54 protein-coding genes, 1 tRNA gene and 5 pseudogenes (1 of these 60 cut by a window edge) are annotated in these 56,248 nt (G+C 61.6%); 30 read left to right on the top strand and 30 right to left on the bottom strand.

Features of this window, described 5'->3' with window-relative positions:
* The 3 genes in view from KQH60_RS06270 to KQH60_RS06260 are tightly spaced (at most 46 nt apart) and all read right to left on the bottom strand, a layout consistent with a single transcriptional unit that may run on beyond the window.
* Positions 1-933: the 5' portion of an ABC transporter permease gene (locus KQH60_RS06270; RefSeq protein WP_237576070.1), read on the bottom strand. It extends 141 nt beyond the left edge of the window; only the first 933 of its 1,074 coding nucleotides appear in the window; the start codon lies at positions 931-933; the stop codon falls past the left edge of the window.
* A 46-nt stretch (positions 934-979) separates the two neighbouring features.
* The gene (locus KQH60_RS06265; protein WP_237575664.1) at positions 980-2,020 is read right to left on the bottom strand and encodes a microcin C ABC transporter permease YejB; all 1,041 of its coding nucleotides are present in this window, start codon (positions 2,018-2,020) and stop codon (positions 980-982) included.
* 5 nt (positions 2,021-2,025) lie between these two features.
* On the bottom strand, positions 2,026-3,903 hold the full coding sequence (locus KQH60_RS06260; RefSeq protein ID WP_237575663.1) for an extracellular solute-binding protein: 1,878 nt from the start codon (positions 3,901-3,903) through the stop codon (positions 2,026-2,028).
* A gap of 133 nt (positions 3,904-4,036) precedes the next feature.
* Between KQH60_RS06260 and fabI the strand changes: the two genes are divergently transcribed.
* Positions 4,037-4,828, top strand: coding sequence for an enoyl-ACP reductase FabI (gene fabI / locus KQH60_RS06255; protein WP_237575662.1), 792 nt, complete (start codon positions 4,037-4,039; stop codon positions 4,826-4,828).
* A 186-nt stretch (positions 4,829-5,014) separates the two neighbouring features.
* On the opposite strand, the gene KQH60_RS06250 is transcribed toward fabI, so the two are convergent.
* Positions 5,015-5,956, bottom strand: coding sequence for a LysR family transcriptional regulator (locus KQH60_RS06250; protein ID WP_237575661.1), 942 nt, complete (start codon positions 5,954-5,956; stop codon positions 5,015-5,017).
* A 126-nt stretch (positions 5,957-6,082) separates the two neighbouring features.
* On the opposite strand from KQH60_RS06250, the gene KQH60_RS06245 reads away from it, so the two are divergent.
* The 4 genes from KQH60_RS06245 (at position 6,083) to hemP (ending at position 8,491) form a co-directional block, all read left to right on the top strand.
* Positions 6,083-7,000 carry a pirin family protein gene (locus KQH60_RS06245; protein ID WP_237575660.1) on the top strand — a complete coding sequence of 306 codons (918 nt, stop codon included), beginning with the start codon at positions 6,083-6,085 and terminating at the stop codon, positions 6,998-7,000.
* A 158-nt stretch (positions 7,001-7,158) separates the two neighbouring features.
* Positions 7,159-7,560, top strand: a complete 402-nt coding sequence (locus KQH60_RS06240) for an OsmC family protein (protein ID WP_237575659.1) — start codon at positions 7,159-7,161, stop codon at positions 7,558-7,560.
* 65 nt (positions 7,561-7,625) lie between these two features.
* Entirely contained in the window at positions 7,626-8,111 is a 486-nt protein-coding gene (locus KQH60_RS06235; protein WP_237575658.1) for an SRPBCC family protein, read from the top strand.
* A 107-nt stretch (positions 8,112-8,218) separates the two neighbouring features.
* Entirely contained in the window at positions 8,219-8,491 is a 273-nt protein-coding gene (hemP, locus tag KQH60_RS06230; protein ID WP_237575657.1) for a hemin uptake protein HemP, read from the top strand.
* Positions 8,492-8,990: 499 nt separating this feature from the next.
* Here the strand turns inward: hemP and KQH60_RS06225 are convergent, their stop codons facing one another.
* The 5 genes from KQH60_RS06225 to uvrB all read right to left on the bottom strand — a co-directional run bounded on the left by KQH60_RS06225 (position 8,991) and on the right by uvrB (position 14,492).
* Positions 8,991-10,406: a 4Fe-4S binding protein gene (locus KQH60_RS06225; protein ID WP_237575656.1), complete on the bottom strand. Its 1,416-nt coding sequence runs from the start codon at positions 10,404-10,406 to the stop codon at positions 8,991-8,993.
* Positions 10,403-11,248, bottom strand: coding sequence for an FTR1 family protein (locus KQH60_RS06220; protein WP_237575655.1), 846 nt, complete (start codon positions 11,246-11,248; stop codon positions 10,403-10,405). Before KQH60_RS06220 ends, KQH60_RS06225 begins: the two co-directional genes overlap by 4 nt.
* Positions 11,249-11,279: 31 nt before the next feature.
* Positions 11,280-11,624: a cupredoxin domain-containing protein gene (locus KQH60_RS06215; protein WP_237575654.1), complete on the bottom strand. Its 345-nt coding sequence runs from the start codon at positions 11,622-11,624 to the stop codon at positions 11,280-11,282.
* 3 nt (positions 11,625-11,627) lie between these two features.
* Positions 11,628-12,131 (bottom strand): iron transporter, encoded by a 504-nt coding sequence (locus KQH60_RS06210; protein ID WP_237576069.1) that lies wholly within the window; start codon positions 12,129-12,131, stop codon positions 11,628-11,630.
* 270 nt (positions 12,132-12,401) lie between these two features.
* Positions 12,402-14,492, bottom strand: coding sequence for an excinuclease ABC subunit UvrB (uvrB, locus tag KQH60_RS06205; RefSeq protein WP_237575653.1), 2,091 nt, complete (start codon positions 14,490-14,492; stop codon positions 12,402-12,404).
* A gap of 471 nt (positions 14,493-14,963) precedes the next feature.
* On the opposite strand from uvrB, the gene KQH60_RS06200 reads away from it, so the two are divergent.
* Entirely contained in the window at positions 14,964-16,163 is a 1,200-nt protein-coding gene (locus KQH60_RS06200; RefSeq protein WP_237575652.1) for an amino acid aminotransferase, read from the top strand.
* A 378-nt stretch (positions 16,164-16,541) separates the two neighbouring features.
* Here the strand turns inward: KQH60_RS06200 and KQH60_RS06195 are convergent, their stop codons facing one another.
* Entirely contained in the window at positions 16,542-17,339 is a 798-nt protein-coding gene (locus tag KQH60_RS06195; RefSeq protein WP_237575651.1) for a 3-hydroxybutyrate dehydrogenase, read from the bottom strand.
* Between the two features lie 252 nt (positions 17,340-17,591).
* Between KQH60_RS06195 and KQH60_RS06190 the strand changes: the two are divergent.
* Positions 17,592-17,776: pseudogene (locus KQH60_RS06190) on the top strand (aldo/keto reductase); the annotation flags it as partial.
* 91 nt (positions 17,777-17,867) lie between these two features.
* The gene (locus KQH60_RS06185) at positions 17,868-18,713 is read left to right on the top strand and encodes a 23S rRNA (adenine(2030)-N(6))-methyltransferase RlmJ (protein WP_237575650.1); all 846 of its coding nucleotides are present in this window, start codon (positions 17,868-17,870) and stop codon (positions 18,711-18,713) included.
* 236 nt (positions 18,714-18,949) lie between these two features.
* On the opposite strand, the gene KQH60_RS06180 is transcribed toward KQH60_RS06185, so the two are convergent.
* Positions 18,950-19,099 carry a DUF3563 family protein gene (locus KQH60_RS06180; protein ID WP_237575649.1) on the bottom strand — a complete coding sequence of 50 codons (150 nt, stop codon included), beginning with the start codon at positions 19,097-19,099 and terminating at the stop codon, positions 18,950-18,952.
* Between the two features lie 41 nt (positions 19,100-19,140).
* Positions 19,141-19,446: a hypothetical protein gene (locus KQH60_RS06175; RefSeq protein ID WP_237575648.1), complete on the bottom strand. Its 306-nt coding sequence runs from the start codon at positions 19,444-19,446 to the stop codon at positions 19,141-19,143.
* Positions 19,447-19,452: 6 nt separating this feature from the next.
* Here KQH60_RS06175 and KQH60_RS06170 point away from each other — a divergent pair, with 6 nt between their 5' ends.
* Complete coding sequence (locus KQH60_RS06170; RefSeq protein WP_237575647.1) at positions 19,453-19,800, top strand: hypothetical protein; 348 nt, start codon at positions 19,453-19,455, stop codon at positions 19,798-19,800.
* Here KQH60_RS06170 and cueR read toward each other — a convergent pair.
* The gene (gene cueR, locus KQH60_RS06165; RefSeq protein WP_237575646.1) at positions 19,781-20,284 is read right to left on the bottom strand and encodes a Cu(I)-responsive transcriptional regulator; all 504 of its coding nucleotides are present in this window, start codon (positions 20,282-20,284) and stop codon (positions 19,781-19,783) included. The genes KQH60_RS06170 and cueR overlap by 20 nt on opposite strands.
* Before the next feature lie 115 nt (positions 20,285-20,399).
* Between cueR and KQH60_RS06160 the strand changes: the two genes are divergently transcribed.
* Positions 20,400-20,594, top strand: coding sequence for a heavy-metal-associated domain-containing protein (locus KQH60_RS06160; RefSeq protein WP_237575645.1), 195 nt, complete (start codon positions 20,400-20,402; stop codon positions 20,592-20,594).
* A gap of 73 nt (positions 20,595-20,667) precedes the next feature.
* Here KQH60_RS06160 and KQH60_RS06155 read toward each other — a convergent pair whose 3' ends face one another.
* Genes KQH60_RS06155 through imuA form a run of 3 tightly spaced genes read right to left on the bottom strand, consistent with a single transcriptional unit; the run spans position 20,668 to position 26,645 of the window.
* Positions 20,668-24,081 (bottom strand): error-prone DNA polymerase, encoded by a 3,414-nt coding sequence (locus KQH60_RS06155; RefSeq protein WP_237575644.1) that lies wholly within the window; start codon positions 24,079-24,081, stop codon positions 20,668-20,670.
* A gap of 7 nt (positions 24,082-24,088) precedes the next feature.
* Complete coding sequence (locus KQH60_RS06150; RefSeq protein WP_237575643.1) at positions 24,089-25,753, bottom strand: DNA polymerase Y family protein; 1,665 nt, start codon at positions 25,751-25,753, stop codon at positions 24,089-24,091.
* Entirely contained in the window at positions 25,713-26,645 is a 933-nt protein-coding gene (imuA, locus tag KQH60_RS06145; protein WP_237575642.1) for a translesion DNA synthesis-associated protein ImuA, read from the bottom strand. The genes KQH60_RS06150 and imuA overlap by 41 nt, the downstream gene beginning before the upstream one ends.
* 556 nt (positions 26,646-27,201) lie before the next feature.
* Here imuA and KQH60_RS06140 point away from each other — a divergent pair.
* Both KQH60_RS06140 and KQH60_RS06135 read left to right on the top strand, forming a co-directional pair.
* Entirely contained in the window at positions 27,202-28,458 is a 1,257-nt protein-coding gene (locus tag KQH60_RS06140; protein ID WP_237575641.1) for an MFS transporter, read from the top strand.
* A gap of 558 nt (positions 28,459-29,016) precedes the next feature.
* Entirely contained in the window at positions 29,017-29,652 is a 636-nt protein-coding gene (locus tag KQH60_RS06135; protein ID WP_237575640.1) for a phosphatase PAP2 family protein, read from the top strand.
* A 60-nt stretch (positions 29,653-29,712) separates the two neighbouring features.
* Here the strand turns inward: KQH60_RS06135 and KQH60_RS06130 are convergent, their stop codons facing one another.
* Positions 29,713-30,024, bottom strand: a complete 312-nt coding sequence (locus tag KQH60_RS06130) for a hypothetical protein (protein ID WP_237575639.1) — start codon at positions 30,022-30,024, stop codon at positions 29,713-29,715.
* 321 nt (positions 30,025-30,345) lie between these two features.
* On the opposite strand from KQH60_RS06130, the gene KQH60_RS06125 reads away from it, so the two are divergent.
* From KQH60_RS06125 to KQH60_RS06105, 5 genes are all read left to right on the top strand, one after another.
* On the top strand, positions 30,346-30,798 hold the full coding sequence (locus KQH60_RS06125; RefSeq protein ID WP_237575638.1) for an HU family DNA-binding protein: 453 nt from the start codon (positions 30,346-30,348) through the stop codon (positions 30,796-30,798).
* A gap of 261 nt (positions 30,799-31,059) precedes the next feature.
* Positions 31,060-31,854, top strand: a complete 795-nt coding sequence (locus tag KQH60_RS06120) for an SDR family NAD(P)-dependent oxidoreductase (protein ID WP_237575637.1) — start codon at positions 31,060-31,062, stop codon at positions 31,852-31,854.
* A gap of 469 nt (positions 31,855-32,323) precedes the next feature.
* Positions 32,324-32,524 carry a hypothetical protein gene (locus tag KQH60_RS06115; RefSeq protein ID WP_237575636.1) on the top strand — a complete coding sequence of 67 codons (201 nt, stop codon included), beginning with the start codon at positions 32,324-32,326 and terminating at the stop codon, positions 32,522-32,524.
* Between the two features lie 74 nt (positions 32,525-32,598).
* The gene (locus tag KQH60_RS06110) at positions 32,599-33,036 is read left to right on the top strand and encodes an MbcA/ParS/Xre antitoxin family protein (RefSeq protein WP_237575635.1); all 438 of its coding nucleotides are present in this window, start codon (positions 32,599-32,601) and stop codon (positions 33,034-33,036) included.
* Positions 33,037-33,107: 71 nt separating this feature from the next.
* Positions 33,108-33,803 (top strand): RES family NAD+ phosphorylase, encoded by a 696-nt coding sequence (locus tag KQH60_RS06105; protein WP_237576068.1) that lies wholly within the window; start codon positions 33,108-33,110, stop codon positions 33,801-33,803.
* On the opposite strand, the pseudogene KQH60_RS06100 reads toward KQH60_RS06105, so the two are convergent.
* Together KQH60_RS06100 and KQH60_RS06095 are read right to left on the bottom strand one after the other, a co-directional pair.
* Positions 33,800-34,538, bottom strand: a pseudogene (locus KQH60_RS06100) (metallophosphoesterase). The gene KQH60_RS06105 and the pseudogene KQH60_RS06100 sit on opposite strands and share 4 nt — an antisense overlap.
* Positions 34,539-34,765: 227 nt before the next feature.
* Positions 34,766-35,548, bottom strand: coding sequence for a sensor histidine kinase KdpD (locus KQH60_RS06095; protein ID WP_237575634.1), 783 nt, complete (start codon positions 35,546-35,548; stop codon positions 34,766-34,768).
* Positions 35,549-35,779: 231 nt separating this feature from the next.
* Here KQH60_RS06095 and KQH60_RS06090 point away from each other — a divergent pair, with 231 nt between their 5' ends.
* The gene (locus tag KQH60_RS06090; protein WP_237575633.1) at positions 35,780-36,121 is read left to right on the top strand and encodes an FKBP-type peptidyl-prolyl cis-trans isomerase; all 342 of its coding nucleotides are present in this window, start codon (positions 35,780-35,782) and stop codon (positions 36,119-36,121) included.
* A 38-nt stretch (positions 36,122-36,159) separates the two neighbouring features.
* A pseudogene (locus KQH60_RS06085) lies at positions 36,160-36,342 on the top strand (helix-turn-helix domain-containing protein); the annotation flags it as partial.
* 72 nt (positions 36,343-36,414) lie between these two features.
* Here the strand turns inward: KQH60_RS06085 and KQH60_RS06080 are convergent.
* Positions 36,415-37,500, bottom strand: a complete 1,086-nt coding sequence (locus KQH60_RS06080) for a chitosanase (protein ID WP_237575632.1) — start codon at positions 37,498-37,500, stop codon at positions 36,415-36,417.
* A 387-nt stretch (positions 37,501-37,887) separates the two neighbouring features.
* Positions 37,888-38,340 (bottom strand): MarR family winged helix-turn-helix transcriptional regulator, encoded by a 453-nt coding sequence (locus KQH60_RS06075; RefSeq protein ID WP_237575631.1) that lies wholly within the window; start codon positions 38,338-38,340, stop codon positions 37,888-37,890.
* A 337-nt stretch (positions 38,341-38,677) separates the two neighbouring features.
* Between KQH60_RS06075 and KQH60_RS06070 the strand changes: the two genes are divergently transcribed.
* The 3 genes from KQH60_RS06070 to KQH60_RS06060 all read left to right on the top strand — a co-directional run bounded on the left by KQH60_RS06070 (position 38,678) and on the right by KQH60_RS06060 (position 41,729).
* On the top strand, positions 38,678-39,448 hold the full coding sequence (locus KQH60_RS06070) for a class II aldolase/adducin family protein (RefSeq protein ID WP_237575630.1): 771 nt from the start codon (positions 38,678-38,680) through the stop codon (positions 39,446-39,448).
* Positions 39,449-39,455: 7 nt separating this feature from the next.
* Positions 39,456-40,472, top strand: a complete 1,017-nt coding sequence (locus KQH60_RS06065; protein WP_237575629.1) for a 2-dehydropantoate 2-reductase — start codon at positions 39,456-39,458, stop codon at positions 40,470-40,472.
* 471 nt (positions 40,473-40,943) lie between these two features.
* On the top strand, positions 40,944-41,729 hold the full coding sequence (locus tag KQH60_RS06060; RefSeq protein ID WP_237575628.1) for an ABC transporter substrate-binding protein: 786 nt from the start codon (positions 40,944-40,946) through the stop codon (positions 41,727-41,729).
* Between the two features lie 79 nt (positions 41,730-41,808).
* Here the strand turns inward: KQH60_RS06060 and KQH60_RS06055 are convergent, their stop codons facing one another.
* The 4 genes and pseudogenes from KQH60_RS06055 to KQH60_RS06040 form a co-directional block, all read right to left on the bottom strand.
* Positions 41,809-43,287 carry an RNA polymerase factor sigma-54 gene (locus KQH60_RS06055; RefSeq protein ID WP_237575627.1) on the bottom strand — a complete coding sequence of 493 codons (1,479 nt, stop codon included), beginning with the start codon at positions 43,285-43,287 and terminating at the stop codon, positions 41,809-41,811.
* A 658-nt stretch (positions 43,288-43,945) separates the two neighbouring features.
* Positions 43,946-44,839, bottom strand: a pseudogene (gene ligD / locus KQH60_RS06050) (non-homologous end-joining DNA ligase); the annotation flags it as partial.
* A gap of 46 nt (positions 44,840-44,885) precedes the next feature.
* Positions 44,886-45,047: a DUF1328 family protein gene (locus KQH60_RS06045; protein WP_237575626.1), complete on the bottom strand. Its 162-nt coding sequence runs from the start codon at positions 45,045-45,047 to the stop codon at positions 44,886-44,888.
* A gap of 308 nt (positions 45,048-45,355) precedes the next feature.
* Positions 45,356-45,736, bottom strand: a complete 381-nt coding sequence (locus tag KQH60_RS06040; protein WP_237575625.1) for a ferritin-like domain-containing protein — start codon at positions 45,734-45,736, stop codon at positions 45,356-45,358.
* Positions 45,737-45,925: 189 nt separating this feature from the next.
* On the opposite strand from KQH60_RS06040, the gene KQH60_RS06035 reads away from it, so the two are divergent.
* From KQH60_RS06035 to KQH60_RS06025, 3 genes are all read left to right on the top strand, one after another.
* Positions 45,926-46,306: a DUF3175 domain-containing protein gene (locus tag KQH60_RS06035; protein ID WP_237575624.1), complete on the top strand. Its 381-nt coding sequence runs from the start codon at positions 45,926-45,928 to the stop codon at positions 46,304-46,306.
* A 45-nt stretch (positions 46,307-46,351) separates the two neighbouring features.
* A complete protein-coding gene (locus KQH60_RS06030) occupies positions 46,352-47,668 on the top strand; it encodes a sodium:proton antiporter (protein WP_237575623.1) in 1,317 nt (438 codons plus the stop codon).
* Between the two features lie 80 nt (positions 47,669-47,748).
* Complete coding sequence (locus KQH60_RS06025; protein ID WP_237575622.1) at positions 47,749-49,674, top strand: PAS domain S-box protein; 1,926 nt, start codon at positions 47,749-47,751, stop codon at positions 49,672-49,674.
* 221 nt (positions 49,675-49,895) lie between these two features.
* On the opposite strand, the gene KQH60_RS06020 is transcribed toward KQH60_RS06025, so the two are convergent.
* A complete protein-coding gene (locus tag KQH60_RS06020) occupies positions 49,896-50,957 on the bottom strand; it encodes a porin (protein ID WP_237575621.1) in 1,062 nt (353 codons plus the stop codon).
* Between the two features lie 774 nt (positions 50,958-51,731).
* Here KQH60_RS06020 and KQH60_RS06015 point away from each other — a divergent pair.
* The 4 genes from KQH60_RS06015 to KQH60_RS06000 all read left to right on the top strand — a co-directional run bounded on the left by KQH60_RS06015 (position 51,732) and on the right by KQH60_RS06000 (position 53,227).
* Positions 51,732-51,808, top strand: a tRNA-Pro gene (locus KQH60_RS06015).
* Between the two features lie 423 nt (positions 51,809-52,231).
* The gene (locus KQH60_RS06010) at positions 52,232-52,546 is read left to right on the top strand and encodes a type II toxin-antitoxin system RelE/ParE family toxin (protein ID WP_237576067.1); all 315 of its coding nucleotides are present in this window, start codon (positions 52,232-52,234) and stop codon (positions 52,544-52,546) included.
* Positions 52,539-52,853 carry a DNA-binding transcriptional regulator gene (locus tag KQH60_RS06005; protein WP_237575620.1) on the top strand — a complete coding sequence of 105 codons (315 nt, stop codon included), beginning with the start codon at positions 52,539-52,541 and terminating at the stop codon, positions 52,851-52,853. Before KQH60_RS06010 ends, KQH60_RS06005 begins: the two co-directional genes overlap by 8 nt.
* 77 nt (positions 52,854-52,930) lie before the next feature.
* Complete coding sequence (locus KQH60_RS06000; protein WP_237575619.1) at positions 52,931-53,227, top strand: addiction module antidote protein; 297 nt, start codon at positions 52,931-52,933, stop codon at positions 53,225-53,227.
* Positions 53,228-53,247: 20 nt separating this feature from the next.
* On the opposite strand, the gene KQH60_RS05995 is transcribed toward KQH60_RS06000, so the two are convergent.
* From KQH60_RS05995 to KQH60_RS05985, 3 genes are read right to left on the bottom strand one after another with little or no spacing between them, the layout of a single operon-like run.
* The gene (locus tag KQH60_RS05995; protein ID WP_237575618.1) at positions 53,248-53,796 is read right to left on the bottom strand and encodes a lysozyme; all 549 of its coding nucleotides are present in this window, start codon (positions 53,794-53,796) and stop codon (positions 53,248-53,250) included.
* Positions 53,690-54,097: a phage holin family protein gene (locus tag KQH60_RS05990; protein WP_237575617.1), complete on the bottom strand. Its 408-nt coding sequence runs from the start codon at positions 54,095-54,097 to the stop codon at positions 53,690-53,692. The genes KQH60_RS05995 and KQH60_RS05990 overlap by 107 nt, the downstream gene beginning before the upstream one ends.
* Positions 54,097-54,522, bottom strand: a complete 426-nt coding sequence (locus KQH60_RS05985; protein WP_237576066.1) for a lysozyme — start codon at positions 54,520-54,522, stop codon at positions 54,097-54,099. The genes KQH60_RS05990 and KQH60_RS05985 overlap by 1 nt, the downstream gene beginning before the upstream one ends.
* Positions 54,523-54,750: 228 nt before the next feature.
* Between KQH60_RS05985 and KQH60_RS05980 the strand changes: the two genes are divergently transcribed.
* Positions 54,751-55,779, top strand: coding sequence for a hypothetical protein (locus KQH60_RS05980; RefSeq protein ID WP_237575616.1), 1,029 nt, complete (start codon positions 54,751-54,753; stop codon positions 55,777-55,779).
* A 140-nt stretch (positions 55,780-55,919) separates the two neighbouring features.
* Here the strand turns inward: KQH60_RS05980 and KQH60_RS05975 are convergent.
* A pseudogene (locus tag KQH60_RS05975) lies at positions 55,920-56,135 on the bottom strand (IS5/IS1182 family transposase); the annotation flags it as partial.
* Positions 56,136-56,248: the final 113 nt, after the last annotated feature.

Genomic DNA, 56,248 nt, shown 5'->3' with positions numbered 1-56,248 from the left:
GTTCGCCTTGCCTTGCGCAAGCAACTCACCGAGGCTGGGCGTGGGTGGCGGCACCCCAAGGCCGAGGAAGTCCAGGCTCGTCAACGCCAAGATCGACGCGCTCATGCGGAACGGCAGGAACGTGATGACCGGCGTCATGCTGTTGGGCATCACGTGCCGGCGGATGATTTGCCAGTGCGACAGCCCCATCGCGCGCGCCGCCTTCACATAGTCGAGCGTGCGATTGCGCAGGAACTCGGCGCGCACGTAGGCGGCCAGCCCCATCCATCCGAACAGTGACAGCAGTACCAGCAGCAGCGTAAGGCTGGGCTCGAAAATCGACGCGAAGATGATCAGCAAATACAGCTCCGGCAACGAACCCCAAATCTCGGTTAACCGCTGCCCCGCCAAATCGACGCGTCCGCCGAAGTACCCCTGCAGCGCTCCAATGATGATGCCCAGCAGTGTACCAATCGCCGTCAGCGCCAGCCCGAACGATACTGACACAGCAAAGCCGTACAGCAGGCGCGCAAACACATCCCGCCCTTGACCGTCGGTCCCGAGCCAGTTCTCGCGCGACGGCGGCGCGGGATTGGGCACGAGCGAAAAATAATTCAGCGTATCGTACGAGTAATGGTTCAGTGGATAGAGGGCGAAATGACCTGGTTGCTCGAAGCGTGTCCGAATATACGGGTCGAGATAATCGGTCGGGGTAGGAAATTGCCCGCCAAACGTAGTCTCCGGATACGTCTGAAACAACGGAAAATACAGTGCATGCTGATAGCGCACGATCAGCGGCCGGTCGTTCGACACGAAGAAGCCGCACAGGCTAAATGCATACAGCGCGACAAAGACAACCCAACTCCAATAGCCGATGCGGTTGCGCTTGAAGCGGCGCCACAGCCGCTGGTACGGCGACGGCGACACGAGCGCCGGCACGACGCCACGCGCTATCGCATCCGAGCCGGCCCCGTGGCCAGACTTTGTACGCAATCTCACGTCAACGCTCCAGATTGTCAAATTGGATCCTTGGGTCGACCAGCACGTAGCACAGGTCGGAAATCAGCTGCGTGATGAGCCCGATCAGGGTAAAGAGATACAGCGTGCCGAGCACCACCGGGTAGTCGCGCCGTAGCACCGATTCATAGGAAAGCAACCCCAGGCCATCGAGCGAAAACAGCGTCTCAATCAACAAGCTGCCGGTAAAGAAGGCGCCGATGAATGCCGCGGGAAAGCCAACGACGAGCGGCAGCATCGCGGTGCGCAGCACGTGCGTGAAGAGCACGCGGCGCTCGGGCAGGCCCTTGGCGCGCGCCGTCAGCACGTACTGGCGACGGATCTGGTCAAGAAAAGCGTTCTTGGTCAACATCGTGACCACCGCAAAACTGCCGACCACCGACGCGGTCACCGGCAGCGCGATATGCCACAGGTAGTCGGCGATCTTGCCCAGCATGCTAAGTTGCGACCAGTTGTCCGATGTCAGCCCGCGCAACGGAAACAGTTGCAAGAACGTGCCGCCACCGAACAACACCAGCAGTAGCACACCGAGCACGAAGCCGGGAATCGCGTAGCCAACCAGCACGACGATGCTGGTCCACACATCAAAGCGCGAACCGTTGCGCACTGCCTTGGCGATGCCCAGCGGCACCGATATCAGATAGGTCAACAAGAACGTCCATAGCCCGATGCTGATCGACACCGGCAGCTTGGAGACCACCAGCGACCAGACGCTCTGATGCCGAAAGTAGCTGTCACCGAGATCGAATCGCGCATAACGCGACAGCATCAACATGTAGCGCTCCAGAGGCGGCTTGTCGAAACCATACAGCGTCTTCAATTGCGCGATCTGTTGCGCGTCGACGCCGGCGTAGGCCCTCATGCCGAACGGCGCGCCGCCCTGCTCCTGCCCCTTGCGCAACTCGCGCGCGGCCTGCTCGACCGGGCCGCCGGGCACGAACTGGATCACGACAAAGGTCAGCGTCAATACGCCGAACAGCGTCGGGATCAACAACAACAGGCGCTTCAGGATGTAGCTCCACATGCCGGTCAGTGTGCGTCATTCGAGGATGGGCGCTCCTGCGGCGCCTGCCACCACAGCGCGCGCACCCATTCTTCGGCGGTGTAGTAAGGTGGCCCAATCCGGGGATACGCCAGCGTGCGGCGATAGGCGATCCGGTGCACCGAACTGTACCATTGCGGCACCACGTAATAGCCGTGCAACAGCACGCGGTCCAGCGCGCGACTTGCCGCCACCAGCTCGTCCATCGTGCGCGCGGCCAGCAGCGCGTGCACGATGGCATCGACCGCAGGCGATTTCAGGCCGAACAAGTTGTCCGAGCCCGGCTCGTCCGCCGCATGGCTGCCAAAACGCGCCAGTTGCTCCGAGCCCGGCACTGCGACATCCGGATACCGCAACGCGGTCATGTCAAAATCGAATGCGTCCAGCCGCTTCTGCAACACCGCATAGTCCAGCTGCCGGTACGCGACCCGGATGCCAAGCTTTTGCAGATTGCGAATATACGGCGCCGCGACCTGCGCCATGCCGCCGCCCGAATCGTCGATAATTTCGAATTCAAACGGCGTTCCGTCGCATGCGCGTAATGCACCGTCGCGGTATGTCCATCCCGCCTGCGCGAGCAGTTCACGCGCCTGAAGCAGATTGGCCCGTAGCGAGTGGGGCGGCGGCGCGGTGACCGGCTGCGCCGGCAAAGGCCCGAACACGGCCGGATCGAGTTGCGCGCGCAACGGCGCGAGGATGGCCAGCTCGGACGCATCCGGTTTGGCGCGCGCGGCCAGCACGCCATTGGCAAAATAACTGTTCAATCGGGTGTACTGTCCATAAAACAGTTGCCGGTTCAGCCATTCGAAGTCGAGCGCCAAATTGAGAGCGTGCCGCACTCGCACATCTCGGAACAGCGCGCGTCGCGTGTTGACCACGAAACCCTGCATGCCCGCACTGTTGTGGTGGCGAAACTCGCGCTTGACCAACTCACCGCTGCGGAACCGCTTGCCGACATAGCCGCGCACCCATTGGCGGGCAATGTACTCGACGTTCACATCAAATTCTCCGGCCTTGAAGGCTTCGAGCTTGGCAACGTTATCCGCATAGAGCTTGTATGTGATCTGCTCGAAGTTGTACATGCCGCGCCGCACCGGCAACCCGGCTGCCCAATAGTGCGGGTCCCGCTTTAACGTGATGGTGCGGCCATTGTCGTAGCGCTCAATCAGGTACGGGCCGCTGGCGATCGGCGGCTCGAACACCAGTTGGTCGAATGGAATACGCGAGCCGTCCGCGCGCAGTCCCCACTTACGCGAGAACACGGGCACACTACCGGCCAGCAGCGGCAATTCCCGATTCGGACGCTTGAACTCGAACCGGACCGTCGCGGCGTCGACCACCACCGCGCGCGTGATATCGCCGAACACTGACGCAAACTGCGGCGCAGCCAACGGGCTCTTGAGCGTATCGAACGAATACTTGACATCCTCCGCCTGCACCGGGTCGCCATTCGAGAAGCGCGCCTTTGGATTCAGATGGAACGTCGCGCACAGCCGATCCGGCGCAATTTGCACGTCATCAGCAAGCAGGCCGTAGGCTGACGCCAACTCGTCCGCGCTGCCGGTCATCAGCGTCTCGAACATCAGGTCGATGCCGGGCGCGACGTTGCCACGTAGCGTGAATGGATTGAACTTGTCAAAACTCGTGAGCCGGTTTGGGTTGGCCAGCGTCAGCGTACCGCCCTTCGGGGCGTCGGGATTGACGTAGTCAAAGTGCGGAAAATCCCGCGCGTACTTCGGCTCGCCATATTGTGCGATTGCATCGGCACCCTGCGCGGCGGGCGCAGCCAGTCCAAAGGTGACTAGCAAAGCGGCGATGAAACAAAGTCGCAATCGATGACGGAGCCATCGCGGGCCAGGTGTCATGGGAACGGTCCAGGGTTGCGCTGTGCGACAATTCTATAGAAAATCGGGCGCCGCACCGGCATCGGCACTTTGCGCCGTTGCGCAACATGCCGCCGACGGCCCGATCGGCATACGACTGACATAGGGAGTATTCATGGGTTTTCTGGCTGGCAAACGCATCCTCATCACGGGTCTGCTGTCGAACCGCTCAATCGCGTACGGTATCGCGCAGGCCGCGCACCGCGAAGGCGCCGAGCTCGCGTTCACCTACGTGGACGAACGCTTCAAGGAACGCATCACCGAGTTCGCCGCCGGGTTCGGCAGCGAGTTGGTTTTGCCTTGCGATGTGGCCAACGACGCACAGATCAACGCGCTGTTTGCGTCGCTGAAGCAGCATTGGGACAGCCTAGACGGGCTCGTGCACTCCATCGGCTTCGCGCCGCGCGAGGCGATCGCGGGCGATTTCCTGGACGGCCTGTCGCGCGAAGGGTTCCGCATCGCGCATGATATTTCTGCCTACAGCTTCCCGGCCATGGCCAAGGCTGCCGCGCCAATGCTGGCGGACACTGCGTCGTTGCTGACGTTGACGTACCTGGGCGCCGAGCGCGTGGTACCGCACTACAACACGATGGGACTTGCCAAAGCCTCGCTGGAAGCCAGCGTGCGCTACATGGCGGCCTCACTCGGGCCGCGTGGCGTACGCGTCAACGGTATCTCGGCGGGTCCAATCAAGACGCTGGCGGCCAGCGGCATCAAGGACTTCGGCAAGATCCTGCAATTCGTCGAGCATAACGCGCCGCTGCGCCGGAATGTGACCATCGAGGAGGTCGGCAACGTGGCCGCGTTCCTGCTCTCAGAGCTGTCCTCCGGGATCACCGCCGAGATCACCTATGTCGACAGCGGCTTCAACGCGGTGGCCGGTGGGTTGCCCAGCGCAGGCGAATGAGCTGAGTCGCGCGAACCGGGCGCGTGGCGCCTGGGCACCCGGCGAAACAAAGGCCGCCGGGTCCTTGAGCCGCGTGCCAAGCCGGGCGCACCCGCCTAATACCGGGTCCACAAACCAGCGCGACATGAAGCGGCCGCGGCCGTACGCCAGCCTGCCTCAGCGGCAATAACCGCGATCGCTTGCTGATCAAAGCTTGACGGTGCTTGAAGGCGGCGTCCCCGTGCCTTTCTCAATCATTTCGACCAGGAAATCGATGAACGCGCGCACCGCCGGCAGCAATCCCTGCCGGGATAGGAATACCGCGTACAACTGCGGCGGCGGCAATGTCCAGCCAGGCATCACCGGCGACAATTGCCCAGCGTTCATCGCCGCCTGGTAAATATTATCCGGCAGTACCGCAATACCCACACCGGCCAATACCGCCTGGTGGATCATCAGCAAGTCAGCGGTCACTAGCCGCGGTTCATGCTCGTAGTCGTGACGCGTGCCATCCGGCGCAATCAGCTTGAACATGTACCGGCCATCGGCACTGGGCACCGACAGCGTCGCATAGCGCGCCAGGTCAGCGGGCACCATCGGCGGATGGTTCGCGTCCAGCAGGCTCGGCGAGCCGACCAGCATCTGCTCCCTGCGCCATAACGGCCGCACGACGATATTCGAGTTCGTGTGCGGCTCCGAGCGCACCCGCAGCGCGACATCGATCTCGTCCTCGAACAGGTCGATCACACGGTTCGTGACATGCATCGCCACTTTCACGTCTGGGTAGCGGCGCAGGAACTCCGGCATCCAATGCGCCAGCATCGTTTGGGAGACAGTCATCGGCACGCTGACACGCACCGTGCCGCGCGGTGTCGAGCCGAGCTGGTGAACCGCATCCAGCGCGGCCCGCGCTTCGCCGAGCATCGCCACACAATGCCGATGGAACAGTGCACCCGCCTCAGTCAGCGCGAGCTTGCGCGTCGAGCGCTGCAATAACCGCACCCCGAGCGCCGCCTCCAGATCAGACAGCCGCCGTGACAAACGCGATTTGGAAATACCCAGTGCGCGCTCAGCAGCTGAAAAACCGCCATATTCGACTACCTGCGAAAAATACAGCAGGTCGTTCAGATCATGATGACTTAGGTTCACGTTGTCGTTCCATCAGTAGAACAATTTGTTGCAGTATATGCCGCTGGCAGCCAATAACGCCGTATCTATAATCATCTCATGTTGCATAGATGATGCAAATAACCCAATTGAATCACGGAGGTTCTGATGATCGGTCATCGCAGCCACACTATCGCGGCGGCACGCTCGCAAGACGTGAGAGCCCGCGCAGTCCAGCAAGTAGTTCCCGCGCAGCGCACCGTGGAGGGTGCGGGATTTGTCGTACACCGGCCGTTCCCGACGCGGACGCTGACGGACTTCGATCCGTTCTTGCTGCTCGATGAGATGGGCCCGGTTGACTACGCGCCGGGCCAGGCCGTCGGCGCACCCGCGCACCCCCATCGCGGCTTTGAGACGGTCACGTATATGCTGGAAGGCGAGTTCGCTCATCGGGACTCTGCAGGCCACGCCGGCACACTCGGCCCGGGCGACGTCCAGTGGATGACGGCCGGCGTCGGCGTGGTCCATAGCGAAATGCCAGCTGCTTCGCTGCTCGAGCACGGCGGCCGCTCGCATGGCTTCCAGTTGTGGATCAATTTGCCGCGCCGCGACAAAATGATGGCACCTCGCTACCAGGAACTGCCCAGCGCGCACATTCCGGTTGCACGCACGCCGGACGGGCGCATCGACGTCAAAGTGATCGCCGGGAAGGCACTCGGGGTAAGCGCCGCGATTCAGACGCGCACCCCGATCCTGTTCCAGCATTTCCGGATGCAGCCCGGAGCAACCCTGGTACATCCGGTACCGGATGGCTTTCGCGTGTTCGCCTATGCGCTTGACGATGGCGGCCGCTATGGCGCCCAACAGACGGCGACCGACGCACGGCAGATGGTGGTGTTTGACAACGTCGGCGATACGATCACGATCAGCGCCACCGACCAGCCACTGCAATTTCTGCTGATCGGCGGCGTGCCGCTCAATGAACCTGTCGTGCGCTATGGCCCGTTCGTCATGAACACCGAGGACGAGATCCGCCAAGCCGTTGCGGACTACCGCGGCGGCAAGTTTGGACACATCACTGCCTGAATGATGGGCGGCGAGCGCCCTGCGGCACAATCCACGCATGGCGGCCAAGACGTGATGACGGCGCAGCGCACGCATGCATGCGCCAGTCGTCTCGGTCACAATAATTGCTCAGTGACCGTTGCTCGACCCACTTTGGCCCACTTGGAGGACTGACGACAATGAAAGAAGCGAATGTCACCGCGCACATCGACCATCACGCGTATCGAGTCCTACTCAACGATGGCACCCATAGCTGGCTGGCGGACGAGCCGGCGTCAGCCGGCGGCGGCGAGCGTGGACCTACGCCCATGTCGCTGCTGCTGTCCAGCCTGGGCGCGTGCACGTTGATCACGTTGAAGATGTATGCGCAGCGCAAGCAATGGCCCCTGGCTGATGTCGATGTTTCGCTCGATATCGAGAAGAACGACGACGGATCCACTATCCGCCGCACGATCGTGCTGCACGGCGAGTTGGATGACGAGCAGCAGGAACGCTTGTTGCAGATCGCCAATGCGTGCCCGATCCATAAGCTGTTGACGCATCCGATCACTATTCAGAGTGGACTGGCGGCGGCCGCGTAAATTGGCGTCGATTCGCGCTATCATCGCAGCATACCGCGCCTTGCTTGTTGAAGGACACCACGGCTTTGAACTTCGAACACCTGATCCAGGTCAACGACCCGCTGAACCCATTGACCGCTACGCTGACCCACGACGAACTGTGGGCTGGTCTCGTGCTGCGCGCTGAACAGCCGCAGTTGTTCGTGCTCGGCCTAGACAGTTGCACGATCCTGTCGCGCCACGGCGATACGATGGAGCGCGAGCTGCACTATGGGCCGGCCACCGTGCATGATCGCGTGACGTTCAGCCCCGGGCATCAGGTCCGGTATGACATTGAGGCGACCGACGCCCATGTCGGCGGATCGCTGACGATGACGATCGAGCAGCCTGACCCGTTGCAGTTGTTCGTGCGCTTCGAGTACTGCACCACGCTGCCAAGCGCCGTGCAAGGTTCCGACGACGAGCAAATGACAGAAATCGTCAAGTCGGCCTATCGCGAGGCAGATCTCGATACTGTACGACTGATCCGCGAATACGCGAGCAACGGCCGGCTGTCTACACACGTGCATTGACCCGCGGCATGGGCTATCGACTTGCTACGGCGATCAACAGATGCAATTGCAAATAATAATAATTATCATTTAAACTCGTCGTCAACAATCAACACATCACATCTTTGATGACGACCGCAAACCGCTCTCCCAGCACCCTGTACCTGCCTTCGGGGACGACAACCCGCCCAATGCACAGTTCCACTGCGCAGCCCGGAGGCCGGCGTGCCGCACCGGCGCTCACCACGCCGGCCCCACAGCCGCTGGGCACAGCCTATGCCGCGCATGCGCTGCAAAGCGACGACTTGCTGCAAGGTCGCACGCACGTGAGCATTCTGCATAACGGTGAAACGTATCAGCTGCGCGCAACGCGGCTGGGCAAGCTGATCCTGACCAAATGACCGGCATGCTGCCCGGCAAATACTCGGCAGCATGCTCCAACTGTGTATTGTGGGGACCACCTCGATCCGAGGTGTTTGGCACTAGCCAGCCTTGACGGCCTCATCGCGAGACTAGACCCCTTCGCGCCTGACAAGCCTGCCGCCATAGCCAGCAAAGCCGTTTTTTCGCGAAATTCTTCGTCCAATCTCGAACCCTAATCTCAGCGCCGACTCAGGCTTCATCACAAGGTAAGCTCAGACCTTATTGAGCCACCGCAGTCCGGCCCTCAAGGACAACCTTGCCGCACGGCAGACCGAGCCGCACGTCGCATCTTGTCACAGGTCGAACCTCACTACAGGCCGGGCTTTATCACAGGTCGAATCTCACCATAGGTCGAACCCTGCCATAGGTCGAGCTTCGCCGTAGGCCAAACCTCACCCTAGGTTGGGCCTTCACGCCAGCCGGATTTCACATCCATTTGGACTTTGGCGTCGATTCAGGCCTTTGCGAGGCCTGTGCTCAGGCCCAGCCCCAGAACATCAGCCACCATGCGCTATCGACAATCGCCAACGCCGCGACAAAGCACAGTAGTGCACCTACGCCCCGTGCGACACCGGCGCTCACGCCACGCACGTGCTTGACGACGATGTTCACCGCGAGATACAGACTTGCCGTGTTGGCGGCCGCCAGCAACGCGAGCCGCACGTCTGGTACCCAGCCAAGCGGCAGATGCTCGGCACGCAGCAGCGACACGGTGGTGGCCGACAAGCCGAGGAACACGCCCATGCCGGCCAGCGGGATCAATGCCTGCGCAAAGTGATGCAGCCGCGACGTACGCCACCGGCCGAGCAGCAGGTTGCCAATCGCGACGCACGCCAGCAGCGCGGTGCCATACAACAAGCCAGTGGTGACGATATAGCCGATCACCAAGCCACCGTCGAGCCACGAGAACACATCATTCTGCTCCGGATAGTGCGTGAAGATGAACCATGGCGCGTTGGTCTGCAGCGGCCACATGATGTCGTGGTCGATCAGCCACGCGGCCAGCGATTGCTTGATCGAGACAAACAGCGGGCTGACGGTCCAGTGAAACGCGCCGATCGCGATGCCGAGCAGCCCGTACAGAATCAACGCGGTGTCCCACCGGCTCGCCGCCTCCTCGCCCAACTCAACAACTTCCTCCGCCGGCGAGCGCCACGTCAGCGCGATCGCATCACGATGGCCGCTGCAACGGCCACACATATGGCAGGCCGACGCGCCCTTCATGTTTCGCAACGGCACGAGCGGCGCGCAGTTCACCGGGATCACACGGCGCCCATGCTTGCTCTGCGTGTATGAACGGCGCCACGCCTGCTCATCGACCCGATAGCGCAGCGGGGCGAGCCGCGCAAGCAGCGCGAATACGCCATTGACTGGACACAGGTACTTGCACCACACCCGTTTTTCCTGGCCGTACAGCAGGCCAATCACGATAGCGGCAATGGTCGACCCACCGAGCACCAACAACACCGCCTTCGGATACTGGTACACACTGACCATTTGCCCATAGATCGTCGTGAGCCCGAACGCGACGAACGGCCACCCGCCCCAACGTATCCAGCGCGGAATTGGACGGCCCAGCCCATGCTTGCTCGCGAACTCGGACAATGTGCCTTCCGGGCACAGCACGCCGCACCATACACGCCCGAGCATCACCATCGACAGCAGCACAAACGGCCACCAGATGCCCCAAAACACGAACTGCGCGAATACCGTGAGGTTCGACCAGATATGCGCGGCATCGTCCGGCAGCGGCATGAACGCCGGCACCAGGATCAACAGCGCATAAACGAGCACGACGACCCACTGCACGTTGCGGATCACCGTCTGATGGCGCTGCATCCAGTGCCCAGCCTCGGCCAACCAGCCGGAGCGTGGAGCAAGCATCACACTCATGCGGGCTTCCTCTGCGCGCCCGAGGATTGGCGCTGCCGGGTCCGGCGCAGCAACACCCAGACCACCAGCCAGAACAACGCATACGCAATGAGGTTGGCCAGTGCCGGATGGGCCCGATAGCCGGTCAGCGTCGCCACCAGCGAGCCGACTGTCCCCGAGTCGTCCAGGATGTGCGACGTGTCCCACACCATATCGATGCCGGTCGGCACGATTTCCTTGTCGATCAGCTTGTCGATGCCCGTTTCGAACAGACCAGCGCCGAGAAATAACAGCATGACCTCGGTGACGCGGAAAAACGCGCGCCACGAGAAAATCCGGCCACCCAGTTGCAGCAGATAAAACGTGAGCAACGCGAGCGCTAGACCAATCAGCACGGCCAGCCATTGCATCACATCAACGTGGCCCGATCGGCCGAAGCCCAGCCCATACAGGAAGATCACCGTTTCACTGCCTTCGCGCGCGATCGCCAGTGCCGCGAGCACTGCGACACTCCACCAGTTTGCATTGCGCCGACTCTCGGCCAACGACATTTCCATATCGCGCTTGAGCGTGCGACCATGCCGCTTCATCCACAGCACCATCTGTACGATCAGCACGCACGCGACCAGCACCATCGCCGTCTGGAAATAATCCTGCGCATCACCGGACAGCACTTCGGTGAAGCCGACCAGCGCAGCACCCAGGCCAACCGCCGCCAGCAATCCCGCACCGACGCCAAGCCACAGCCACGGCAATCCCTTGCGCGCGGCGGCGTCACCATTGCTCAACCAGGCATGCAGAATGCCGACTACGAGCAGCGCCTCGACGCTCTCCCGCCATACGATGAATAGAATCTGACCCATTACATCTTCCTTCACGCGGCTGTACGGCCCGTCACTTTGCCACTATCACGCCTTGCGCTCTTGGATGAAAATCATCGAAGAACTTGTACTCACCCGGCGACAGCGGCGCAATCACGACAAACGACTCGGCGCCCGGCGCCAGCACCTTCTCCTTGCGCAACTGCACGCTCTCGAACTCGACAGCGCCCTTGCCAGTGTTGTGCACCTCAATCTTGATGCGCTGGCCAGCCGGCACCTCGATGCGCGCCGGATTGAGCTTGCCGTCCGCCATCTCGAGCCGGAACGTAGGCAGGTCCGCGGCGCGAGCGACGCCGCCGAACGCGGCGCTCCACGCTAGCAGCCACGCCGCACCCTGCAATTTGAGCGTGTGCTTCATTGATCAGTACCCCCCCTTTTTGCCAATGCCGGCGAACGGGAAGTCATAGTTCAATTCGAACGGCTTGAACCACGGACCGACACCGGTTTCCTTGTCAACATGGCGGCCAAACGCCATATGCCCAGTCTGCTCGGGCGGTGCGATGAACAACTTCAAGTGGTACTTGCCCGGTCCCGCGAGCTTCACATTGTCGCCGTAGTGCGGGCCATCACTCGCCACCATCGCCATCAAATCACCCTTTTGCACGTAGTTCGAGCCGGGCTTGGTCAACTCGTAGCGTACCTGCAGATACGGCATCCAATCGCCTTCGGCAAAGCCGGTCGGGTTGTTCTTGACTGCATGGATATCCGCCTCCAGGTGGATGTCCGAGTCGGACGCCTTACGCATCATGCCTTCCGGGTCCATCGTGATCGGCTGCAGATACACCGCGCCAACTTCCATCCCGCCCTGAATCTGCGGCTTGCCAATCGGATACTCGGCTGCCGACGCCGTGCCTGCGGCGCCCATTGCCAGTGCAAATGACACCACGGCGGTGGCGGTACGAACTAGACGAAAACCTGCCATCGACATTCCTCGTAATGTGTGTGAAAACTGGAATAAGAACAATTCTCAATACAACGTCAGTGTAGCACTGATCTGCGCGTTGTCCCAAGCGACAATGTGCGTCGCACCGGCACATCTCGTCGCCGCGTAGGCTCGTGCTCCGGGCGCCCCGCGCCCCGCATTGCGCCGTTGCGCCGTTGCGCCGTCGCGCCGTCGTGGCGTCGTGGCCGCGACCTAGCGCAGTTCTGGCACGTGGTCGCCGACGCTCGCGCCGAATGCGCGTTGCTTGAGCCGCGCCAATTGGTCGCGAGTCTGCGCCGCCTTCTCGAACTCGAGGTTCTTCGCGTAGTCCAGCATCTGCTTTTCGAGTTTTTTGATTTCTTTCGCGAGTTGCTTGTCCGACATGTCCTCGATCTTCGCGCGCTCCTGCTGCACGCGCAGTTCGGCGCGCGCGTCGTCCACGTCGTAGATGCCGTCGATGATGTCTTTAATCCGTTTGACGACGCCACGCGGCACGATACCGTTGCGCTCGTTGTATTGGATCTGTTTACGACGCCGCCGCTCGGTCTCGTCGATCGCGCGCCGCATCGAGTCGGTGATCGTGTCACCATACAGGATCGCGCAGCCGTTGACGTTGCGCGCGGCCCGCCCGATCGTCTGGATCAGCGAGCGCTCGGCGCGCAGGAACCCTTCCTTGTCCGCGTCCAGGATCGCCACCAGCGACACTTCCGGGATATCGAGCCCTTCGCGCAGCAGATTGATACCGACCAACACGTCAAAGGTGCCCAGCCGCAGGTCGCGGATAATCTCCACCCGCTCGACCGTATCGATGTCGCTATGCAGGTAGCGTACCTTCACGCCGTGGTCGGCAAGAAACTCGGTCAGTTGCTCGGCCATGCGCTTGGTTAGCACGGTAACCAGCACCCGTTCGCCAGCCGCCACACGCTGGTTGATTTCCGACAGCACGTCATCGACTTGCGAACTGGCGGGACGAACTTCGATCTGCGGATCGACCAGCCCGGTGGGGCGCACCACCTGCTCGACGACCTGGCCCGCGTTGCGCTGCTCGTAGGCAGCCGGCGTCGCCGACACGAACACCGCCTGGCGCATCTTGCGCTCGAATTCATGAAACTTCAGTGGGCGGTTATCCAGTGCGGACGGCAGCCGAAACCCATACTCAACTAGGTTTTCTTTGCGCGACCGGTCCCCGTTGTACATAGCGTTGAGCTGGCCGATCAGCACATGCGACTCGTCCAAGAACATCAGCGAGTCAGTCGGCAGATAGTCGCACAGCGTTGGCGGGGGCTCGCCGGGCGCGGCGCCCGAAAAATGCCGCGAGTAGTTCTCGATGCCCTTACAGAAACCGAGTTCCTGAAGCATCTCGAGATCGAACCGGGTGCGCTGCTCAAGCCGCTGCGCCTCGACAAGCTTGCCCTCCTGGTGGAAGAGCGCGAGCCGCTCGCGCAACTCCTCCTTAATCGTTTCAACCGCTCGCAACACCGTATCGCGGGGCGTCACGTAATGCGACGACGGGTAGACGGTGAAACGCGGGATACGTTGCCGCACCCGTCCGGTCAACGGGTCAAACAAATGCAACGATTCGACCTCGTCGTCGAACAGCTCGACGCGCACTGCCATTTCGGCATGCTCGGCCGGAAACACGTCAATGGTGTCGCCCCGCACGCGGAATGTGCCACGCTGGAAATCGATATCGTTGCGCATGTACTGCATGGCAATCAGCCGGGTAATGATCTCGCGCTGGCCGACACGGTCACCGTCGCGCAGCGTGAGAATCATCTGATGGTATTCCGCCGGGTTGCCGATCCCGTAGATTGCCGAGACCGTCGCGACGATCACGACATCACGCCGCTCCAACAGACTCTTGGTGGCCGACAGCCGCATCTGCTCGATGTGTTCGTTGACCGCCGAATCCTTTTCGATGAACAGGTCGCGCTGCGGCACGTACGCTTCGGGCTGGTAGTAGTCGTAATACGACACGAAATATTCGACTGCGTTGCGCGGAAAAAACTCACGGAACTCGGAATACAGCTGCGCGGCCAGCGTCTTGTTCGGAGCGAATACGATCGCCGGGCGGCCGAGTCGAGCGATCACGTTGGCCATCGTGAACGTTTTGCCCGAGCCGGTCACGCCGAGCAGCGTCTGGAACGCGAGTCCGTCCTGGATACCCTCGACCAACTGGCGAATGGCCTCCGGCTGGTCACCTGCCGGTGGAAACGGCTGGTACAGCTGGTAGGGCGATCCATCGAAGACAACGAATTTGCTCTCATCGAGCGCGTTATCGTTTTCGGTGTGCAATGCGGACATGGGTCGTTCCTTCCGGCCGGGACAAGCAAACGTCCATTCTAGCGTTTTGGCGCGACATGGGGTCGAGTGGAACCTCAGGGAAACCGCCACGCTCAGCCGCGCACCGGCACCCGTTCGATTCCAGCACTGGCCCGTGGCCGATCCGAGTCGAGCGGCGGCGCGACCATACACTCTACACAGGCGTGAGCCGAGCACCGAGCAAGCCGCGCGCTGAGCAAGCCAGGCGCCGGAACAGACCATACGCTGAAGCAAGCCAGGCGGCGGAGCAGACCATGCGCTGAAGCAAGCCAGGCGTCGGAACAAACCATGCTCCGAAGCGGATCGATGGGGCAGGGTTCTCTGCTGCCCGCCGACGCGCAGCCATGCGGCCGGCATTGGTTACAATATTGAAATGGGTGGCTGCTGAGCGTCGATCCCAACCATGCCATGGCCGCCGTCCACTGTCTTTTCGAACTCACTGCCGATACGATCATGTCTCTTTTCTCCGCCGTCGAACTCGCGCCGCGCGACCCGATTCTGGGCTTGAATGAAGCTTTTAATGCCGATACCCGTCCGACAAAGGTCAACCTGGGCGTGGGCGTCTACACAAACGAGGAAGGCAAGATTCCGCTACTGCGTGCGGTGCGCGAGGCTGAACGGGCCCGGTTGGAGCAAGCGTTGCCGCGCGGCTACCTACCGATCGACGGAATCGCCGCATACGACACGGCAGTGCAAAAACTGTTGTTGGGTAACGACTCGCCGCTGATCGCCGAAGGCCGCGTCATTACCGCGCAGGCGCTTGGCGGAACCGGTGCGCTGAAAATCGGCGCGGATTTCCTCAAGCGCATCGAGCCAAACGCGAAGGTGGCAATCAGTGACCCGAGTTGGGAAAACCATCGCGCACTGTTTGAAAGCGCCGGCTTCGAAGTCGTAGCATATCCGTACTACGACCCGGCGACCCACGGTGTAAAGTTCGACGCACTGCTCGCCGCGCTGAACAGCTATCCGGCCGGCACGATCGTGGTGCTGCACGCCTGCTGCCACAACCCGACAGGTGTCGATCTGGACGAGGCACAGTGGCGGCAGATCGTCGACGTGGTCAAGACACGCGAATTGGTGCCGTTCCTGGACATGGCCTACCAGGGTTTTGCGCAGGGTATCGACGAAGATGGCGCGGCGGTACGCCTGTTCGCGTCGGCGGGTATCGACGTCTTCGTCTCCTCGTCGTTCTCCAAGTCGTTCTCGCTGTACGGCGAGCGGGTCGGCGCGCTGACAGTCATCACGCATGGCGGCGAGGAAAGCGCGCGCGTGCTGTCGCAATTGAAGCGTGTGATCCGCACCAACTATTCGAACCCGCCGACACATGGCGGCGCGATCGTGGCAGCAGTGCTCGGCAATCCCGAATGGCGCACGCTCTGGGAACAGGAACTTGGCCAAATGCGCGAGCGCATCCGCGCGATGCGCGGCGGCTTGGTACAAAAGCTCAAGGACGCCAGCGTGCAGCGCGATTTTGAATTCGTCAACCGGCAGCGCGGCATGTTCTCGTATTCAGGACTCAACGCCGCGCAAGTCGAGCGCCTGCGCGAGGAATTCGGTATCTATGCGGTCAGCACCGGACGTATCTGTGTGGCCGCGCTCAATACGCGCAACCTTAACGTGGTGGCCAACGCAATCGCGCAAGTATTGAAGTGATCGAGACGGCGCGATGGCGCGGCGCCCGCCATGCCATCGTGCCGTCCGGTCCTCGGCATTGAATAGCGCCTGCTCGACGCCAACCGGCACCGGCAAGCCGAGCGTGGGCTGATAAATCGCATGCCAGAATTCACGCGGCGCGGCAGTCGCCACAGCGGCGCATTGCCCCTCATGATCGCAGTATTGAACGCGCCGATCGAAGTGCCAGCTAGCCAGTTTGGACGGATACCGGCATCATGCAACCCCTCGTACCCCTGCCTGGTCTGCGCCGAGCACGCCGCCCTACAGCGCCCATACCACCGTCTCGTAAGGCAATAGCGCGCGCAGGGGCCCATCGCTCGGACAGGTCGGGGCTGCATGGGGTCCGCTCATGACAGGCTATTTCATCGACCAGCCGTGCGTGACGAGGAACGATTGGCCGGTGAGGGCTGCGCTCGGATACGCGGCCAGAAATAGCGCCAGTTGCGCGACGTCGTCAACGGTGGTGAACTCGCCGTCCACGGTGGCGCCAAGCATCACACGCTTGACCACCTCTTCCTCGCTGATGCCCAGTTCCTTGGCCTGCTCCGGAATCTGCTTGTCCACCAGCGGCGTGCGCACGAATCCGGGACAAATCACGTGCGAGCGCACGTGATGCGCGGCCCCTTCCTTCGCGAGCACACGCGCCAGGCCGAGCAGTGCGTGCTTGGCGGCCACATACGCTGATTTCAGCGGCGACGCCTCGTGTGAATGCACTGAGCCCATATAGATCACGACGCCCCCACGATCGCCGGCATACATGTATTTAAGCGCCGCCTTGGTGGTGAGAAACGCACCGTCGACGTGGATCGCCTGCATCTTCTTCCAGTCCGAGTACGCATAGCTTTCGATCGGATTGACAATCTGGATGCCGGCATTGGACACTAGGATGTCCACCGAGCCGAACGCCGCGGCCACCTCGTCGACGCCAGCATTCACCGCATGCTCGTCTGTCACGTCCATCGCAACGCCGAGCGCCCGGCCGCCTTGCGCGGTAATCTCCCGCACGAGCGCTTGCGCACCTTCGCGATTCAGGTCGGCGATGCCGACCGCGGCGCCAGCTTGCGCGTAGACGCGGGCGATCTCGCGGCCGATCCCGCTTGCCGCACCGGTGACGATGGCTGTCTTACCGCTCAGATTCGCCTTCAAAGTCGACATTGATTTTTCTCCTAGCCAGTGAGTCACACGAACGTGACGCGTCATCGCGACCGGCGGCCGATGCCCAGGTCGGGCCGGACACCGCGCAGCGAGCGAATTGCGCTATTGTGCCTGGACCGGGGCGCGCGCTGCATGCGATAGCCGTCGAGCCTGAATTTTCCCAAGCCACTACGCTATAGGACTCGCACTGCGGCGCGGTGCAGACGGCGGCCCGCGTGTATCAATGGACACGGACCGACAGGTGGAGTGCAAATGGAATATCGAAGATTGGGCCGCTCCGGCCTGCAAATCAGCGAACTGTCGATCGGCTCATGGGTAACATACGGTAGAACCCAGTCGATACCCGTATCGCGTGCGAGTCGCTGGCCCGAGCGCGCGACGCCGGTGTGAATTTTTTCGACAACGCCGAGGTGTACGCGGGCGGCCACTTCGAGCAGAACAAGTGTCACGCCCGCCTCCCGGCAATGCAATGCGCCCGGCTCACAAGCGTAGAATAGTGGGCTTTTCCGCGCCCGCACATCCGGCATCATGCTCAGTTACCGTCACGCCTTTCACGCCGGCAATCATGCCGATGTACTCAAGCATTGCGTCGTCGTGCACCTTCTGCGCCATCTTGCGCAGAAGGACAAGGCTTTTTGGTATATCGACACGCACGCGGGCGCCGGTGCGTACGCACTGCACGAAGGTTACGCGCAGAAGCGACTCGAATTCGAGACAGGTATTGCGCGGCTATGGAAACGCACCGATCTGCCGACGCCGCTGGCCGATTACGTGGATGCCGTGCGCGCATTGAATCCGGATGGCGAACTGCGTTTCTACCCTGGCTCTCCCTATCTCGCTTGGCAGACGCTGCGCGAGCAGGACCGGATGCGACTGTTCGAGATGCATACGACAGAGATCGACGTGCTGCGCAGCAATTTTCGCGATGCCGGGCGGCGCGCGATCATCGCCGGCGGTGACGGCTTCGAGGCAATCAAGGCATTGCTGCCGCCTCCGCCACGGCGCGCCCTGACACTGATCGATCCTTCCTACGAGGACAAGCGCGACTACGCGCGCACCCTGGATTGCGTCCAAGCGTGTCTGAAGCGCTTTGCGACGGGCGTCTATGCGATCTGGTACCCGCAGGTCACGCGGCTCGAAGCGCAGCGCTTTCCCACCCAACTCAAGCGCTTGCGGCAAGATCGTTGGCTGCATGTGGCACTGAGCGTTGGCACGGCGCCGAAAGACGGCCTAGGACTGTACGGCAGCGGCATGTTCGTGCTCAATCCGCCGTACACGCTGGCTGCGGCGCTGCACGAAACCCTGCCCTGGCTCGTCGACGCACTGGGCATCGACCGGCAAGCCCGCTTCGTACTGGAGGTGGGCGACGACTGAGGACTGGAGACTGACGGCGGCGCAGCGAATCGCACGCCGCGTTGCAGCCTCGGCATTGTCAATGCACGGTTGCCTTAAGCTAGTGAGATAACGTTTCGCTTGAATGCGAACGGCAACGCCTTCTCGCGTCACCGCAATGGACTAGAACCCGCCGGTTGACGGCTTCGGCACGCATCATTGACGGCCCCATTCGGCAGAAATGGGATAGCGGCAGATGAACGTCGCCCAGTGTAGGATTAAAGCGAGCGGTAACCGTTGTTTTCCAGCGCGCGAATACGCCGCTCGAGTTCGAAGATATCGGCCGACTGCGCCAGATACGCTTCGCGACGGCGGCGTTCGGCCTTCTCGAACCAGTTCGACAACGCCATCAGCAGATAGGTCAGCATCATAATGCTCCAGGAATCGGAGGTGTCCCGTCAGAATGACATCAGGGATTTCCCTTAATCGGGTTAACCCGAGTATAGAAATCTGTCTCAAAAAAGTCCAGCGAATTGCACGAATGATGGGCATGCACGTTTGGCATGCCCATTGAGCGTGAATCGCCAGCCCCCTTCGCCCTGCCGCGCACTGCGGTGAAAAAGCGTGTCGCCTTGCTCATCGGCAGCCGGGCAAATGCCCGCCTTGGGTGCAGCGATCCGGTGGCCCGCTGCGCGCCGCACGCGCACGGCTCGGGTGCACCACGCGGCACGGTGATCGCACGCGCAATCGCGACCACGGACCTTTTGACTTGCATCGCGGCATGCGACGAGAGCAACAGCGCACAAGCGGCTCGACGGTCAACGCGTCCACCAGCACGCAGACTGACGAGGGGCTATGGACCGGCACGCTGGACACTTATCTGCTCAGCGGCAATGCGCCGGTCATTTTGCCGGCCAAGAACGCGTGGTACATCAGCGTGGTACATCAAGCTGCAGGAACATACGTTGGACTATACGAGCGACCCGTCCGGCCTCATCACCACGCCTGTTCCGGGGCATGCAGTGGCGCGGCCACGCTGATCGACTCGCCGCACGAAAGCGATGGGCAACGGGTGTTCAACCTCGCAAACGCGAACTCCGGCTTTGGGGTCATGCTGCTACGTCAGTGAGCACGGTCTCAACACGCTGCCCGCGTGCCGCACGGCGGCTGCAAGCAGCGCCCGCGTCGGGCGGTGATGATGCACAATGTGCGCATGGGCCGCTGTCGTCCAATGCCAGATGTTCGATGATCGGGCAATCCGGACGCTCGTCGCCATGGCAATGCGCGGCCAGGTGCGCTAGGGTGTCGCGCATCGCCGACAGCTCCGCGATGCGCTGCTCGAGTTCGGCGACGTGACCCAGCGCGATCGACTTGACCTGTGCGCTGGCCCGCTCGCGATCGTTCCATAACGCCAGCAGTCGCCGAATATCGACGACCGAAAAGCCCAGCCGCCTCGCATGGCGCACGAACCGCAGCGCGTGAACCTCCTTGTCACCATACACCCGATAGCCAGCATCGGTGCGGCTGTGCGGCGTCACCAGTCCAATGCTCTCGTAGTAGCGAATCATCTTTGCGCTGACGCCTGACGCGTGCGCGGCCTGGCCTATGTTCATGATCGTCGATGCACCGCGTGCGATTCGATACAGTCAAAAAATACTACACCTTGCCATCATGGGAAGGTCTACGCTTGATGTGGATTAATTTGCGCTTGATTGACAGGAGCCCATCATGATCGAATTCAAGGTATCCGGCATGAACTGCCAGCATTGTGTCAAAGTAATTACCGAGTCGCTCCACGCGTTTGATGCGCACGCCCGAGTCGATGTCAACCTCGAACGAGGCCACGTGACGGTCGACAGTACCCAACCCCGCGCCGCGCTGAAAGCGGCGATCGAGGATGCCGGCTATACAGTGAATCAATAAGCGACGCACGCGCCGCCCCCCACTACCGCGTTAAGTCGTCGCGGGCCCACTGGAGCATCGGCGTCGGATCGCTTCAGTGAAAATCCCGGCTCTGCGTAGGCAGAGGGCCCAACAGCGCGCTCTTGTCCTCGAGCCGTTTGGCAACTAGGTGCATCACCTCGCCTTGCCGCTGCCATATGCCATAGACGGCTATCAATCGCGCGTTCAGCAAGGCCTGGCGATGACGCTCAACCAGTGCGGGCCAGACAATCACATTCACGGTGCCAGTCTCATCCTCGATGGAAACGAAAATCGTGCCGCTCGCGGTGCCGGGACGTTGCCGGACCGTGACAATACCGCACGCACGCGCCAATCGTCCATTGGGAAAGGCAGCGAGCTGCGCTGCGGTCTTGAAGCGCATCGCCGCAAGCCGGGAGCGCAACAACGCGAGTGGATGCCGGTTCAACGTCAAGCCCAGACTCGCATAGTCCGCAATGATCTCGCGCCCCTCGCTGGCGCGCGGCAACGCAAGCGCCGTCTCGGCAATCGGCGCATCGCACAGCAGCCGCGGCAGCGGTTGCTGTGCAGTCACCGCCCACCATGCCTGGCGCCGATGCCCGGCCAGGCTCTGCAGTGCATTGGCCGCTGCCAGTGCCTCGAGTTCGCGGCGCGACAACGCGGCGCGGCGCGCCAGGTCCTGCACATCCGCAAATGGTCTGCGTTCGCGCGCGGCCATGATCCGTTCAGCGGCCTTTTGTGAAAATCCCTTAATCAAGTGCAAGCCGATCCGGACTGCCGGCCCGTCGAGTCCATAAGCGGAAGGCGGCTGCCGCGAACGCGTGCCCGCCGGGTCGCCATAAACCTCGTGCAGCGTCGCCAGTGTCGCAGCCGATGCCGGAGACGACGCGCCGACGGTCGCAGGCGAGCAGGTGCCATCCAACGTCGATGCGCAGGCCGACACGCGGGGTTGGCCAAGCTCGTGAGGCGGCAAGCCAAACGGACCCAGCCACGCGAGGCTCCCATTGGCGCCATCAAAGGGTGCGTTCGCCAGTTGTCGTCCATCATTCTGCTGCAACGTTGACTCCCAGTGACTGACTGCCACGTCGGGCGGCAGCACTCGGACGCCGTGCCGCTTCGCATCCTGCACGAGTTGCGACGGCGAATAAAAACCCATCGGCTGGCTGTTGAGCAGCGCGGCGAGAAACGCCGCGGGCTCATGCCGCTTGATCCATGCACTGACGTAGACGAGCCACGCAAAGCTAGCTGCGTGGCTCTCCGGAAAACCATACTCGCCGAAGCCCTCTATCTGCGCACAAATCCGCCGCGCAAACTCAAGCGAATATCCTTTCTCCAGCATGCGCCGTGTCAGGTCCTCCTGATACAGCTGCAGATGGCCGCGCCGGCGCCACGCGACCATCACACGACGCAGCTTGTCCGCCTCTTCCGCGCTGTAGCCCGCAGCGATCATCGCCAACTGCATCACCTGCTCCTGGAAGATCGGCACCCCCATCGTGCGTGCCAGCGCGGGCTTGAGGTCATCCTTCGGGAAATCGACCGGCTCTAGCCCCTGCCGCCTGCGCAAATACGGGTGCACCATGCCGCCCTGTATCGGACCGGGACGTACGATCGCCACTTGCACGACAAGATCGTAGAAGCGGCGCGGCTGCAATCGCGGCAGCATGTTTTGCTGCGCCCGTGACTCGATCTGAAACACACCCGCCGTATCGGCATGGCAACACATTTCGTAGACCGTCAGGTCCTCGCGCGGAATATCCTGCATTCGCAGCTTCGGCCAGCCGCGCCGCTTCGCAATGAACTCCAGCGCGCGGCGAATCGCCGAGAGCATGCCTAGCGCCAACACATCCACTTTCAACAGCTTCAGCGCATCGAGGTCGTCCTTATCCCATTCAATCACGCTGCGATCCTTCATCGCCGCATTCTCGATCGGCACGAGCCGCGACAGCATATCCCGCGCAATCACGAAACCGCCGACATGCTGCGACAGATGCCGTGGAAAGCCGCGCAACTGACCGCTTAGCTCCAGCAATTGCAGCGTGATGCGCGCTTGCGGATCGAGTCCCGCTTCGGCCAGCTTGCCCGCCGAAGCCTGCGGCGCATCCCTCCATTGATGCAACGCCGAAAACCGTTCGACTGACTGGGCTTCCAGGCCCAACGCCCGTCCGACGTCCTTCAGCGCGCTGCGGGTGCGGTAGCTGATCACCGTCGCAGCCAGCGCCGCACGCATGCGGCCATATTTGGCGTAGATGTACTGGATGACCTCCTCACGCCGCTGGTGCTCGAAATCGACATCGATGTCCGGCGGTTCTCGACGGGCGCGCGAGATGAAACGCTCGACCAGCATCCTATGAAATACCGGGTCCACCTCGGTGATATGCAGGCAATAGCAGACCACCGAGTTTGCCGCCGAGCCGCGTCCTTGGCACAGGATGCGGTTGGCCCGCGCAAACGAAACGATGTCATGCACGGTCAAAAAATAGGGCTCATAGCCAAGGTCGGCGATGAGCCGAAGCTCGTGCTCGATCTGCGCCTGGTGCTCCGGCCTTAGCCCTTGCGGCCAGCGCTCGGCTGCCCCCGCATAGACCAGGTTGCGCAACTGCGACGCCGCCGTTTGGCCAGGCGGCACCAGCTCCTTGGGATACTCGTACTTAAGCTCCGACAGTGAAAACGTGCAGCGTCGCGCGACCTCCAGCGTCGCATCGAGCGTGTCGCGCGGGTACAGTGCAGCTAACCGCGCCCGCGAGCGCAGATGACGCTCACTGTTCACCTCCAGTGCATAGCCGCACTGCGCGAGCGTCGTATTCAGGCGGATCGCCGTCAAAGTATCCTGCAGCCTCTTGCGATGACGCGCATGCATCAGCACGCCGCCGGCTGCCACGAGCGGCAGGCCAGTGTGCGCGGCGATTGCGCGCAATCCATCGAGCAGCACGGCATCGCGCCCGTCCTGCCACAGCTGCAGCGCCAGCGAGGCCCGGCCCGGCGCCAGTTGCGCGAGCCATTCGGCCGCCGTGCACGTATCGGCGAGCGGCGCATCGCGATTCGGTATCAGCAGCAACTCGCAGCCAGGCAAGCGTCCCAAATGTACATAACCGGGATCGAGCGGCATAAAATCGTTGACCGTGAGCCAGTAACTGCCCTTTTCGGTCCGGGTGCGCGCTAACGTGATCAGCTCGGACAGGTTGCCATACCCTTGCCGGTCGCGTGCAAGCACCACCAACGTGCAAAATGGCGTACCGTCGGCTGCATGCACTGTCATCTCGCTACCGACCAGCAGCTTAAGCGGCTCGTTGCCGGCGGCATCACGACGATCCCCCATCGCCGCATACGCGCGCACCACGCCGGCCAGTGAGCACTCGTCGGTCACGGCTAGCGCGGTATAGCCCAATTCGATCGCGCGCTCGATCAGTTCGTCCGCGTGCGAAGCGCCGCGCAGGAACGAGAAATTGGTCAGGCAGTGCAACTCCGCATACGCGGGAGGAGCCGAATCCATTGCATTGCTATCCAAAAAAACCGTGCAGGAACCAGCGTCCTGTCACCCGTTCGCGGAATATCCAGTACCAGTGCGACCGGGCGTCAGCGGCAACGTAGTAATCACGTGCGATAGGCTCGCCATCCCACCATCCTGCCTCGATGCGTTCCGGCCCAGCCACCAGCGTGAGCCGGCTTCGATAGAACGGCGTGCCATTGCGCTCGCTCAACGGCTGCGGAGTATCGAGCAGCCAGGCGGGACGGGGAAGCGCATTCGGCGTCAACGGGCCTGGCGCGCCGAACCGGCCGCGCGGCGCCTTATACGGTGTTCTAAAAGGGGCGATGAAATGCGCACGCTCTGGCGCATTCGCATGCAAGCGCGCCACCTGCACATCCATTGACGCAGCCGCCTGAAGCCGGGTAGCAACCGGTCTACCCGCACCCGCCGCCCGCCGTCGAGGATGCGACGACGACGGCACACGCCGCTCGAGCATTGCCAAGCGCCAGGCGCGCCTGCGCAACGCCGCTTCAGGCCGGTGATTGTCGTGGGCGGCGAGTTCGAGCACCCGCTCATCGCCCAACCGCGCGCTCAATCGCTCGACTAGCCGCACCACGGCGTCGCGCTCGGTTCCCGGCATCGGGAAAAACGTCGGAGCCTCTCCCTCATGCGCTACCACACGCAGCGCCTGCAGCGACAGCTCAAGCACCGGTGCGGCGAGCCGCAACGGGTTCAACTTTTCGCGCAGCAGCGCCACCAGGTGCTGGGCATCGCGTGACGGTTCGGCCCAGGTGATCCCGATACGCGATGAGCAACGCATGCCGCGAAACGATGGCTCATGCAGGAGCAACAAATCGAAACCGGTCAACGCCGCATGCTGCGCGCTGAGCCAACCGCACAACTGGGCAATCAAGCGGGCAGCCGCAAACAACAGCGCCTGCGCATTGTCGACGCGCGCCATCAACTCGAGACGCGCCTCGAACGTGCGGGGCGCGACAAAGGCGTCGCGTGGATCAGCGGCCTCGCCATAGGCCTGCTCCAATTGCGTCAGCACGGTCGCCCCGAAGCGGCGCGCAATCCCACCGCGCGGTAGGCGACGCAGATCGCCGAACGTGGCGCAACCGATTTGCTCGAGCGCACCACTCATGCCTTGCACGGCAGGCAGCAGCTCAATCGGCAGTCGGTCGAGCACGCGCGTCAGTGTTTGCAGCTTGAGCACGCGCCGCCGGCTGCGGTACGCCCGCCGGCGTTGAGCCTGCGCCAATAGCCATGCACCCGCGGGCGTCGGCGCACAACCGAGCCGCGCGGCATGACCGCACGTGGCCACGGTTTGCGCCACCTGGCGCTGCACCCTGCGTAGACCGCCAAACAGCCGCAGCACCGAACTGACTTCAAGCAGCACTGTATGAGCAGGCGCCAACACGACGCGCGGCGACCACGCGAGCAGCGCGAGCGCAACCGCCTCGAGCGCGGCCGATTCCCGCAACGGATCCGGACTCAGGAAAACCAACTCGGGCGCCAGCGTCAACGCATGCGAGCGTGACCACCCGGCTCTTACACCGAGCCCGTACGCGGCGGCATCGGCTTGCAGCACGCGGGCATGATCGGCCAGCGCATACGGCGGGGCCTCCGGCTGCGCCGACGGCCGCACCGACTCAAGCGGCAACCACGGCAGAGCGACAGCGATCCATAGCATGGCCGTCCTCCACTTCCTTGCCAATGCGCCCGTCCTCGCCAACACCGGCCTGCTGAGCGACGTCTGTTTGTAGCTCAACGCCGGCCTGCTGCACGATCTCCATTTTTTGACCGATACCAGCGTGCGCCATATGTCCACCGCCCGTGGCCAGCAGCCGTTCTGCCTCCAGCGGCAACGGCACATGGACCGGGTTTTCCAGTACCGGCCCGCGTCGCTTAATGATCGTCAGGTCAAGGCCGCTATGTTGCAAATCCGCGCCGCCGCGCGCCTCGCACAGGATGCGAAGCGGCGCGGGTGAGGACTGGGCGGCTGTATGCGCCGGGCGCATTAGGAAGGCCAGCGCATCGCCATCCTGCGCCGCCAGCTGCAAGCGTCGCAACGCTTCGGCCCGCACCGTTGCATGCCAGACTAATATGGCCCCCATACCCTGATGCTTGAGCGATTGCTCAGCCGCCCACAACACGTCGGCACCCTGCTGTTTGGCGGCGTCCCGTTCCTCGCGGCGGGATGCCGCAATCCAGATCAACCGGTCCAACGCCACGCCCCATGCCATCCATGCCGGCGCATAAGGCAGGCAAGGCGGCGCAATCAGCAGCACGTGGCGGCCGGCGCGCGCGGTCAAATCGGCCAACACAGGCGCCAGCAGGCGCAATTCGCCTGCGCCCGGTTGCGCCAGCAGCAATTCGGTCAGCGCAGCGCGCGGCCAACCACCGCCTGGCAATTCACGATCGAGGGCGGCATGCCCGCTCGGAAGGCTGCCGCGCGACGCGCTGCCCAGTGCATCCCCACGCCATATCTGTCGTTGCAAGTGCCCGGGCAACTCAGCGGTCCACGCAAAGCGGTCTCGGCTCTGATCCAGCGTCATTGTTTCCGCGATTGCGCTCGCAGCCATGAATTCCTCCTTCGAATGTTATCTTGCCCATTTACTGTATATTTATACAGTATTTTGAACAGAAAATTAAGAGGGAAAACGCGCCTCCATGCCTGCGGCGCGCTCTGCGGCGACGCGCTCAACGCAATCGGAACTGCCCCGCCAGCCGCCTTATTGCCGTTGTGCCCATCGAGCGGCGCGCGGCTGACGCGAGACACGAACCGGCAATGCTGGTCCGGATAAGCGACACAGCCTTCATGGCGGTTTTCCAGGGAGTCGGCGCAAGACAGGTAGCCGCAGCACAAGCCGCCCCATCGGCCCTCGTAGGGCTGCTCCCATCCGTTCTACGGCACAGCGATCAACTCGCTTGAATTCGCGTCAACTCGCCTGGCGTAAGCAAGCCAGCAGCTTTTTCGGTTACGGTGTGCGCAGCGCCGAGGCAGCCCAGCGAGGTTGACCGATTCTCGACAATAATTGTCCTAACAGCGTGTTTAAGCCACATTAAACTCAACGTCGCTCCATGATGGTACGCCCGCATCGGGTACCGCAGCCCTCGACCCACAGACGAGAAAAATCGATGTCCACGCTTGATAAGCAGAACGCGGCCGCCGCAGGTACTTCCAGCGGCGCCACGCTCAGCGCCGCCACCACACGGGCCGGCGCAACCGTGTTCCCGGTGCTCGGCGCAATCAGCGTCTCGCACCTGCTCAACGACATGATTCAGTCGTTGATCCTGGCCATCTATCCGATGCTCAAGGCCAACTTCCATTTGAGCTTCGGCCAGATCGGGCTGATCACGCTGACCTACCAGGTCACCGCCTCGCTACTGCAGCCGCTCGTGGGCCTGTACACCGACAAGCACCCGAAACCGTTCTCGCTACCCGTCGGCATGGGTTTCACATTGTGTGGCTTGCTCCTGATGTCCGTGGCCAGCACTTTCCCGATGCTGTTGCTGGCCGCATCGCTAGTCGGTTGCGGCTCGTCGGTGTTCCACCCCGAGTCTTCGCGCGTCGCGCGCATGGCCTCTGGCGGCCGTCACGGACTCGCGCAGTCACTGTTTCAGGTCGGCGGCAACTTCGGCACCTCGCTCGGACCGTTGCTGGCCGCTTGGATCGTGATCCCGCACGGGCAGCCGAGCATCGCCTGGTTCTCGCTCGCGGCGCTGGTCGGCATCGTGATCCTGTTCAATGTCGGACGTTGGTACCGTAGCCATCCGTCCACGAAGCAGTCCCGCACCAGCACGGCCCGCGTGGCATTGGCGCGCTCGCGCATCGCCATCGCCATCGGTGTGCTGATGCTGTTGATATTCTCGAAATACTTCTACTTGGCCAGCATCAACAGTTACCTTACCTTTTACCTGATCGACAAATTCCACCTGTCAGTGCAATCGGCACAGGTTCATTTGTTCATCTTCCTCGCGTCAGTCGCTGCCGGCACGGTGATCGGCGGACCCATCGGTGACCGGATCGGTCGCAAGTATGTAATATGGGCATCGATTCTCGGCGTCGCCCCCTTCACATTGGCGCTACCGTACGCCAACCTGTTCTGGTCCAGCGTGCTGCTGGTCATCATCGGCGTGGTGATCGCGTCGGCCTTCTCCGCGATCCTCGTGTATGCGCAAGAGCTGATCCCCAATAAGGTGGGCATGATCGCCGGCCTGTTCTTCGGCTTTGCGTTCGGCATGGGCGGCGTGGGTGCCGCCGTGCTCGGCTGGCTGGCCGATACCACCAGCGTGCGGTTCGTCTACCACGTGTGTGCGTTCCTGCCGTTGATCGGCATCGTCGCCATCCTGCTGCCGAACCTGGAGCGCCCGCGCGCCGGTCAGTCGGCGTAATCCGCGCTTGCCGCGGCCGGACTGATGCGAATTTCCCCTCGGGCAGCATCGCGCGCGATCGCGCGGGGACAACCTGATGCGGGTTGCCTGGGCCGCATGATGCAGTTTGTCCGAGCCGCATGATGCGGGTTTACTCGGAGCATCATGATGTGGGCTTGCCCAGGGCAGCGTGGTGCGGGCTCATCTCGGGGCTAACGCCCGGCGAACTTCACGGTTAAGCTATGCGCACTGACGCGGTCGCCTGGCTTCGCAGCGCGGCATCGAGCCATTGTGCCACCCAAGCTTGACTCGCCGAGCGTGCCGGTCTACGGATACGACGTCGTGTTGCTGAACGAAGCCACCGGCCAACGGCTGCGTGCCTGGTGAAAAAGGTGTCGTGTGCATCAATGCGCCACTGCCGCCCGGCCGAATATCGTGGCCAAGGCATGCCAAGCACGCGGTTATACTTGTGCCATACCGCAACCCGCTCCATGTCGATTTCGCGTCATTGTCCCAACCATGCCAGACCTTGCGCCGACCACCTGGGCCCTCATTACCGCATTTGGCGGAGCGGGCGTCATGCTGCCCATCGCCGCGGCCATCGCGCTGTGGCTCGGCGTGAGCCATACCTGGCGCAGCGCGCTCGCGTGGTCCGGCTTTCTCGCCACCGGTATCGCGCTCGTGCTGGTCACCAAGGTGGCCTTCCTCGGCTGGGGCATTGGCATACGCTCACTGGATTTCACCGGCATCAGCGGCCATTCGATGCTGGCGACCGCAGTACTGCCGGCCGCGGCGTTCCTGAGCACGCGCGGCGCATCGGTCATGCTGCGACTGGCGGTGCTGGCTGCGGGATTTGTCGCGGGTGCCGCGATCGGCGTATCGCGGGTCGTGCTGGATGCGCATTCGGTATCTGAAGTGATTGCCGGCTGCGCGCTTGGCGCGGCTGTGTCGCTGGGCTGGATCGCATGGGTGGCGCAGCGCGAGCCGAACCCAGCTGCGCGCGTGTCGCGCTGGGTCGTGGCCGCGAGCCTGATCGGGCTCGCCGCATCGCTGCACAGCTATCATGCACCGACTCACCGGTGGGTCACCCGGATTGCACTGCACCTGTCCGGCCACGAGCGTCCATTCGTGCGAGCACGCTGGAAAGCCTACCGGCCGCCGATACCGAGCCAAGCACTCGACATGCAGCCGATCGACATGCGGCCGCGCTCATAGCGACGCTTTCGCGCCGCGAGCCGCCTTGGCCGGCTTCGGCCATTTCAATTGGAACACGTGCTAGCCCACGGCAGCCGTATTGATCGGCTGGCTCGCCGCCGCATAGTCGCGGATGAGCCCGCGTTGCATGTCGCCGAGCGGCAGCCGTGCAGCCAACTGCAACGTAATCACCGCGTCATTGCCGGCGCCGACGCAATCATCACGAGTTGCCGATGCCGTGCGATGCATTGCTCGCAGGCCAGCAGCCCGCTTCAGTGCAGCGCACCGTTGGCCGTGTCGAAACAAGTCCACGCCATGCCCATGCCACGTTTGCGCTCGTGTTGCCAGTCTGTGCAAGTCACGGGTGCCAAAGAACGGTTCGTAGGTGAACATCATTCGGGACGGAGCACGTCAGCTCGCTCACACGCGTCCCGCAATGAAACGCCGCTAGGTGCTGACCGCGGCGTGACCACTCAGCGCCGCGCCGCGACCGTCTCCTCTTGGATAAGTGAAGGCATATCCCGATTTTAAGCGTGCAGGTACGTAGCCTCGTCGCCGCATGCCGCACCGAGCCAAAAGACGTCAACGATGTTGCGCTTAAGGGAACGTGGCTAGCGATAAGCCCATCAGCCAACGTAGAATAAGCCACTCGTCGGATGAACGCGTGACGCGCGACTCCGGCGAGGGTTCTCAACTACTGGGCATTTCAATACGATGGCCACAAAAAAACCAACGACGAAAACCTCTGCAAAACCTGTAGCGAAAAAAGCCGCTGCGACGAAGGTCCCTGCCAAGAAGGCCTCTGCAAAGAAAGCCCCTGCGAAAAAGGTGGCTGTCGCCAACGGCGTCGCCGCACCGATCAAGGAGACTTTCACGAAGGCCAGCCTCAGCGCCCATATCGCCGAACGCGCACAAGTCGAGCCCAAGGCCGCCAAGGCCGTGCTCGCCGCGCTGGAGCAGACGGTCCTCGGCGCCGTGCACAAGAAGGGCGTGGGCGAGTTCACGCTACCCGGCCTGCTGAAAATCACGGTGCAAGCCGTGCCGGCCAAGAAGCGCCGTTTCGGCAAGGATCCGTTTACCGGCGAGGAACGCTGGTTCGATGCAAAGCCGGCCACGGTTCGCATCAAGGCACGTGCGCTGAAGAAGCTCAAGGACGCTGCAGCGTAAGCACGCAACGCACATGCCGCGCTCGTTGCGCGGCGCGCACATGGAGCGGTGCCGCAACCGGGAACGTGCCCCGAGTTGCGGCATTTTTTTGTGGCGTGACACCCCCACCGGGTTCTCATGCCGGCGACGCATGCGCTACGATTGAGCGCATGACGACGCGCGCGGCATCGTGCCGGTCAGCGCGCCAAACCGGCCTGGCAAACTTGCGCTACGATGCCCCCCGACGACCTCCTTTCACTTTCAACAAGTGGAGCATTTGCGATGAAAATCGATCTGTCAGGAAAAACCGCCGCCGTCAGCGGCTCGACCGCTGGCATTGGACTCGCGATCGCAACAGGATTGGCCGCAGCCGGCGCGCTCACAATCGTCAACGGCCGTAAGCAAGATTCCGTGGACAACGCATTGCGCACGATCCGCGCGGCCGTGCCGGACGCCGCGCTGCGCGGCTTCGCCGCGGACCTGTCGCATGCACACGGTTGCGATGCGTTCAGCGCTGCGTTCCCCGACGTCGACATCTTGGTGAACAATCTCGGCGTGTTCGGGCCCGGTGACATCTTCTCGACACCCGACGAGGATTGGCACCGCTATTTCGAAGCGAACGTCATGTCCGGCGTACGGCTAACACGCAGCTACTTGAAAGGCATGATGGAGCGCCGCTGGGGACGCGTGGTATTCATCTCATCGGAGTCGGCGCTCAACATCCCACCGGACATGCTTGCGTACGGCTTATCCAAGACCGCGCAGTTGTCGATCGCGCGCGGCATCGCGAAATACGCAGCCGGCAGCGGCGTCACGATCAATTCCGTACTACCGGGGCCAACGCTGTCAGCGGGCTTTCGGGCGATGGTCGAACAACCGGCGCGTGAACAAGGTAAAAGCGTCGAGCAAGTCGCTGACGAATTCGTGGTGGCCCATCGCGGCAGTTCGATCCTGCGTCGTGCGGCCACGCCCGAGGAAGTCGCAAACATGGTCGTGTACGTGTGCTCGCCGCAAGCCAGCGCCACAACCGGTGCCGCATTGCGTGTGGACGGTGGTGTGGTCGATACGATCGCCTAATCGCGACCGGCGCGCGGCACGGCGGCCGCAACGCATATTACATGACCGTGCGCCCCGTTTGCCGCCACGATGACCCCGCACGCGCACTCACCCGCTCGAAGACCACCTGGCTCGCCTGATCGCCATCTGGGCGATCGTGTTTGCGCCGCTCGTCAGCTTGTGCGCACAGCATCCGTGCACGAGCCTGTCGCAGCGCTGTGCAGGGCAACCAACGCACCGCTCGATGCGTCGCATTACGGCGACGGCGCGCCGTTAAGCCTGTGCAGGTACTGCGACCTGTTGCATCAGCGACCCGCGATGCTTGGGAGGGCCCCGCCCGAGCACAAGCGTTGAAGGTCACAATCCACGCGATCATCGTGCCGCCGCCAACGCGGGACACACCAATGGCGCCTTTCCTTGGGCACACCCACCTCCGATCCGCGTTTGCTGAATCCCCCCACCCTGATAGTCTGGACGGCGCCATCATGGAGTGCAAGCGCCCCCGACCGATGGCATCGGCGCTGCCGTGCCGCCGGCGTCACTGCGCGCCGATGCGCGGCTGGACGACGGCTCTGGTGTGGCTAGCGTCGTGCTCCCGTTGACGGACATGGCGTTGATCGCAGTGTGGCTGGCAAATTGCCTGCTGTTCGCGTGGCAGGACCGAGCGCAGCGCACTGGACAAGCGAATTAGCCATTTGGGTGACTTGCAAAAATCCTTGTATGGACTATATTGAATTTATAGTTCGCACATAGATGGGGTACCCAATGAGCCGTCCGATTCGAGTCGCTGCAGGGGCCGCCGCGCCGATACCGGCTGCCAGCCAACCAACGCTGGCTGAAATGTCCACCGCTGGACTGCGCGCGTTCTTCAACATTGCCCACGACTGGCAACTGTCGGTCGATGAGCAACTCGTGCTGCTGGGCTCCCCGGGGCGCTCGACATTCTTCAAGTGGAAGGCCGCACCCAATGCGGCACGGCTGTCACGCGATACGCTCGAGCGACTCTCACATTTGCTCGGCATTTACAAGGCGCTGCAGATCCTGCTGCCGCAGCCGGATGCCGCCGATGGCTGGGTAAAGCGACCCAACAGCGCGCCACCCTTCAACGGCAAGCGCGCGCTGGACCGGATGCTGGCAGGCAATCTCAGCGATCTGGTCGCCGTGCGGCAATATCTTGACGCGATGCGTGGAGGTTGGGCTTGAACGACGAGCACAGCACTGCCCAGCGTTCCGGCAACACTCAGGACGAGGTTCGCGAGCCGCCACTTGCGGCGCTGCGCGACCCGGGCTGCTGGCCCATCGCCACGGTCCAGTGGCAGCCTGCCTACCGGGTCGTGCCAACGCGCTTGCCGGCGATCAACCTGTTCGATCGCGTCGCATCGGCCAACGACTTCGACGCGCTGTACGCGCTTGAGGCAATCACCAACGATCGGCTGCGTACCGAAGTGGGCGAAATCGACCTAGTGCCGCCCGAAGAGCGCCGCTTCGGTCCCGGCTACGGTCCGATCATGACGGCACTCACACATCTGAATCCCGCCGGCAGTCGCTTCTCGCCGGGCACATTCGGCGTATTCTATTGCGCGCGCGACGCACGTACCGCGATCGCCGAAACCCGCTATCACACCGCGTTGTTCCTGTCGGCGACGCAAGAGCCGCCAATGCGCCAACCCATGCGGCTCTATACGGTCAACGCGCAAGGCAGCGTGCTGGACCTGCGTGACCAACGAAATGCCCTCGCGCCGACCATTTTGCATCCGCACGACTACACGTTCGGCCAAGCGCTCGGCACAGCCGCCCGCCATGCGGGCCACGCGGGCATCGCGTATCCCAGCGTGCGCGACCCGCAGGGCGAGTGCCTAGCGGCGTTCCGGACCACGCTGCTGCGGCAATGCCACCATGCCGCCTACCTGGAATACAACTGGAACGGCAGCCGCATCGACATCGTGTTCGAATTGAAGCAGGTCGGCTAACTGTGCGACGGCCAGTCCAACGACGCGGCGCCCCGCCGCAGCGCCTCGCGAGTCAATATCGCATGAATGCGGCCGCTATGCACGTCCACTATCGACAACACACCGTGCGGCGAGAACGCGCCCGTATCGACGAACGTTTGCGCGCCGACCGTGCGGACCTCGGGCACCGGCGTATGCCCGCAGTAAGTATGCGACAGCCCCCGCTGCACGCGCGGGTCAACCCCGCCTGCAATCAATTGCCGCCCCCATAACAGGCGCGCGCTCGTCGAATTGTGCGGCATCCAGCGTGAGGTCGTCGCCGAAGAACTCGGCATGCAGCACGTTGAAGCGCCGCGCGCCGGTGCCTATGACACGCGCCAGCGGCAAGCGCCTGACGCGCGCCGCGTAGCGGATCAGCATCCCAGCCGGCAGTGCGCGCGCCCACGCACCGCCTATCGGGTCCCAAGCCGTCTGTGGCAACACGCCGTCGGCCACGTCGCACATCACCGCCTCGTGATTGCCCTTGGCCGCGAAAAACCATGGCATGTCCAACAACGCGAGCGCCTCGACGGGATGGTCGCCACGATCGATCCAATCTCCAACCGAAAACAAACGGTCGTGCGCCGCATGGAACTTCACCTGCGCGAGCAGATAGCGCAAAGCATCGGTGCAGCCGTGCAGGTCACCGACGACGAAATCGCGCCCTGCGTCATTCCACGGATGGAACGCGACAAAACGGTAAGAAGCCTCGTTCATGACGTCGATGATAGCCCCGCCGCGCTGTCTCCGTATGCGTCTGGTGTAACGTATCGGACGCGGAGCAGCCCGGCCGCACACGGCATCACGCGCCGCTTAAACCGTTGGAACGACATCGGTGGCGCATGACGCGCCGCCCCGGGTTCATCCTCGCCAAGGAATTGACCGCGTGGCCCGGGGAGCGCCAGCGCGGACAACGGTTGACAGCGCGGCGCCCGACGACCTGCTCATCCGCGCTCGGGTAGCGCCAGCGCGATCGCCGTGAAACCATCGGTTTCGCTTACCGCGCTCGATTTGCCCCCGTGCGCCAGCACGACGCGCTGCGTGACGGACAGCGCGAGCGGCATCCCATCGGTGCCCTGCACTGGTGTCGCCCCGCGCAGGAATGGTTCGAACGCATGAGGCAAGTCGGGGTTGGCCAGCGCATCGGACGGTTGAAATCGGATGACCGCCCGCCATGTGCCCTCCTCAAAAACGTTTTCCATGCGGACCGTCCCACCGGGGCGTGACGCGTCCACGGCATACGCCAATGCCGCCCACAGCGCCTGCGCGATACGCGCGCCGTCCGCCACGATCGAAATACGCGACAGCGGCCAGCGCACGTCAATCGCCGTAGCGCGTTCGCGCGCAAAAGTTGCATCCAGGCACTGCACGACGTGCGCGACGACACGCTCGATGTCGAGCATCGTCTTGTCCAGCGGCAGCGCCTTGCTTTGCGCGCGGGTAGCGTCGATGACATCTTCGATAATGCGCACCTGCTGCTCCACGCCCGTGCGCAAGCCGGCCAATGCCCGCGCAATGGTGGGCTCGGCCTGCCCCAGTTTGCTCTCCAGGACGTAAATCCAACTGTGAATGCCGTTGAGCGGACTGCGCAAGTCATGCGACGCCGCCGACAATACGCGATCGCGCGCAAACAATGCGGCAACGGTCTGCAGGTAGGCCGCGCGGGCGGCCAACGCATCGTCGAGCTCGCCGTCGAAGTTGTCCGATGCAGGAATAGAGCGACTCAATACAATTTCTCCGTTTGGCAAAGCACGGACCGGAACGCCAAGCCGTAACGGGTATTATAGGCATCGCGCCGGCGCTGTCACGATCCGCGCCGGCGAAGGGTCCGGCTCGCGCCTCTGTTGTGCAGGCCAGAGCCGGACTGCAACAAGGTTCACCCGTTTAGCAAGACTCGATCCCGCCGGTGCCCGGCCGTTTGCGCTACGATGTCGGCTTTTGACTCAAGGAATCTTGCCATGGTCACTGTAACGACCGCCTCCGGGCTGCAATACGATGATTTGACCGAAGGCGCCGGCGCGCAGGCTCAAGCGGGCCAGACAGTCAGCGTGCACTACACTGGCTGGCTTACCGACGGGCAGAAGTTCGATTCCAGCAAGGACCGCAATCAGCCGTTTTCGTTCGCGCTGGGCGCCGGCATGGTCATTCGAGGCTGGGACGAAGGCGTGCAGGGAATGCGTGTGGGCGGCGTGCGCCGGCTGACCATTCCGCCGCAATTGGGCTATGGTACACGCGGCGCGGGCGGTGTCATCCCGCCGAATGCAACGCTCGTGTTCGAGGTGGAGCTACTGAGCGTCTGAGCCCCCTGCCGCGCCCACCGGCTAAGCCGATCCCCGATGGCGAAACCCCGCATCGCTATCTGCGCCGTTTGCACCTGGATATCGCGCTGCAATTGCTTGGCGATCCGTCGCGCTCGCTTGTCGACATCGCGCTGAGCGTCGGGTTCGCCAACCAAAGCGCATTCACGCACGTGTTCACCACACGGTTCGACGTCGCGCCGGGACGCTGCCGGCGCGCGTGAAACCGTGACGCGGGCCTGGCCGACCAAGATGCCGTCACCGAGCGCGGTTGACGGCCCTTGGACGCCCGACGGCTAGTGCAATTGCCAGTTCGTGACCTTGACGATCGCCGCGTCGGCGTTCTTCAAGTCCATCTCGCCCTGGTCCATCAGCTTGCTCCATTGCTTGACCCGGTTCTTACCGTTGGGCGGCGTATTGTAGTCGTGCGTGTCGACGACCTTGGTCCGTTCGGCATAGAAACGCGTCATGAAGGTCTTCTCGTTCGGGCTATCGCCGGAGCGCGCGAGCAGCGCCTTCAGCGAGTCCCCGCCGCCATCCGCCCCCTGGTTCAACGCCGTGTCGACGAACGATCCAATCGTCAGTGCGCTGTTAAAGCCACGCTGACGAGCCTGTTGCACACTGTATTGGATGTCCACCTTGTAGAACGTGCGCCACATCGCCTCGCGCCACGTCGGGTTGTTCTGTTGCGCACCGACTTTGCTGCAAAAGGTCTTGCTACTGTCCGAGATCTTCAGGATCGAACCAGACATCTTGCCATGCGCCCCAATGCGGGCAAGTCCGCCTTCCGCAGACGGAATCTTGGCACCGCTGAGCGCATCGAACGTCTTGAACAGTTCGGGACCGTCAGGCCCGGTATCGTTCGAACCGCCTGTGGTCGCGCCGAAAATCCCGATCGTATAGCCACGATCATCGTTGATGTTCTGACAGTACCCATAGTACTTCGTCCATTGCAGCGAGTCCTGCTCCGGCTTGTTGATCAGCTTCATGATGTTGTCCCACTGCTCGCCGTCCAAGCCCGTGTTCTGCTTCAAGAATTGCAGTGTCGCAGGGGAGAAATTGGCGTCCGGATTGCCGTTGGCTACGTGGGCAACCGCGTTACAAGTTTGTCCGACACGCCACGGCTCGCCAGTATTGCCGTCGCCACTGTTCAGGTCCGGCGCGTTGCCCTGCGTCCAATAGGCCGCAGTGTAGTTACGCCCGGCGTAACTGACCACCTCACCACTCTGGTAGATCGTCTTGGCGTCCCAAGGCGCGTCGCAGGGTTCGCTGTTCGGCTGCGCATCGTCGGCGTGTGCCACGCCGGAGACGGTCAACAGGCCAAGGCTCATAGCAACGGCCCAAGACATGCGCGTCAACGTCTTCGAAATCGAATGGTTCAAGGCAGGCTCCAGATTATTTATGCATTGAAAATTGCAAGCGCGCTGGCGACGAACAGCCGATACCGTAAAGCAAAGCGGGACCCGCGGCACGCCAGGGCCGAAGCGCACGGCCACTTGCACGAACCAGGTCCACCACTTTCACGATCCCATCCTTCACGACGGATACCGGCGAGCGGGCAAGCCCAGGGTTGGCCCATCGGCGTCGCGACAAACCGATAAATAGTCAGACCTGTCTGTCTAATCTACGCGGAAAAACCCTCAAAAAGATTGAACAAACATTCCAATGACTGAGGACGACGTTTATGCGATCGTTGCGGCAATCCATTCCAGCGAGAATGCGGCATTGGCGTCCCGGATGTGTGTCGGCCCGGATGCCCCCGCCATACGCTATCCTTGCAGCACGCTCGCGAAAATCTTGTCCAGCGCCTGGGCCAGCGCCGCACGTTCAGCCTCGGACAATACCGCGAGGATCGCATCGTTGCGTTCGCGGGAAATCGATGCGGCCTTGCGAAACAACGAGGCTCCTTTCGCCGTGAGCGCAATGCGCACGCCGCGACCGTCTTCCTCGTCCGCTTCTTTGGTCAGCAAACCCTTCTTGCCAAGCACATCGGTGGCTCGGCTCGCTTGGCTGCGATCCAGATTCGACGCGCGCCCGAGATCCGATACCGACAACGGACCGAACGAGCCGACGCTGAGCAGCACGCGCGCCTCGGTCAGGGGCAATCCCAGGCGGGCAACAAATGCGTCGTTCATTACCTTGTCGGTCAGCTTTTTGAGCCAATGCAGCCGATAGGTGAAAAGCTGCTCGAGCGAGTTCAAAGCAGGACGTTGGTTACGCATAGGCGATCGGGACATTGGCCATCGAGGGTGAAACGAGCATTCAGCATACCATTGCCACTGCGGCGCTTTGCTTACGCTGCCTGCTTACACCTTCCGGAAATACGCTTCACCCATCCGCTCCATCAAGCCGCAACACCACAGCCCTTCACTATGCCCCTTTCCCCTTTACCAAGCCCCTCTGCCAGCTCTTTCCGTCAGCATCTCCACATCCCGTCAACCTATATGATGTGTGCGCACGCATCTTATAGGTTGCGCACACATCGGTAAGCCGTTACGATGGTCGCCGATGTCCAATCCGGCACGGCCGGCATGACATGCCAGCCACAAGGAGACGAACATGACCACATCGCAGCACACGGCGCCTGCGTCCTGGTGCACGGCCGAAGAATGGCACGCTCGCGTGCAGCTCGCCGCCACCTACCGGGTCTTCCACCTGCTCGGCTGGACCGAACTGATCTTCAACCACATCACGCTTCGCGTGCCGGGGCCGGACAAGCATTTCCTGATCAACCCGTTTGGCCTTACCTATGACGAGGTGACTGCGTCGAACCTGGTGAAGATCGACGTAGACGGCAACATCCTGAACACCAGCGGCTATCCGATCAATCCGGCCGGCTACATCATCCACAGCGCGATCCATCGCAACGTGGATGATGCACATTGCGTGATGCACGTCCATACCTCTGCCGGGCTGGCGGTCGCCTGCATGCGCGACGGACTGTCGTATTCGAACTTCTATGCGGCGCAGCTGCACGATATGGTCGCCTATCACACATTCGAGGGCATCACCGTGCATGCGGATGAACAGCAGCGGCTATTGGCTTCGCTCAGCGACAAGCGCCTGCTGATCCTGCGCAACCACGGACTGCTGTCGCACGGCCGTACGCTGGCGCATGCGTTCGTGTTGCTGTGGACGCTGAATCGCGCGTGCGAGATCCAGGTTTTGACCGAGTCGATGCGCGGTGACGTGCTACCCATCTGTGCGCAGGTCACCAAGCGCTCCACGCGCGACGCATTGCAGTTCTCCCCGGACACCGGCGCCGGCGAGGACGTGCTGGCCGCATTGATCCGCCGCGTCGAACGCATCGACCCGTCCTATAAGGAGTGACTCGTTGATGCCCAGGAATATCACCATCGTGGGCGCTGGCGCAGTCGGCGGCCTGCTGGCAGGCAGACTGACGCAGGCTGGCGTTCCGGTCAAAGTGCTGGCCCGTGGCGCGCAACTTGGGGCGATTCGCTCACGCGGACTGACGCTGGTCGAGGATGGCGAGCCCGCGATCGTGCACGCGCACGCCACAGATGATCCCGCCGTGCTCGGCGCCCAAGACATCGTGTTCGTGTGCCTGAAAGGCCACGCACTGGTCGATGCGGCAGCATCGCTGGCGCCATTGATCGGCCCGCATACCCGGATCGTGTCGGTCATGAACGGCGTGCCGTGGTGGTTCCTGCACCACTTCGGTGGCGCGTGCGCCGATCGTCGACTCGAATCGGTGGACCCTGGCGGCGTCGTGTCCGCGGCGCTGCCCGTGGCACAGGCCGATGGCCTGGTCGTGCACCTGGCCGCATCGGTGCGCGAACCTGGCGTGATCGTGCGCAACAACGGAAATCTGCTAATCGCTCGAGCACCGCACGACAGCGGCGACGCAATCCAGCATGAGATTGTCCGGCTACTGCGACACGCCCGTTTTGACGTGTCGCTCGCCTCTTCGATCCAACATGAGATTTGGGCAAAGCTGTGGGGCAACATGACGATGAACCCGATCAGCGTGCTCACCGGCTCAACCGCCGACGTGATCCTGGACGATCCGCTCACAGCACGCCTGGTCGTCGAAGTGATGCGGGAAGCGCAAACGATTGGTGCGAGGCTAGGGTTGGACATGGGCATGAGTGTCGAGCAACGCAATGCTCAGACGCGCCAACTCGGTGCGTTTAAGACATCGATGTTGCAGGATGCCGAAGCCGGCAGGCCGATGGAGATCGATGGAATCGTTGGCGCGCCGTATGAGCTTGCCCGAATGAGCGGCGTGCCAACGCCCTATCTGGACATACTGCTTGGCCTGATACGGTTGAAGGGCCGCAGCACGGGCGCTACGTCGTCGGCGCTGTCGGTTAGTGGCAAGCTTGGTCCATGACATCGGCGACGGCCAGCGTTCAAGCACTGCCGTGCGACATGGACGCCAGCGCGTGTAGCGAGCAGCGCACCCAACTCACGTCGTCATGCTGCATTGCAGCAAAATTATTCAATGCGACGCGACACAGTGTCTACACGACGGCGCGGGTCAGCAACGCGTCCCCGCGCGCGCCGTGCGCATCGGTGTGCCCCGCGCTCATTGTGCTTCTGCTGGTTCCTCGTTCGGCCTATTGCCTCCCTTCATCCAGCCCAATGCACGGCCTTTTGACAGCCAAGATCCGACCACTCTGCCCTCGTTAATAACATACTTGAGCATCCCCTCTCGACGCGGCGTTTCTAGACTGCTACTCTGCGCGGCGCAGAAGCAGCACGCACAACTCGCCAGTTCGTGCGTGGTGCACCGCCCAAATGCTCCTCTCACAGGAGGGTGCATGAGAATCCACAACCTACCAAGGCTTAAAAGGGGCTAAAAGTGAAAAAACTCATTGCCGCTGTGTCTGTCGCGGTGGTCGCCTTCAGCGTATCCGCCGGCGCTTACGCCAAGAACTGGTCCACTATCCGCTTCGGCGTTGACGCAAGCTATCCGCCTTTCGAATCGAAGGCCGCGGACGGCAATCTGGTCGGCTTCGACATCGACCTGGGCAACGAGATCTGCCGTCGCTTGCACGCCAAGTGCATCTGGGTCGAGAATGATTTCGACGGCATGATTCCCGCGCTCAAGGCGCGTAAGTTCGACGGCGTGTTGTCCTCGATGACGATGACGCCGCGGCGCGTCGAGCAGGTCGCGTTCTCGGCTAAGCTGTTCAACACGCCGACGAGGCTGGTAGCCAAAGCCGGTTCGAGCATCCAGCCAACACCGGAATCGCTTAAGGGTAAGCGCGTGGGCGTCGAACAAGGCACGATTCAAGAAACATACGCGAAGACGTACTGGGCGCCCAAGGGCGTCGTGGTCGTTCCCTACCAGAATCAGGACCAAGTCTATGCCGATCTGCTCGCCGGCCGCCTGGACGCAGCGCTGCAAGACATGGTACAGGCCGACGTCGGCTTTTTGAAGACGCCGCGCGGCAAAGGCTACGCCTTTGTCGGCCCTGGCCTGCGAGACGAAAAAACCCTAGGTACCGGTGCGGGCATTGGACTGCGCAAGAAAGACGCCGACCTGAAGGTGAAGATCGACAAGGCCATCTCCGACATGCTCAACGATGGCACGTACAAAAAACTCGAGCAGAAGTACTTCGATTTCGACGTGTACGGGGACTGAGCGACGCGGTGCGTGGCCACGTGGGTGCGACCACACCCGCGCTCCAAGCGCCACGCTACGCAGGCCTTCAACGACGGCTTTATAGCTGCCGGCGTAACTCTGCCGGCGGCACCTTCATCTGCTGCCGGTATTTAGTCACAGTACGCCGGGCCACCTGAATGCCCTGCTGCGCCAGCATCCGCGCAAGCGTGACGTCGGACAATGGATCACGCGCGTCCTCGGCGTCGATCATTTCCTTAAGCAATGCCCGCACGGCCGCCGCGGAACACGTCCCGCCGCTCTGGGTGCACAACTCACGAGGGAAGAAGTGCTTGAACTCAAATATGCCGCGCGGCGTCGCCATATATTTGTTGCCCGTGGCGCGCGAGATCGTCGACTCGTGCAGGCCCAACTCGTCCGCGACGTCGCGTAGCACGAACGGCTTTAGCGCGATCTCACCGTACAGAAAGAACGCCTTTTGATGGGCCACGATGCATTCGGCGACCCGCTGAATCGTATCGAAGCGCTGCTGCGCGTTACGCAATAGCCAGCGCGCTTCCTGCAATTGCTGTCCCAGCGGGGAACGGTTAGTGCCCGATGCTTGCGCAAATAAGTCCGCATACATCCGGTTGATCCGAGCGCGCGGTAGCACTGCGGGATTCACGGTGACGACGAACTTGTCCCGAACCTGCCGCACGATCACGTCTGGCACGACATAGTTGTCCTCAGCCCGACCATATGCATTGCCGGGCTTCGGATCAAGCTTGCGAATCAGCGCGCAAGCCTCGTGCAACGCGCGCGTGCTGCAACCAATGTGCTTCTGCAACTCACCGAGTTCGCGCCGCGCTAGCCGCTCCAAATGATGGGTGATGATCTCACGTGCAATGTCGCGCCGTGGCGTGTCATCCGGCATCGCGTTCAACTGCAACAGCAGGCACTCGGACAATGAGCGGGCGCCGATACCCGGCTTGTCCAATGATTGCACAAAGCGTAGCGCAATCAACAACTCCTCGTCCGTGGGGGGCGTGCCAAGCTCGGCGAGCGTGGCCAGTTCCGACAAGGGTTGGCGCAGGTAACCATCGTCGTCCAGCGCCTCGATCACCAATTGAGCCAACTCCCGGTCGCGCTCATCAAGGGAATATAGGCATAACGTGCCCTGTAATTGCTCGCGCAGCGACGGTTGAGTGCGTACCCAGGCGGTCGGATCGTTGTTGTCCACGCCACTGTGCTCGCGACTGGGGCCGTGATCATACGGATCGCCAGCGAAATCCGTTATGGCCATATCCGAATAGGGGGTATCCGCGGCCACGCCAACGGCCTCCGCGCTGCTGGTGATGGGTTCGGCGCAAGACGGCAACACGCCGTCCCCACTATCATGGCCGACGCTAGTCAGCGTATCCGGTACGTCGTCCTCGGCTCCGCTCAACGAGTCGTCCTCGAGAAAAGGGTTGGAGTCCAGCGCCGCGCGCAGTTCTTGCTGGAACTCAACGGAAGACAGCTGCAAAAGGCGCACCGACTGCTGCAGTCGCGGCGTCAATGCCAGCGACTGACGCATGCGTTGTTCCAGTAGTTGGGGCATTTTCGGTAATCCTTGAATTTGAATAACAAGCGCGACCGCGCACGTGCAATGCGGTGCGGACCGCTATCTCGTTAGCCAGCAACACCCGTGCCAATCGCGTGACGGGCCGCCATGCGGTGAGCACATGCCGATCCCGGCGTGCGTTGCCTACGCTTAACCGTTCCCTTTTTACAACGGTGCGGGAAGACATTCAACATCGGATACTGGGCAAGGTCGCCGTTGCGCGTGCCACGACAATCATCAGTGCCTGCCCGACGATCCCAACCCACTCACTCGATGGCCTACGGCATGCCAAAGGCAGCGCTCAAAAGCTGCACGCCGCCAATCACGGCATACACGCTGAATCGTCCTCTAGTCAATCATCATGAGCAGTTGTGCCGCCGCTGAATCATCCATCAGGAGATCATCATGAGTAGCTATGCCGCCATTCTCAGGATGAGCGCGTAGCGGGCACGTCAGCACGAGAAGCAGTGTGTTCAGGAGCCTGCTGGCGGATTCATGGCCGTTGACGGCACCGAACCGGGCACAGACACAGCAGCGGTGAACTGACCAAACAAGACCAGCGCACAGGGTGCCAGGGTATGGGCATAGACCACGATGATCAGGTATGACGCCCGATAGGCATGCACGACCCGACCAGCCCGCACGCGGGGCGCGCTCAGGTGTGCTCGCTGCCCGGCTCCAAGCGATCAAGCATCGCCGCTGTGACGCGCTGGCGCGTGTCCCAATAGCTAGCCCAAGGGTCGACGCCTAATCGGTCGAGCCGCTCGGCAATGTTGCGCAATGTCCATTGCGCCGCGCTGCTCGTGCGAGGCACCTCGTCCCACGTGAGCGGCATCGACACAGCCAACCCCGGGCGAGCGCGCGGCGCGTAGGCGGCGATCGTGGTCGCGCCGCGGCTGTTGCGCAAATAATCGACGAAGATCTTGCCACGGCGATTCTGCTCACCCATTTTCGCGCCAAACTGGGCTGGCCAAACGGTAGCCATATGTCGGGCAACGCGCTGCGAGAACGCCTTGGCGTCGTCCCAACCGGCCTGTGCGTCCAACGGAACGACCACGTGTAATCCCTTTCCGCCGCTGGTCTTGCACCAACACCGCAAGCCGAGGTCAGCCAACACAGTGCGCAAACGTTCGGCGGCCTCGAGCATGACGCGCCACGGCAACGCCGGGTCGGGATCAAGATCAAAGACAACCCGATCGGGATGTTCAATGGCGGGGATTTGTGCGTTCCATGTATGGAACTCGATCACGTCCATCTGGATGGCTCCCACCAGCGCCGCCGTATCGTCGATGGTAATCAGTGGCTTGTGTCCGGGATCCAGACCTTCGTGCTGCGTGACATGCGGTATCGCAAGCCGATCGCCATGCCTTTGGAAGAACAACTCCGCGCCGATCCCCCCCGGCGCGCGCAATAACCCCACGGGCCGTGCGCGCAGGTGAGGCAGTAACACTGGGGCCACCCATTCGAAATAGCGAACCAGGTCAATTTTGCGGATACCGGTGTGCGGGTCCATCACCCGATCGGAATGCGAAATCGGCACACCCGCCACCGTCTCATGTAGGTTGTGTTGCTCCGAGTCTTTCATACAGCAACGGTCATCGCCTGATCAGGCCAAGCAACAGCGTCGCCAGAGAAATCACGAGGAAGATAAAAAACAGTATCTTCGCAATTTCAGCCGCGCCCGCAGCGATCCCACCAAAGCCGAACACGGCAGCGATGATGGCAATGATGAAAAAAATAACAGCGTAACGAAGCATGGCATTCTCCCCTAGATCAAAGGCCGACAAAGGCCATCGGCACACAACTCGGCCCATTGCGCGCGTGCCAGTCGCACAAGCAGGCAGAACCCGTCAACAGGTCAAACCCGTCAAACGATAAGGCACGGCAGTAGCGCGATTCATTGTCGTTTCGCGTCCACCGGCAGCTGACCCAACAAGCTCGCCATTTCTTCGACATACCTTTCGTGCACGGCCAACGCCGCTTCCAGGTACGCCGGGACGTCGGTCACCCTGCCCAATGCCCTCAACGATCTCTCGGTAGCTTTCGATCGTCACGCGCGTTGCCACTAGGTGCTGCTCATCTCCTGCAACGAGGAACCCTCTCGATACTCCGAATGGTTCCGCGCGGGCAGTAACTCAGGCGCAAAGTCGGGCGCGCCGCCGAGTTCGACGATACGTTGCGCCAATGCCTCAGCGTGCCGCCGCGCATTGTCGGAGCATCGACGGAGCGCATGTGTGACACGGATCGAATGCATCCCCACCGCCATAAACCCATCGCGACGATACCGCAATGTATTCACTATCTCGGTCGCCAACGCATCGTTAAGCAACTCGGCAAACGCTTGCCGGTTGGCGCCGTAACCAACAGTCACCGCACCTTGCACGAGCCATTCGGCAGCAAGCTTGCAGATGACCTGTCTGTCCCTCGGCGCCAACATCCGTGACATGGCACACTCCGTGTAGGGGCATTGTGAGTCATACAGCCGGACGTGACGGACCCGTTGCTTCAGCTTCCGAGAGACATTGCATCAATCATGCCTGGTCCGCCTGCCGCCGCTCCGGTCCGAGACAGCCAAGTTGGCGGCCCGTAGGCATGAAGCTTGCGAAAGCGCGTTGTCGCATACCGAGAGGCCACCATGACTAGCAGGACCCGTTTCCATCCGTCCACCCGGCACCGTAATGGCCGCCCGCCGCGTCAGCGTCACGCGACAGCGCTCGCCGCTCATCACGGCAACCGTGCAAAGCGCTGGTCACGCGACGTAACTCAGCACAGCCATGCATTGGACCTGGAGTCGGACGTTTTCAAGCAGGGCACGGCACAACAAATCGCTGAATCGCTTAAGCGCTCGTCGATGCGCAGCACGCGGCGTCGCGGCACGCCATTCCAATCGGCCATGTCGATGCTGAATTTCTACATCAACCGTGCCGGAAAGCACCTACCTGCGTCGCGCCGCCAGGTCCTGGAACGATCCAAGCAGGCATTACGGGACACATTCGGCCGGCGCCGGGGATCGTGACGATGCGCGCCCGAGCTTCTATCCTACCGAGCGCGCTCATGCATCATGCGTGAAACAACCTGGTTCCTCGTCGTGGGCGGCGTCTTCGTCGTGATGGGCATCGCCGGCTCGATGCTCAAGCGCCTGCCCTGCAGCAGCGCGATGCTGTATCTGGCAATAGGCGCTGCGCTTGGCACGCCCGGAGCCGGAATACTCGCGCTGGATATGTTTCGCGACGCGCATTTGCTGCGAGTGTTGACCGAGGTGGCCCTGCTCGTGTCGCTGTTCGCCATTGGCTTGCGGTTGCGGGCGCCGTTGGCCGATCCGGTTTGGGGCCTGCCGCTAAGGCTCGGCGTGCTGGCAATGCTCATCACGATACCGTTATTGACTGCGTTCGGCATGGTAGTACTCGAGTTGCCAATCGGTCCCGCACTGTTGATGGCCGCCATTCTGGCCCCGACCGATCCTGTGCTGGCCCACGACGTTCAAGTACAAGATTCACGCGATCAGGACCAAATGCGTTTTGCGCTGTCCGGCGAAGGCGGATTGAACGACGGGGCGGCTATGCCGTTTGCGCTTCTAGGCATTGCATTGTGCGCCCAACCGGATAAGCCGATCGCCGCGGCGCTGTCCCCGGTCTTCATGGCTCACGCGCTCTGGGGCGGCATCGGTGCAATCGGCATCGGTGCCGCCCTCGGATGGGCAACGACCCACGTGGTGGCATGGCTGCGCACACAGCACGCACAGGCACTGGGCCTGGAGGGCTTTTTTGCCCTCGGGCTGATTGTGTTGTCGTACGGCGCCGCAGAGCTCGCCCATACATACGGATTCCTTGCGGTTTTTGCCGCCGGTGTCGCGATGCGTCGCGTCGAACATCGCGCCAGCGGCGAGCGCACGGCACAAGCAACGATCGGCACAGTCGACCCACAGGACATTCAGGCTACCGCGGCACATCCGGACAAGGCGCACGCCTACATGGCCGAGTCCATTCTCGGCTTCACGATCGAACTGGAGAAGATCGCGGAGATGGCCACGATGATCATCATTGGCAATGTACTGACCACCTTGCCGGTGCCATTGTTCAGTCCCTGCAATGCGATGGTGGCGGCCGTGCTGTTTCTGCTTGTTCGACCACTCGCGGTGGGCATGTCGTTGGCCGGCTCCCGCGCCTCGCCGGCGCAGCGTCGCCTGATGAGTTGGTTTGGCATCCGTGGGATCGGTTCGTTCTACTATACTGCCTTCGCGCTCGAGCACGGTGTGCAGTCCAGCACGGCGATCGTGCCCACTGCTTTGTTTACCGTCACCGCATCGGTTGTGGTCCACGGCATTTCCGCTACGCCGCTGATGAACTGGTATCAACGATGGCGGCAGGCTCATCAATAAAACGCCAAACTGGGAATCCATACCGCCATGCAAGACAGACCCCCAGTGCCAGCCAACCTGTAGAAACAAGGATGACCACGATGTCAGGGCGAGCCGTGCTGCATGATCCCGCCGCTTTCGAACTAATGGTTCAAAACATCAAGGACTACGCGATTTTCATGCTTGACCCACAAGGCCACGTCGCGAGTTGGAATACCGGTGCTCAGTACATTAAGGGATACCGTGCCCATGAAATCATCGGGCGCCACTTTTCGGTGTTCTACAGTCCGGCCGACATCGCAGACGGAAAGCCCGAGTATGAATTGCAGCATGCCGCCGAATTCGGCCGTGTTGAGGACGAAGGTTGGCGCGTCCGTCAGGACGGATCGAGATTCTGGGCCAATGTCGTGATCACAGCGCTGCGCACGCCATCGGGCGAGTTACGCGGCTTCGCGAAAGTCACCCGCGACTTGACCGAGCGACGTGCGGAGGAGGACAAGCTTCGCCAGAGCGAAGAACGGTTCAGACTGATGGTGGAATCGGTCAAGGACTACGCGATCGTCATGCTGGATCCGCAAGGCCGCGTGGCGAGCTGGAACGCCGGCGCCATGCAGATCAACGGGTATCATTCAGAAGAGATTATTGGTCGCCATCTATCTGTCTTTTATCGCGACGACGATGACACCGACGGCATGCCCGAGCGACAGCTGCAAGCCGCGGCAAACACAGAGCGTGTCGAAGACAATGCATGGCGCGTGCGCAAGGACGGCACATTGTTTTGGGCCAATGTCGTGATCACGGCGGTACGCGACGCTGCCGGCACATTGCTCGGCTTCACCATGGTGACGCGGGATATGACCGAGCGCAAGCGTCTGGAGGAGCTAGAGCTGTCCAGCCGCCGCATGAGCGAGTTTCTCGCGTTGCTCGCGCATGAATTGCGCAATCCGCTCGCTCCCGTGCGTAATGCAGTCAGCGTCATGCAGTTGGCCCCGGACGTCGATGCGACGATCCGTCATTGCCGCGACGTGATCGATCGGCAGGTCAGCCATTTGACACGGCTTGTCGACGATCTGCTGGACATCGGGCGGATCACTACCGGCAAGCTGGAGCTGCGCCTGGCCTGCATCGACATGGCGGAAGTCGTCGCCCGCAGCGTGGAAGCGGCCCGCCCGTTCATCAACGAACGTTGGCAGAGCTTGCATGTGCACGTGCCGCACCAACCGGCCTGGGTCCGTGGCGACATGACGCGATTGGTCCAGGCGGTGCAGAACTTGCTGAACAACGCCTCTAAGTTCTCGCCCAGCGGCGCCCGAATCAATATCGAGGTCACCGTCGAAAAGCGCATGATTTTCCTGCGCGTGATCGACCAGGGTCGGGGCATCTCGCAGGGGGGGTTGAAGTCGATCTTTAACCTGTTCGTGCAAGAAAACCACGCACAAAATCCAACCGATACTGGCCTGGGGATTGGCCTGACGTTGTGCCGCTCGCTGATCGAGCTTCACGGCGGAATGATCGACGCGTCCAGTGATGGGCTCGGCTGCGGTAGCACGTTCACGATACGTTTGCCAATCGCCCAACATCAGGCACTCGCGGATTTGCCGGCATCGTCCAGCGTCGTCATGTCGATGCCGTCGATACCTCTACGGGTGCTCGTCGTGGACGACAATCGCGATTCCGCCGACAGCCTCGCCGTCCTGCTCGAACTCAAGGGCCACATGGCCCGCGTGGCCTACGACGGCGAGCACGCGATCGAGATCGCCCGCGTGTTCCTGCCAGATCTCGTACTGACCGACCTGGCCATGCCCAATGTCGACGGGTTCGGCGTGGCGGGCGTATTGCGTTCGAGCGTGGACTTGTCCGGCTCAACGCTCGTTGCGATGTCCGGCTTTGGCCAACCAGGTGACCGCGCCCGATCGTTGGCCAGCGGTTTCGACGCGCACTTGGTCAAGCCGATTAAACCGGCCCAGTTGGACGCGCTGCTCGAGCGCAGCATGCGGCAGACCCGCAAGGACTCCGTGCAACGCTGACGCCTCGCGTCTCAGTGTACGGTGCACCGTGCTTCCGTGCTCAGACCTCAATGTTCGGTGCTCGGTACTCGGTACTCGGTACTCGGTACTCGGTGCTCGGTGCTCGGTGCTTTGTGCTTTGTGCTTTGTGCTTTGTGCTTTGTGCTTTGTGCTTTGTGCTGAGCGCATCTGTACATCGGCGCATCAGATCAACTGGGCGGCTGACGGGTGATGCTGGCAAATTAGAAACGGTGGCGAACGCCTGCGGCGATCAATAGCTGGCTCCCACCAGATGCGGGATCGGCGGTATTGATCATGGCTGGCACGCCGGCCGATGCGCGCGGGTAAACTGTTTCCACGTAGGTGTCGGTACGCTTGGAGAGCGCATAATCGAGTTGCACGGCGCCCTGGTGCCAGTGTGCATCGGACGCCTTCGTGTACGTGTATAGGCCAGCCAGCGTCAACGTGGGCATGAGTTGATATACGCCATTGACCTCGTAGTTGCTGAATCCGATCGAACGAGCACTGGCGCCCGTATCGGCATCCGCGACACTCGTATAGGTCGCACGGGACCACGCGGCACCCAGCGTCAGGTCTCCCAGCGCATAGTTCACGACGACGCCGTAGGCATTCTGCGCGCCGACAATGGCGTTAAACGCGTCGCGATTCGAGCCGGGCAGCGCCGCGATATCGTATGCGCCAGTTGCCGTCCTGCCGCGGCCGTCCACGTGAAGGTATGCGGCGCCCGCGTTGAACGGGCCGTTTCGGTAGTTCGTCCCCACGCTGTACGCGCGGTTATTTGCGAATTGCCCCGCCGCGTTCGAGAACGCATACATACCGCCCGCGCTGAAACCTGCAAATTGGGCACTAGTGTATTTGATCGAATTGCGCGCGAGGTACGAGTTGTTCGCGTTATCATTGTCGAACGGATGGGCGAACGCAGTGCCTCCTGCCCCACCCGTCAGCGTGAAGAGTGCAAAATAGTCATGAACTGCATCGTACTGGTGACCCAGCGTGATCGTGCCGTATCGTTCGTTGCCTAAACCGATGTAATACGGATGGTCATTCAGTAATTGCCCGTTGGTCACTGCGAAGCCGCGTTCGAGCCGGAACACCGCCTTGTTTCCGCCACCGAGGTCTTCTAAGCCTTGCACTCCCCAATAGCTGCCGTCGATCAAGCCACTGGTCGCCTTGTACTGCGCATGGTTGGCGACATTGCTTAACCATGCGACGCCAGTGTCCAATTCACCGTACAGCGTCACACTACTCTGTGCGTGCGCTTGGGTTACGCAGGCAGCTAGCACGATTACATAAAGGCGCCTGTCGACTAGGCGCCGATTTTTTTGCCAGACATGAGTAGGAGTCCCTTGAAAAGAGGAAATCTGCGATAGTCAACTTGTAGGGACGGCCGCAGTTGCGACTATAGCCTTGCCGTTCTGGCCACCATGATGGCAAGTGCGCCACGAGCTCTACTGCTTCGCACCTGTTGCCGTGACCGAAACCGCTAATGCCCCGCTCCGGCCATGCTGGCTGCAAATCCCCCACACTCGCCGCGCAGGCCGCCCACCGGTCCCAACAGTCCCGTCACGCCACCGGTCCACTAGTTCACCAGCGCATTGACCAAACGGCCATGCACGCCACACTGCCCACATAGCCGAACCGGATGCGGCAGCCGTCATTAATGGCGCCACATAATAGCGGGGCTTGCATTCAAACGATGGGACCCACGAGAAGCGCTCAACCTTGACGTGCTCGACACGATCGTGGCCATCGCCAACACCGGCAACTCAGCCGCGCTGCTGACCTCGTGCACCGTTCATGTCTGCTGTGAGCATGCAACTGAAGGCCTTGAAGGCATCGCTCGGCAAGACGCTGTTCGTGCGCAAGCCCTGCGGCGGCGTGCCAGGACGGCACAGGGCTACTCGGCTTCGCCCGGCGGGTGGTGGCATTTGTGCGACAAAATCCGGTATCCCGGCCACCCAATGCACGTAGCGGGTCAATGCATCCAATGACGCTGCGCATGGCTCAGCCGGATGCAGTTCGCAATCATGCACATCTCTGCTATACTTCATCGCTTTCGGGGCGTAGCGCAGCCTGGTAGCGTACCTGCATGGGGTGCAGGTGGTCGGAGGTTCAAATCCTCTCGCCCCGACCAGTCTCAAACCCGCGTCAGCTAAGGCTTTCGCGGGTTTTCTCGTTAGTGCCTGTTTTTATGCAATGGGAAGGCGATATTAGAAGATTTCTAATATGTCTCATGCCTTCGGTACCGCTCGGCCCTTTCGACGTCCGCTAGTTCGACGACGCACTGGCCTACCGCCCGGCACCACGTCGAGCTAACGAGCGGCGCGTCATCGGCAGCATCTCCGCCCCCCACACACGTAGCCTTGGAGCGCGCGAAGCTTGTCTATTTCGCGCTGGCCATCGGCCGCGACGGCAACAACGTGTTGCACCGGAATCAGATCGCATCCCGCAAACCCTTGTCCTGCTTGAGGACCTTTTGCTTTGCGGAACACAATCCGTGGCCTGTCGGGTTCGTTCCGGGATTGCCAATTATACGTCATTGACGTATAACTAACTCCTGCTGACAATCGTTGAAACCCTGCTCTTCAAGAGCTTTGTATCCGACTACTGGACGGAAGACGAGCGCGGAGAGTTCTGCTCCTGGCTCGCCAACAACCCCGATGTGGGGGATATGATTCCGGGTTCCGGCGGATGTCGGAAAGTGCGCTGGAAGCGCCAAGGTAGCGGGAAGAGCGGCGGTGTCCGCGTCATCTACTACAACCAGCTCGCGAACGGCGAAATCTGGTTGCTCACGATCTACGCCAAGAGTGCGCGGGAGAACATTCCCGGCCACACGCTCAAGGCAATCAAGGAGGCTATCGAAAATGCCTAAGACCGAAAAGGAACTCATCGCGCGTAATGCGACGCACGACATCGGAGCGGAACTGCTGCAAGCAGTGAAGCAAATGAAGGCTGGCAAGGCTGCGCGGACTACCAAAGTTGAGGTCAGCGTAGCGAGCGAGGCGCGTCGCGTCGTTGGTCTGTCGCAAACTCAGTTTGCTACGGTACTCGGCGTTTCCGTGCGCACCCTTCAGGAGTGGGAACAGGGGCGTCGCAAGCCGACCGGTGCTGCCCAGCGCCTATTGAGCATCGCGACCCGTCATCCAGAAGTTTTGATTGAAGAGTTGGCCGTCAGTTAAGCCGTGTGATGAACTAGCTCGCTAGCGTGAATCGGTTCAGGCACGTCGAGACGGAATCGAGAGGTACGAAGTGAAAGATGGAAAAAATCAAGACTCGGCCATGGGATTCGGCCGAGCACCTGAAGACCGAAGAAGATATCGCCGAATATTTTGAGGCATGCCTTCTAGAAGGCGGCGATGATCCAACATTCATTGCACAAGCGCTTGGTGTGATTGCCCGCGCGCGCGGTATGACACAAGTTGCCCGCGATGCGGGCCTGACACGGGAGGGTCTATATAAGGCGCTGTCAAGCGAGGGGAATCCGAGCTTCGGAACGATTTTAAAGGTCATCAAAGCACTCGGGCTGCAATTGCACGCAACGGCACATGCTTGATGCCGAAAAAGCTTTGATTACTACCCAGCGGACTGAACCGACATCGTGTTTGGATTGTATCCCGCCGTCTGTGGCCGCACCGCACGCACGTAGCGGTGAAGCGCCAAAAGCTTGCCTATTTTTCGCTGGTTGTCGGCAGCGACGACGAAAAGGCGCTCTGCAACCGCTGCGTCGAGGTCTGCATAGGCGGTGGCTCCATCGCCCATGCGAGCAGTGCCGGCAGTTCCGGACAGATCGTCACCACGGATTGAACAGTTTGCGACGGCGACACGCAACCGCTCAGTGCCAGCAGCAAGAGCAGCACGGTAACGACGGCTGTCGGTTTCATGGGCTTGGCTTTCCTTTGCCAGGTAGGCATCCAGGGCTTCGATCCTCCCCGCTGCGTCTTTGCGGTTCTCCGATGCCTTGCGTTCAGCAGCCAGAGCTGCATCGGAAATGGCTTTTAGGTCGAGAGCGTGCCGCTCACAAACGGCAGCGGTTTCGGCATACGCTTGCGCAAACTGGGCTCGGTAGTACAGCGACACGCTGGCGCCAGCGAAAATGGCAGCGGTGGTAGCAACTGCCACCATGCGAGCTTCCATCCCGCCCTGTCGGTATTCGCCCGACGAATTTCTGGACACCAGCCTCAAGCGCATTTTGCCCAAGAATGCCGAACAGCGAAGCGGTGCCCACGAGCCCAGTCGGAGATAGATCGGGGAATGCCGTCAAGACTGCACCAGCGCTCATCGACAGTCCCGCACCCACAATGGCGCGGCCTATCACCAATCGCGGCCTGACTTGCTCCCCCTCAGCAAGCAGCTTGCCTAGTCCGAGTATTGCGCCGATGACGGCCAACGCCAGTACATTTTTTTCGTGTTCATCGAGTTGCATCAACTTGCTCCGGTACGCATCAAGCTCGCAAGACGGTATGCGCGAGTGCCCACTTGCATGGCCCACTTCGAGGCGAGCATGCCGTCAGCCGCCGCCGCATAGTCACCGCGCTGCATCGCGGCCAGCGTGTTCGCAAACGTGAGCAGCTTGCCGCCCATGTTGAAGGCCATATTGTTGATCACGCGCTGGCATACCGCATCGAGACTTCGCCACCACGGCAGGTGCCGAACGTGCCACATCACCGAACGTGCCACATCGTTCTCCAGCAGTAGGTCGTATTCGCTGTCACTGATTCCGACATCAGTTAAATTCCGTCCGACACCGATGGTGGTCCTGCCAACCGTGTCCAGGTAACGTTTTAAACGCCGCGCTTCGTCGTGGCCCAGTTCCGATAGAAGCGTTGGCATGTCGAATGTTTCGGTCATATATCCTTTCCCGGATTCGTGATGCAATGAAAAACCTAGCTCAAAGATGAGCAAAGAGGTAAACCAAAAAACGGTGCTTGACCGGAATGTGTAAAATAAATCACTTGTAACGAAACCTTCTACAAAGATATAGAAATGCGCATAGTTTACTTGTGCACGTCACCGAAATCGGGGGCACACGCCGGAGGCGTCAAGGTCATCTATGATCATTGCCGCGCGCTGAACGACATGGGCATCAACGCTGCGATCATCCATGAGCGGCGTGGCTACGTATATCCTTGGGCGAGCCAATCGGTACCACTAATCACATGCGACGAACTGCGTGCGACCGATCACATAGTGTTGCCGGAAATCAAGGCCGCTTCATTCGCTTCCCTAATTATTGCAGCCGGTTTGCAGTACTCAATCTTTGTGCAGAACGGCTATTACTTAAGTGAATGCGGGCGGCATCAATCGGATGCCGACATCTGTTTCGCGTATGCCAATGCCACCGCGATCCTGTCAATCTCGTCTGATTCGTCCGACCTGATTGCGTTGCACTATCCAGAACTTATATCGCGCATTGTCGATGTGCGGTGCTCGATTGATCCACTCGTATTCACGGTAGGCTGTGACAAGCGCAACATTATTACCTACATGCCACGGAAGAATGGCCGACATGCTGCTGCCGTCGTGTTCGCGCTGAAACGGCGTTTGCCGACGGGCTGGAATCTGTGGGCAATCGACGGCATGAAAGAGCGCGAAGTCGCGCACGCACTTCAGGCATCAAGGATTTTCATGTCGTTTTCCGATCTCGAAGGACTCGGTTTACCACCCATTGAGGCCGCGCTATGCGGCAACTACGTGATCGGCTACCATGGCGGAGGTGGTCGTGAATACTGGCGAGCACCAAACTTTGAGTCAGTAGAGGCGGGTGACATCGGCACGTTCGCGAAACGGGTTATCGCACGCGCGGAGCGACTTAATAAGGTTAGCTCAAGTACACTTGATGCGTTGTGGCCTGGTATTGAAGTGCTGCGCGAGCGTTATTCAACAGCAAGTGAACTGGCCAGCTTACAACGCTTCATTAATATCCTCAACGATCGTAACGTGGTATCGTACAAGCATGGCTCCGTGCGACTTGACATACTCACGAAACTACAACGACAGTCGAAATTGTGCTCATGGTTTCATTGGCCGATGGTGCTCGCTAGTTTTGGGGCTAATAAACTGCGAAAGATCTCTCGCACACTGATAACAAAGTTACCTAGGGATTGACCCGCTGTTCTACTGTTTCATTGGGCAGAATATCGACCGCTGTCACGATCACTTTCTTGTCCAGCTCGTTAAACCATTCCAATTTTTGGAATAACATAGTTAGTCGACCCTGAATAATTCGTTTTACGCGGCGGACGAGTTCATGCCGTGGACAGCGCAGCGGTTTTGAAGCTGAGCAAAGCGAAACGAATCAGGGCGTAAAAAAGCCGCAGTTTGCGCAGGATCATCCGCAAGTTGTGGCCGGTGCCGCATAGCACCGCGTGTATTGCATTGCCCAGCGCATCCTTGAGCCAATTACAATCGAGCCTGCCGTCTGCCTTCATGTGCCCGATGGCTGGCTCGATGGCGCTGCGACGGAGGGTAATCCCCCCAAAAAACCGGTGGGAACAGAAGTAGAATTTTCTTGTTAAGGGAGTTCTACGCAATGAAGAAGTCGAGATTCACGGACAGCCAGATCATGGAGGCGCTC

Source organism: Mycetohabitans sp. B8 (genome assembly GCF_021991875.1).
In the GTDB taxonomy this organism is placed as follows: Bacteria; Pseudomonadota; Gammaproteobacteria; order Burkholderiales; family Burkholderiaceae; genus Mycetohabitans.
This window is presented reverse-complemented; position numbering and strand designations above follow the sequence as displayed.

What these genes read in the sequence shown, in the direction of transcription:
- KQH60_RS06265 (WP_237575664.1), bottom strand. Translation starts at nt 2,020, where the DNA reads ATGTGGAGCTACATCCTGAAGCGCCTGTTGTTGTTGATCCCGACGCTG.
- KQH60_RS06260 (WP_237575663.1), bottom strand. Translation starts at nt 3,903, where the DNA reads ATGACACCTGGCCCGCGATGGCTCCGTCATCGATTGCGACTTTGTTTC.
- fabI (WP_237575662.1), top strand. Translation starts at nt 4,037, where the DNA reads ATGGGTTTTCTGGCTGGCAAACGCATCCTCATCACGGGTCTGCTGTCG.
- KQH60_RS06245 (WP_237575660.1), top strand. Translation starts at nt 6,083, where the DNA reads ATGATCGGTCATCGCAGCCACACTATCGCGGCGGCACGCTCGCAAGAC.
- KQH60_RS06240 (WP_237575659.1), top strand. Translation starts at nt 7,159, where the DNA reads ATGAAAGAAGCGAATGTCACCGCGCACATCGACCATCACGCGTATCGA.
- hemP (WP_237575657.1), top strand. Translation starts at nt 8,219, where the DNA reads ATGACGACCGCAAACCGCTCTCCCAGCACCCTGTACCTGCCTTCGGGG.
- KQH60_RS06225 (WP_237575656.1), bottom strand. Translation starts at nt 10,406, where the DNA reads ATGAGTGTGATGCTTGCTCCACGCTCCGGCTGGTTGGCCGAGGCTGGG.
- KQH60_RS06220 (WP_237575655.1), bottom strand. Translation starts at nt 11,248, where the DNA reads ATGGGTCAGATTCTATTCATCGTATGGCGGGAGAGCGTCGAGGCGCTG.
- KQH60_RS06215 (WP_237575654.1), bottom strand. Translation starts at nt 11,624, where the DNA reads ATGAAGCACACGCTCAAATTGCAGGGTGCGGCGTGGCTGCTAGCGTGG.
- KQH60_RS06210 (WP_237576069.1), bottom strand. Translation starts at nt 12,131, where the DNA reads ATGGGCGCCGCAGGCACGGCGTCGGCAGCCGAGTATCCGATTGGCAAG.
- uvrB (WP_237575653.1), bottom strand. Translation starts at nt 14,492, where the DNA reads ATGTCCGCATTGCACACCGAAAACGATAACGCGCTCGATGAGAGCAAA.
- KQH60_RS06200 (WP_237575652.1), top strand. Translation starts at nt 14,964, where the DNA reads ATGTCTCTTTTCTCCGCCGTCGAACTCGCGCCGCGCGACCCGATTCTG.
- KQH60_RS06195 (WP_237575651.1), bottom strand. Translation starts at nt 17,339, where the DNA reads ATGTCGACTTTGAAGGCGAATCTGAGCGGTAAGACAGCCATCGTCACC.
- KQH60_RS06185 (WP_237575650.1), top strand. Translation starts at nt 17,868, where the DNA reads ATGCTCAGTTACCGTCACGCCTTTCACGCCGGCAATCATGCCGATGTA.
- KQH60_RS06180 (WP_237575649.1), bottom strand. Translation starts at nt 19,099, where the DNA reads ATGCTGACCTATCTGCTGATGGCGTTGTCGAACTGGTTCGAGAAGGCC.
- KQH60_RS06175 (WP_237575648.1), bottom strand. Translation starts at nt 19,446, where the DNA reads ATGCAAGTCAAAAGGTCCGTGGTCGCGATTGCGCGTGCGATCACCGTG.
- KQH60_RS06170 (WP_237575647.1), top strand. Translation starts at nt 19,453, where the DNA reads ATGCGACGAGAGCAACAGCGCACAAGCGGCTCGACGGTCAACGCGTCC.
- cueR (WP_237575646.1), bottom strand. Translation starts at nt 20,284, where the DNA reads ATGAACATAGGCCAGGCCGCGCACGCGTCAGGCGTCAGCGCAAAGATG.
- KQH60_RS06160 (WP_237575645.1), top strand. Translation starts at nt 20,400, where the DNA reads ATGATCGAATTCAAGGTATCCGGCATGAACTGCCAGCATTGTGTCAAA.
- KQH60_RS06155 (WP_237575644.1), bottom strand. Translation starts at nt 24,081, where the DNA reads ATGGATTCGGCTCCTCCCGCGTATGCGGAGTTGCACTGCCTGACCAAT.
- KQH60_RS06150 (WP_237575643.1), bottom strand. Translation starts at nt 25,753, where the DNA reads ATGCTATGGATCGCTGTCGCTCTGCCGTGGTTGCCGCTTGAGTCGGTG.
- imuA (WP_237575642.1), bottom strand. Translation starts at nt 26,645, where the DNA reads ATGGCTGCGAGCGCAATCGCGGAAACAATGACGCTGGATCAGAGCCGA.
- KQH60_RS06140 (WP_237575641.1), top strand. Translation starts at nt 27,202, where the DNA reads ATGTCCACGCTTGATAAGCAGAACGCGGCCGCCGCAGGTACTTCCAGC.
- KQH60_RS06135 (WP_237575640.1), top strand. Translation starts at nt 29,017, where the DNA reads ATGCTGCCCATCGCCGCGGCCATCGCGCTGTGGCTCGGCGTGAGCCAT.
- KQH60_RS06130 (WP_237575639.1), bottom strand. Translation starts at nt 30,024, where the DNA reads ATGTTCACCTACGAACCGTTCTTTGGCACCCGTGACTTGCACAGACTG.
- KQH60_RS06125 (WP_237575638.1), top strand. Translation starts at nt 30,346, where the DNA reads ATGGCCACAAAAAAACCAACGACGAAAACCTCTGCAAAACCTGTAGCG.
- KQH60_RS06120 (WP_237575637.1), top strand. Translation starts at nt 31,060, where the DNA reads ATGAAAATCGATCTGTCAGGAAAAACCGCCGCCGTCAGCGGCTCGACC.
- KQH60_RS06110 (WP_237575635.1), top strand. Translation starts at nt 32,599, where the DNA reads ATGAGCCGTCCGATTCGAGTCGCTGCAGGGGCCGCCGCGCCGATACCG.
- KQH60_RS06090 (WP_237575633.1), top strand. Translation starts at nt 35,780, where the DNA reads ATGGTCACTGTAACGACCGCCTCCGGGCTGCAATACGATGATTTGACC.
- KQH60_RS06075 (WP_237575631.1), bottom strand. Translation starts at nt 38,340, where the DNA reads ATGCGTAACCAACGTCCTGCTTTGAACTCGCTCGAGCAGCTTTTCACC.
- KQH60_RS06070 (WP_237575630.1), top strand. Translation starts at nt 38,678, where the DNA reads ATGACCACATCGCAGCACACGGCGCCTGCGTCCTGGTGCACGGCCGAA.
- KQH60_RS06065 (WP_237575629.1), top strand. Translation starts at nt 39,456, where the DNA reads ATGCCCAGGAATATCACCATCGTGGGCGCTGGCGCAGTCGGCGGCCTG.
- KQH60_RS06055 (WP_237575627.1), bottom strand. Translation starts at nt 43,287, where the DNA reads ATGCCCCAACTACTGGAACAACGCATGCGTCAGTCGCTGGCATTGACG.
- KQH60_RS06045 (WP_237575626.1), bottom strand. Translation starts at nt 45,047, where the DNA reads ATGCTTCGTTACGCTGTTATTTTTTTCATCATTGCCATCATCGCTGCC.
- KQH60_RS06040 (WP_237575625.1), bottom strand. Translation starts at nt 45,736, where the DNA reads ATGTCACGGATGTTGGCGCCGAGGGACAGACAGGTCATCTGCAAGCTT.
- KQH60_RS06035 (WP_237575624.1), top strand. Translation starts at nt 45,926, where the DNA reads ATGACTAGCAGGACCCGTTTCCATCCGTCCACCCGGCACCGTAATGGC.
- KQH60_RS06030 (WP_237575623.1), top strand. Translation starts at nt 46,352, where the DNA reads ATGCGTGAAACAACCTGGTTCCTCGTCGTGGGCGGCGTCTTCGTCGTG.
- KQH60_RS06025 (WP_237575622.1), top strand. Translation starts at nt 47,749, where the DNA reads ATGTCAGGGCGAGCCGTGCTGCATGATCCCGCCGCTTTCGAACTAATG.
- KQH60_RS06005 (WP_237575620.1), top strand. Translation starts at nt 52,539, where the DNA reads ATGCCTAAGACCGAAAAGGAACTCATCGCGCGTAATGCGACGCACGAC.
- KQH60_RS06000 (WP_237575619.1), top strand. Translation starts at nt 52,931, where the DNA reads ATGGAAAAAATCAAGACTCGGCCATGGGATTCGGCCGAGCACCTGAAG.
- KQH60_RS05995 (WP_237575618.1), bottom strand. Translation starts at nt 53,796, where the DNA reads ATGGTGGCAGTTGCTACCACCGCTGCCATTTTCGCTGGCGCCAGCGTG.
- KQH60_RS05990 (WP_237575617.1), bottom strand. Translation starts at nt 54,097, where the DNA reads ATGCAACTCGATGAACACGAAAAAAATGTACTGGCGTTGGCCGTCATC.
- KQH60_RS05985 (WP_237576066.1), bottom strand. Translation starts at nt 54,522, where the DNA reads ATGACCGAAACATTCGACATGCCAACGCTTCTATCGGAACTGGGCCAC.
- KQH60_RS05980 (WP_237575616.1), top strand. Translation starts at nt 54,751, where the DNA reads ATGGGCATCAACGCTGCGATCATCCATGAGCGGCGTGGCTACGTATAT.